The organism is Lactiplantibacillus sp. YT640 (assembly GCF_049745435.1).
Classification (GTDB): domain Bacteria; phylum Bacillota; class Bacilli; order Lactobacillales; family Lactobacillaceae; genus Lactiplantibacillus; species Lactiplantibacillus plantarum.
Genome location: NZ_JBMNVY010000010.1, coordinates 21,383 through 79,053, shown reverse-complemented (window position 1 = coordinate 79,053; position 57,671 = coordinate 21,383). Strand labels below are relative to the sequence as shown.

52 protein-coding genes, 2 tRNA genes and 2 other annotated features (1 of these 56 cut by a window edge) are annotated in these 57,671 nt (G+C 45.3%); of the genes, 22 read left to right on the top strand and 32 right to left on the bottom strand.

Going from position 1 to position 57,671, the window contains the following annotated elements:
• The 4 genes in view from ACOV1R_RS08600 to ACOV1R_RS08585 are tightly spaced (at most 2 nt apart) and all read right to left on the bottom strand, a layout consistent with a single transcriptional unit that may run on beyond the window.
• Positions 1-673: the 5' portion of a DHH family phosphoesterase gene (locus ACOV1R_RS08600; protein WP_003645242.1), read on the bottom strand. It extends 284 nt beyond the left edge of the window; only the first 673 of its 957 coding nucleotides appear in the window; its start codon is at positions 671-673; its stop codon lies off the left edge, out of view.
• Positions 663-1,286 carry an adenylyl-sulfate kinase gene (cysC, locus tag ACOV1R_RS08595; RefSeq protein WP_003645243.1) on the bottom strand — a complete coding sequence of 208 codons (624 nt, stop codon included), beginning with the start codon at positions 1,284-1,286 and terminating at the stop codon, positions 663-665. The genes ACOV1R_RS08600 and cysC overlap by 11 nt, the downstream gene beginning before the upstream one ends.
• Positions 1,287-1,288: 2 nt before the next feature.
• Positions 1,289-2,464, bottom strand: coding sequence for a sulfate adenylyltransferase (gene sat, locus ACOV1R_RS08590; protein ID WP_217203235.1), 1,176 nt, complete (start codon positions 2,462-2,464; stop codon positions 1,289-1,291).
• Positions 2,442-4,079, bottom strand: coding sequence for a sulfotransferase family protein (locus ACOV1R_RS08585; protein ID WP_003645245.1), 1,638 nt, complete (start codon positions 4,077-4,079; stop codon positions 2,442-2,444). Before ACOV1R_RS08585 ends, sat begins: the two co-directional genes overlap by 23 nt.
• Before the next feature lie 586 nt (positions 4,080-4,665).
• Positions 4,666-4,905: a binding site (T-box leader), on the top strand.
• Between the two features lie 62 nt (positions 4,906-4,967).
• On the opposite strand from ACOV1R_RS08585, the gene metE reads away from it, so the two are divergent.
• The 3 genes from metE (at position 4,968) to ACOV1R_RS08570 (ending at position 9,576) form a co-directional block, all read left to right on the top strand.
• Positions 4,968-7,274, top strand: coding sequence for a 5-methyltetrahydropteroyltriglutamate--homocysteine S-methyltransferase (gene metE, locus ACOV1R_RS08580; protein ID WP_016511927.1), 2,307 nt, complete (start codon positions 4,968-4,970; stop codon positions 7,272-7,274).
• 13 nt (positions 7,275-7,287) lie between these two features.
• Positions 7,288-9,144, top strand: a complete 1,857-nt coding sequence (locus ACOV1R_RS08575) for a bifunctional homocysteine S-methyltransferase/methylenetetrahydrofolate reductase (protein WP_011101376.1) — start codon at positions 7,288-7,290, stop codon at positions 9,142-9,144.
• Between the two features lie 72 nt (positions 9,145-9,216).
• Positions 9,217-9,576 carry a YisL family protein gene (locus ACOV1R_RS08570; RefSeq protein WP_003645248.1) on the top strand — a complete coding sequence of 120 codons (360 nt, stop codon included), beginning with the start codon at positions 9,217-9,219 and terminating at the stop codon, positions 9,574-9,576.
• Between the two features lie 98 nt (positions 9,577-9,674).
• On the opposite strand, the gene ACOV1R_RS08565 is transcribed toward ACOV1R_RS08570, so the two are convergent.
• Positions 9,675-10,196, bottom strand: a complete 522-nt coding sequence (locus ACOV1R_RS08565) for a GtrA family protein (RefSeq protein WP_003643142.1) — start codon at positions 10,194-10,196, stop codon at positions 9,675-9,677.
• A 105-nt stretch (positions 10,197-10,301) separates the two neighbouring features.
• Between ACOV1R_RS08565 and ACOV1R_RS08560 the strand changes: the two genes are divergently transcribed.
• The 4 genes from ACOV1R_RS08560 to ACOV1R_RS08545 all read left to right on the top strand — a co-directional run bounded on the left by ACOV1R_RS08560 (position 10,302) and on the right by ACOV1R_RS08545 (position 12,699).
• Positions 10,302-11,315, top strand: coding sequence for a hypothetical protein (locus ACOV1R_RS08560; protein ID WP_031263440.1), 1,014 nt, complete (start codon positions 10,302-10,304; stop codon positions 11,313-11,315).
• A 164-nt stretch (positions 11,316-11,479) separates the two neighbouring features.
• Complete coding sequence (locus ACOV1R_RS08555; protein WP_003645249.1) at positions 11,480-11,905, top strand: hypothetical protein; 426 nt, start codon at positions 11,480-11,482, stop codon at positions 11,903-11,905.
• A 249-nt stretch (positions 11,906-12,154) separates the two neighbouring features.
• A tRNA-Leu gene (locus ACOV1R_RS08550) sits at positions 12,155-12,238 on the top strand.
• Positions 12,239-12,626: 388 nt separating this feature from the next.
• A tRNA-His gene (locus tag ACOV1R_RS08545) sits at positions 12,627-12,699 on the top strand.
• Positions 12,700-12,754: 55 nt separating this feature from the next.
• On the opposite strand, the gene ACOV1R_RS08540 is transcribed toward ACOV1R_RS08545, so the two are convergent.
• Both ACOV1R_RS08540 and ACOV1R_RS08535 read right to left on the bottom strand, forming a co-directional pair.
• Positions 12,755-15,022, bottom strand: coding sequence for an ATP-binding cassette domain-containing protein (locus ACOV1R_RS08540; protein WP_016511343.1), 2,268 nt, complete (start codon positions 15,020-15,022; stop codon positions 12,755-12,757).
• A gap of 64 nt (positions 15,023-15,086) precedes the next feature.
• Entirely contained in the window at positions 15,087-15,374 is a 288-nt protein-coding gene (locus tag ACOV1R_RS08535; RefSeq protein WP_003643147.1) for a hypothetical protein, read from the bottom strand.
• A 114-nt stretch (positions 15,375-15,488) separates the two neighbouring features.
• Between ACOV1R_RS08535 and ACOV1R_RS08530 the strand changes: the two genes are divergently transcribed.
• The 3 genes from ACOV1R_RS08530 (at position 15,489) to ACOV1R_RS08520 (ending at position 17,952) form a co-directional block, all read left to right on the top strand.
• Positions 15,489-16,001, top strand: coding sequence for a hypothetical protein (locus ACOV1R_RS08530; protein ID WP_003643148.1), 513 nt, complete (start codon positions 15,489-15,491; stop codon positions 15,999-16,001).
• A gap of 116 nt (positions 16,002-16,117) precedes the next feature.
• On the top strand, positions 16,118-16,594 hold the full coding sequence (locus ACOV1R_RS08525) for a MarR family winged helix-turn-helix transcriptional regulator (protein ID WP_003643149.1): 477 nt from the start codon (positions 16,118-16,120) through the stop codon (positions 16,592-16,594).
• Between the two features lie 671 nt (positions 16,595-17,265).
• Complete coding sequence (locus ACOV1R_RS08520) at positions 17,266-17,952, top strand: CPBP family intramembrane glutamic endopeptidase (RefSeq protein ID WP_217203233.1); 687 nt, start codon at positions 17,266-17,268, stop codon at positions 17,950-17,952.
• A gap of 38 nt (positions 17,953-17,990) precedes the next feature.
• Here ACOV1R_RS08520 and ACOV1R_RS08515 read toward each other — a convergent pair whose 3' ends face one another.
• The 9 genes from ACOV1R_RS08515 to ACOV1R_RS08475 form a co-directional block, all read right to left on the bottom strand.
• Complete coding sequence (locus ACOV1R_RS08515) at positions 17,991-18,362, bottom strand: hypothetical protein (RefSeq protein WP_003643152.1); 372 nt, start codon at positions 18,360-18,362, stop codon at positions 17,991-17,993.
• 210 nt (positions 18,363-18,572) lie between these two features.
• A complete protein-coding gene (locus tag ACOV1R_RS08510) occupies positions 18,573-18,911 on the bottom strand; it encodes a membrane protein (RefSeq protein ID WP_003644251.1) in 339 nt (112 codons plus the stop codon).
• 167 nt (positions 18,912-19,078) lie between these two features.
• Positions 19,079-19,846: a LytR/AlgR family response regulator transcription factor gene (locus ACOV1R_RS08505; protein ID WP_003645252.1), complete on the bottom strand. Its 768-nt coding sequence runs from the start codon at positions 19,844-19,846 to the stop codon at positions 19,079-19,081.
• A 5-nt stretch (positions 19,847-19,851) separates the two neighbouring features.
• Entirely contained in the window at positions 19,852-21,114 is a 1,263-nt protein-coding gene (locus tag ACOV1R_RS08500) for a sensor histidine kinase (RefSeq protein ID WP_003643155.1), read from the bottom strand.
• Between the two features lie 288 nt (positions 21,115-21,402).
• On the bottom strand, positions 21,403-22,011 hold the full coding sequence (locus tag ACOV1R_RS08495) for a hypothetical protein (protein ID WP_003643156.1): 609 nt from the start codon (positions 22,009-22,011) through the stop codon (positions 21,403-21,405).
• A 129-nt stretch (positions 22,012-22,140) separates the two neighbouring features.
• A complete protein-coding gene (locus ACOV1R_RS08490) occupies positions 22,141-22,962 on the bottom strand; it encodes a Cof-type HAD-IIB family hydrolase (RefSeq protein WP_003645254.1) in 822 nt (273 codons plus the stop codon).
• A gap of 413 nt (positions 22,963-23,375) precedes the next feature.
• Positions 23,376-24,314 carry an EamA family transporter gene (locus ACOV1R_RS08485; protein WP_003643158.1) on the bottom strand — a complete coding sequence of 313 codons (939 nt, stop codon included), beginning with the start codon at positions 24,312-24,314 and terminating at the stop codon, positions 23,376-23,378.
• 15 nt (positions 24,315-24,329) lie between these two features.
• Complete coding sequence (locus ACOV1R_RS08480; protein WP_003643159.1) at positions 24,330-24,971, bottom strand: NAD(P)-dependent oxidoreductase; 642 nt, start codon at positions 24,969-24,971, stop codon at positions 24,330-24,332.
• Positions 24,968-25,360: a MerR family transcriptional regulator gene (locus tag ACOV1R_RS08475; RefSeq protein ID WP_003644245.1), complete on the bottom strand. Its 393-nt coding sequence runs from the start codon at positions 25,358-25,360 to the stop codon at positions 24,968-24,970. The genes ACOV1R_RS08480 and ACOV1R_RS08475 overlap by 4 nt, the downstream gene beginning before the upstream one ends.
• Positions 25,361-25,690: 330 nt before the next feature.
• Between ACOV1R_RS08475 and msrA the strand changes: the two genes are divergently transcribed.
• From msrA to ACOV1R_RS08430, 9 genes are all read left to right on the top strand, one after another.
• Positions 25,691-26,494 (top strand): peptide-methionine (S)-S-oxide reductase MsrA, encoded by an 804-nt coding sequence (gene msrA / locus ACOV1R_RS08470; RefSeq protein ID WP_003643161.1) that lies wholly within the window; start codon positions 25,691-25,693, stop codon positions 26,492-26,494.
• A 102-nt stretch (positions 26,495-26,596) separates the two neighbouring features.
• Entirely contained in the window at positions 26,597-26,812 is a 216-nt protein-coding gene (locus tag ACOV1R_RS08465) for a hypothetical protein (protein WP_003644243.1), read from the top strand.
• Positions 26,813-27,057: 245 nt separating this feature from the next.
• A complete protein-coding gene (locus ACOV1R_RS08460) occupies positions 27,058-28,044 on the top strand; it encodes a LytTR family transcriptional regulator DNA-binding domain-containing protein (protein WP_003643163.1) in 987 nt (328 codons plus the stop codon).
• 150 nt (positions 28,045-28,194) lie between these two features.
• Entirely contained in the window at positions 28,195-29,052 is an 858-nt protein-coding gene (locus ACOV1R_RS08455) for an ABC transporter ATP-binding protein (RefSeq protein WP_003643164.1), read from the top strand.
• The gene (locus ACOV1R_RS08450) at positions 29,049-29,702 is read left to right on the top strand and encodes an ABC transporter permease (RefSeq protein WP_225914145.1); all 654 of its coding nucleotides are present in this window, start codon (positions 29,049-29,051) and stop codon (positions 29,700-29,702) included. The genes ACOV1R_RS08455 and ACOV1R_RS08450 overlap by 4 nt, the downstream gene beginning before the upstream one ends.
• A gap of 105 nt (positions 29,703-29,807) precedes the next feature.
• Positions 29,808-29,975, top strand: a complete 168-nt coding sequence (locus ACOV1R_RS08445; protein WP_003643166.1) for a hypothetical protein — start codon at positions 29,808-29,810, stop codon at positions 29,973-29,975.
• A 398-nt stretch (positions 29,976-30,373) separates the two neighbouring features.
• Entirely contained in the window at positions 30,374-33,325 is a 2,952-nt protein-coding gene (locus ACOV1R_RS08440; protein WP_015380142.1) for a YhgE/Pip domain-containing protein, read from the top strand.
• A gap of 503 nt (positions 33,326-33,828) precedes the next feature.
• Positions 33,829-34,209: a large-conductance mechanosensitive channel protein MscL gene (mscL, locus tag ACOV1R_RS08435; protein WP_003643168.1), complete on the top strand. Its 381-nt coding sequence runs from the start codon at positions 33,829-33,831 to the stop codon at positions 34,207-34,209.
• A 104-nt stretch (positions 34,210-34,313) separates the two neighbouring features.
• A complete protein-coding gene (locus ACOV1R_RS08430) occupies positions 34,314-34,961 on the top strand; it encodes a deoxynucleoside kinase (RefSeq protein WP_003643169.1) in 648 nt (215 codons plus the stop codon).
• Positions 34,962-35,142: 181 nt separating this feature from the next.
• Here the strand turns inward: ACOV1R_RS08430 and ACOV1R_RS08425 are convergent, their stop codons facing one another.
• The 7 genes from ACOV1R_RS08425 to pepV all read right to left on the bottom strand — a co-directional run bounded on the left by ACOV1R_RS08425 (position 35,143) and on the right by pepV (position 42,359).
• Positions 35,143-35,829, bottom strand: coding sequence for a glycerophosphodiester phosphodiesterase (locus tag ACOV1R_RS08425; RefSeq protein WP_011101356.1), 687 nt, complete (start codon positions 35,827-35,829; stop codon positions 35,143-35,145).
• 20 nt (positions 35,830-35,849) lie between these two features.
• A complete protein-coding gene (locus tag ACOV1R_RS08420; protein WP_016511924.1) occupies positions 35,850-37,202 on the bottom strand; it encodes an ABC transporter substrate-binding protein in 1,353 nt (450 codons plus the stop codon).
• A complete protein-coding gene (locus tag ACOV1R_RS08415; RefSeq protein WP_015380139.1) occupies positions 37,199-38,041 on the bottom strand; it encodes a carbohydrate ABC transporter permease in 843 nt (280 codons plus the stop codon). Before ACOV1R_RS08415 ends, ACOV1R_RS08420 begins: the two co-directional genes overlap by 4 nt.
• Positions 38,041-39,006, bottom strand: coding sequence for a carbohydrate ABC transporter permease (locus ACOV1R_RS08410; RefSeq protein ID WP_011101355.1), 966 nt, complete (start codon positions 39,004-39,006; stop codon positions 38,041-38,043). Before ACOV1R_RS08410 ends, ACOV1R_RS08415 begins: the two co-directional genes overlap by 1 nt.
• The gene (locus ACOV1R_RS08405) at positions 38,981-40,081 is read right to left on the bottom strand and encodes an ABC transporter ATP-binding protein (RefSeq protein WP_054519056.1); all 1,101 of its coding nucleotides are present in this window, start codon (positions 40,079-40,081) and stop codon (positions 38,981-38,983) included. The genes ACOV1R_RS08410 and ACOV1R_RS08405 overlap by 26 nt, the downstream gene beginning before the upstream one ends.
• Positions 40,082-40,422: 341 nt before the next feature.
• Complete coding sequence (locus ACOV1R_RS08400; RefSeq protein ID WP_003644234.1) at positions 40,423-40,929, bottom strand: universal stress protein; 507 nt, start codon at positions 40,927-40,929, stop codon at positions 40,423-40,425.
• 26 nt (positions 40,930-40,955) lie between these two features.
• Positions 40,956-42,359: a dipeptidase PepV gene (gene pepV / locus ACOV1R_RS08395; RefSeq protein WP_054519055.1), complete on the bottom strand. Its 1,404-nt coding sequence runs from the start codon at positions 42,357-42,359 to the stop codon at positions 40,956-40,958.
• A gap of 126 nt (positions 42,360-42,485) precedes the next feature.
• On the opposite strand from pepV, the gene ACOV1R_RS08390 reads away from it, so the two are divergent.
• Positions 42,486-43,322, top strand: a complete 837-nt coding sequence (locus tag ACOV1R_RS08390; RefSeq protein ID WP_003645263.1) for an NAD(P)H-hydrate dehydratase — start codon at positions 42,486-42,488, stop codon at positions 43,320-43,322.
• 136 nt (positions 43,323-43,458) lie between these two features.
• Here ACOV1R_RS08390 and ACOV1R_RS08385 read toward each other — a convergent pair whose 3' ends face one another.
• From ACOV1R_RS08385 to leuS, 3 genes are all read right to left on the bottom strand, one after another.
• On the bottom strand, positions 43,459-44,199 hold the full coding sequence (locus tag ACOV1R_RS08385) for a 16S rRNA pseudouridine(516) synthase (RefSeq protein WP_003643178.1): 741 nt from the start codon (positions 44,197-44,199) through the stop codon (positions 43,459-43,461).
• A 7-nt stretch (positions 44,200-44,206) separates the two neighbouring features.
• Complete coding sequence (locus ACOV1R_RS08380; RefSeq protein WP_011101352.1) at positions 44,207-45,877, bottom strand: putative polysaccharide biosynthesis protein; 1,671 nt, start codon at positions 45,875-45,877, stop codon at positions 44,207-44,209.
• A 523-nt stretch (positions 45,878-46,400) separates the two neighbouring features.
• A complete protein-coding gene (leuS, locus tag ACOV1R_RS08375) occupies positions 46,401-48,827 on the bottom strand; it encodes a leucine--tRNA ligase (RefSeq protein WP_003643180.1) in 2,427 nt (808 codons plus the stop codon).
• 138 nt (positions 48,828-48,965) lie between these two features.
• Positions 48,966-49,176: a binding site (T-box leader), on the bottom strand.
• 113 nt (positions 49,177-49,289) lie between these two features.
• Here leuS and ACOV1R_RS08370 point away from each other — a divergent pair.
• Together ACOV1R_RS08370 and ACOV1R_RS08365 are read left to right on the top strand one after the other, a co-directional pair.
• Positions 49,290-49,973, top strand: coding sequence for a phosphatase PAP2 family protein (locus tag ACOV1R_RS08370; protein WP_003643181.1), 684 nt, complete (start codon positions 49,290-49,292; stop codon positions 49,971-49,973).
• 68 nt (positions 49,974-50,041) lie between these two features.
• Complete coding sequence (locus ACOV1R_RS08365) at positions 50,042-50,569, top strand: tRNA (mnm(5)s(2)U34)-methyltransferase (RefSeq protein WP_003644228.1); 528 nt, start codon at positions 50,042-50,044, stop codon at positions 50,567-50,569.
• Between the two features lie 95 nt (positions 50,570-50,664).
• On the opposite strand, the gene ACOV1R_RS08360 is transcribed toward ACOV1R_RS08365, so the two are convergent.
• From ACOV1R_RS08360 to ACOV1R_RS08335, 6 genes are all read right to left on the bottom strand, one after another.
• Positions 50,665-50,862 (bottom strand): hypothetical protein, encoded by a 198-nt coding sequence (locus ACOV1R_RS08360; RefSeq protein ID WP_003643183.1) that lies wholly within the window; start codon positions 50,860-50,862, stop codon positions 50,665-50,667.
• A 29-nt stretch (positions 50,863-50,891) separates the two neighbouring features.
• On the bottom strand, positions 50,892-52,418 hold the full coding sequence (locus ACOV1R_RS08355) for a glycosyltransferase family 4 protein (protein WP_003644227.1): 1,527 nt from the start codon (positions 52,416-52,418) through the stop codon (positions 50,892-50,894).
• Positions 52,419-52,428: 10 nt separating this feature from the next.
• A complete protein-coding gene (locus ACOV1R_RS08350) occupies positions 52,429-53,937 on the bottom strand; it encodes a glycosyltransferase (protein WP_013355433.1) in 1,509 nt (502 codons plus the stop codon).
• Between the two features lie 26 nt (positions 53,938-53,963).
• Entirely contained in the window at positions 53,964-55,598 is a 1,635-nt protein-coding gene (locus ACOV1R_RS08345; protein WP_054519053.1) for a hypothetical protein, read from the bottom strand.
• Positions 55,599-55,724: 126 nt separating this feature from the next.
• On the bottom strand, positions 55,725-56,138 hold the full coding sequence (locus ACOV1R_RS08340) for a hypothetical protein (protein WP_015380131.1): 414 nt from the start codon (positions 56,136-56,138) through the stop codon (positions 55,725-55,727).
• Positions 56,135-57,671, bottom strand: a 1,537-nt coding sequence (locus ACOV1R_RS08335) for a hypothetical protein (protein ID WP_424743715.1), incomplete at its 5' end; no start/stop codon positions are given. The genes ACOV1R_RS08335 and ACOV1R_RS08340, both read right to left, overlap by 4 nt.

Sequence of the window (57,671 nt, the reverse complement as noted above, 5' to 3'; positions counted from 1 at the left end):
GCCGTTGCGGTAAGACAACGTGTGCCAGACCACTTGGCTCAATAGTTTGTTCACTCAGGACGTACCCATACAACTTGCTGAGTGCTGGCGTTAAGTCCATTTCGTGGTGACTAATAGTGGCAATATCAATGTCCGTTGCCGCGAGTGCACTAGCAATCTTCAGAGTTCGAGTGGACGTCTCAGGAGTTGAAAAGCGCACCGTATCACCGATAATTCCGGCATATAGCTTGGTTGCAACGGCCGCCGTCACTGTAAAGCACCCCGCTTGCGCCAACTCATAAATCATCTCCGAGCAACTGCTATAAGTTTCATCGACCCAGTTCAGTTGCCCATAGGGATCGTGATTCGGGTGATGGTCGATTTTAATCACAAAGGCACCTGTTGGCAACTCCCCAGCTAGGCGCTCATGGTTAGCACAATCTACGGCAATGACTAAGTCCGTTGCTTGGGGGGTCACTAACTGCTCATCGGTTGTATCGATCCACGCCAAATGGCCCGGAACTGGGGCCATCGCCACAACGAGTTTCTCCGGGTAAGCCGCTTTGAGCAAGGCGACTAGTCCAAATTGTGCCCCGATTGCATCGGGATCCGGATTCGTATGACGATAGACCAAGATTCGGTCCATTTTCACAATCGATTTTGTGATGGCAGTAATGATTGCACTAGTTTTCATTTGCAGTAGCCAAACTGACGTAATGATGTTCCGCCAAGTAATTCAATACTTGTTGGACGGAAGCGGTCAGTGGTTGTTTGGACGTGTCAATCGTAATCTCAGGATCGATAGGTGCTTCGTATGGTGCATCGATGCCTGTAAAGCCCGTGATTTCACCACGACGCGCCTTCGCGTACAATTGTTTCACATCTCGTTGTTCGCAAACTTCAAGCGGCGTGTCGACGAACACTTCAATAAACTCATCGACCTCAAGGTTCGCCCGCACTTTATCACGGTCGGTCCGATATGGTGAAATGAAAGCTGTCAACGTAATCACGCCAGCATCGACAAATAGTTTGGCAACTTCGCCGATTCGGCGAATATTTTCTTCACGGTCTTCAGCTGAGAAGCCTAAATTCTTATTCAAGCCAAAGCGCATATTATCGCCGTCTAAAACGTAACTACCAACTTGTTGGTCAAATAATGCTTTTTCAACGGCATTCGCAATCGTCGACTTACCGGAACCGGACAGGCCAGTAAACCATAAAACCACACTCTTATGATGGTTCAGCGCTTGCCGTTCGGCCTTGCTAACTTGCGATTGATGCCAAGTAATATTATCTGATTTTACCATGCTTAGACCTCCTGTTGCTGTTCACGTTTACGCTTCAACCCATCAATGAGAACCCAGGCAACTTCGGGACGTGAAACTTCCTTTGGTGGTACAACACCATCAGCCAGCATCTTACGCACCTTCGTCCCGCTTAATGAGATGTGATCTTCGGCACCGTGTGGACAAGTCTTCTGCGTTGCCATTGAACCACACTTTTTGCAGTAGAAGGAATTATCGAATTTGAAGAAGTGCATGCCCATCTCATCTTCGACCGAAGTGATTAATTCTTGGGCTTCATAGGTCCCGTAATAGTCACCCACACCAGCATGGTCACGACCGACGATAAAGTCAGTACAACCATAGTTTTTACGAACGATTGCGTGTAAGATGGCTTCCTTAGGACCAGCATACCGCATCGCGGCTGGATAAATGACCAACCGAACACGGTCTTCTGGATAGTAATACTTCAGAATCGTCTTATAGCTTTCCATCCGAACGTCTGCTGGAATATCATCCGCCTTGGTCTCACCAACCAATGGATTTAAGAATAACCCATCGACGTTTTCTAAAGCTAATTTTTGAATATATTCATGCGCCCGATGAATTGGATTCCGTGTCTGGAACCCAACGATCCGCTTCCAGCCGAGGTCATGGAACATCTTCCGAGTTTCTAATGGTTCCATATAATAATCACTAAAAGCACCATGATCTGGCTTATGCAACAATTTAATTGCGCCACCCAAGTAGACGTCACCATTGGCATACAAGCGTTTAACACCTGGATGGGCTTCGTCGGTGGTCTTGTAGACGTTTTGGGCTTCCAATTGCTTGTCCGGAACAAACTTATCTTCAACTTGCATCGTGCCATAAATGACGCCGTCAGCGCCCTTCAAAGCAATCTTAGTATTCAATTCAATCTTATCAGCATCCGCTTGGGACACACCCAGCGTAATTGGTACACTCCAGATAACGCTACTCTTCAAGTGCATCGTGTTGACCACTGAATGGTAATCATCACTGACCATGAAGCCAGTCAGGGGGCTAAAACCACCAATCCCAATTAATTCCAAGTCTGAGATATTCCAATTATTGATGGTTAAACTTGGCAGCTGCTCAGCAGCCTGACGCGTTGCTTCACTAAAATCTTCTAAATTAACTAACTTACCACCATGAGCTTTAATTCCGTACACTGTTTGCATATTGATCACCTTTCACGTTTAAAATTTCATCATAATTAAGACTTACAAAATGGTTCAATGCGGCTTGCTGTTGTTCATCCTGACTCGCACGTCGACACAACGCTGTTAAAGTTGCCGCCACCTCATCCATGTCTAGCGGGGTCCGCAGCTTGAACGTTTCGTCCGGCTGTTCATCTCGTAATGGCGCTGCCTTGGTCGGCTCAGCAGCAATAAAAGCCGTCACCGCACTTTGCGACGCAGGGGTTCCCAGTTCGTCAGCCATCAGGACCAAGTATGGTGGCTGTTCAACCGCGTGCAACGTCCGTATTAAATGTTGAATCGCTAATCGGCGCTCACGTTCATCAGTGATGGCCGTTAAGTCATCTGCAATCACCACGTTATGCGTATCCGCACCTAACTCGGCACTGACCGTCGTTAACATTTCAACGATTTCATTGTTTTTAGCATCCCCAATCCCCCATAACGTCTCGCGTTTCGCGTTTTTACGGAGATAATTGTTCAGGGCTTCCTTTTGCTCGACCACTAAATAGTCCAAGGGGTACGTCTGAATGGCAATCGTATTATTATTCAACCGTTCGCTCAAATCTTCAGCAACCTCATGACTGTCAGCTTCTGTGCCGACCATCTTGACTTGATCATTTCGTAAAGTCGTGTTGACCTGATCAACTTGGGCCTGATCTTCGCCGAATACAAAGAACGTTTTACTATTGATCTTGACGTTAAAGTCCCGATATAAAGCGCCATACTTGGCTAAATACTCGTCAGTCATCTCGTCGATGCGCTGTTGAAATTCAGCCGAGGCAAAGTAATCCGGGTCAGCCGCAGCTTGACGGCCTAGTAAGTAAAGTGCCTTAACATCGGTTTTCACGTCCGTTCGAGCTTCAAAATCAGCTAAATTTTCACCGCTATCACTCTTTTGGAGTGCTGGATCGATGAAGTCATCGATTTGCGCTTGGAGTGCCGCCTCGTCGCTCGTCCACGGTAAGTTAAATTGGGTCGCGATTCGTTTCAACGTCGTCAACGTCTGACCAAACAAATCTTCGTACGTGACTAAAATGCGGTGCTCACGGTCGGTATCACGTAATGAAAGCAACGTCCGGACTTGCCACTGACGCATTGCGAGCGTGGTATCACGGTGCCAGGCGCGCTCATTCGAATTGACCACGTCCATCGGATTACGTAGCAAGACGATCTCAGCCGGCTGAACCTCAACGTCAGCCAAAACACGTTGCCACAATTCGATATAATCATTCATCCGTGGGTCTTTTATCGCCAGATACTGTTCATTCTCAAAAAAATTTCGTAGATACGTGGTTAACGCCGCCCGGTCCTTTTTAATCTTCGGGCTATCATAGTAACCCTTGAAGGCTGGCCGGTACCGGATGCGACTTCCAAGTGACTTGTGAATATTGATGACATCTTTATTTTCAAAATAGCCTTTCGGATTGATCCGCTTACTAGGTGCCAACAGGTTATCAGTCCCGAGAGAAATGCCCATCAAATTAACACACTTAGTCATTACCGATGTTCCGGAACGGCCACTCCCAAGAATTAATACGGCCTGCTTCGTTTGTTGACGGTGATTAAACAATCGTTGCCATAAGCTTTGACTCATTCTTCATCATCCTAATCATTATTATTTATTTGATCTTTGGTACTTCGCTAGTGGGCTCACCAAATATACTAGCAAGTTAATTGTGAAAATAAGTACTCTTAACTCGAAAAAAATATGATGATTTCATGAAATTTAGTGCTTTTAGCAAGTACGCACCCGGTAATCTGCTGGGTGTAGATTAGGACATTTCCCCACAGTTTTGATGAAATATTCAAATTTTAGGACTATTAAAATCCCTTTATACCAGTGCATTGATTACCAAAGCACCTGATTTCACTCAATATCGTCAGCACCCTTAACCAACTTAATCCTCAATTGAATGCTTGGCGCAACGCCCCTGTTATGAAGACCTAAAATGTCAACCCAACCATGTGGGAGCTGCGTTTCAACCCTATTCACCAGTTCAAGCGGTCGGAATCCGACAACGGTTGCTGGCAAATACTAGTGGCTGTTCACACCACGTTTCCTACTTGCCTGGCTCCAAATAGCGTGTGCGTCACATTACGCCTTGAATATGTTCAAAAGATTAAAAAATAATTTGACTAAATTAGAAATTGGTGGTATTTTCTAATCAATCATAAAACATGTAAACGTCCTGAAGAGGAAAGTAATCATCGCTACCCGTGCAGTGAGTTTGGAATAGTGCAAACCAAACCGGAAGACGATTGATGAAAAATGGCCTCCAAACGGCACCACTGAGCTTTTGCCAGGTGATGACAGTTAGCTACTGTTAATAAGCTTCCGTATGAAACGTACGGATTGAGGTCAATATCGTGAGGTGTTGACAAATTAAGGTGGTACCGCGAACGGCAACTTCGTCCTTTAATCAGGATGAGGTTGCCGTTTTTTCGTTTAAAATAATTTGCTAAATATAAGGAGTGGGTTTTAATGACAATTATTAATAGTAACTTGGGGTATCCACGTTTAGGTGAACATCGTGAATGGAAGCACTTATTGGAACACTTTTGGAAAGGACAATTAGACAACGTGACCTTTCACGCCACTGCTAAAAAATTACGCCTAGCTAACTTGAAAAAGCAACGCGACCTGGGAGTGGACTATATTCCGGTCGCTGACAATTCGGATTACGATCACGTTTTAGATACACTAGTCGCATTCAACGCGATTCCAAGTCGCTTTGGTCACTTCGATCACCAGTTGGACTTGCCCGACTACTATGCAATTGCCCGTGGAACTGATACCGCCGTGGCGGCCGAAATGACAAAGTGGTTCAATATCAACTATCACTACATTGTTCCTGAATTCGATGATGTGTCCTTTAAGTTATTAGATAATCGCTGGCTACGCTACTACCAAGAAGCTAAGCAAGAACTAGGCATTGATGGTAAACCAGTCATTCTGGGTCCCATCTCTTTCCTTAAACTGGGTAAACGTCACGGACAGTACTTGGATGACGCCGCCGTCAACGAACTATTACCGCAGTTATTACCGCTTTACCAACAAGTGTTTGAAGAATTAGCGACAGCTGGCGCAAAATGGATTCAATTGGATGAACCGACCCTAGTCAAAACAACGACGGTTGCGGAACTCGCACCTTATCAAACTGCACTTGAACATTTGCATGCGGCTGTCCCATCCTTAAAAATCGAACTCCAAACTTATTTTGACAGCCTTGATCAGTACGACCAAATCGTGACCTGGCCAATCCAAGCACTTGGACTGGACCTAGTACACGACCATGGTGAAAACCTGGCGCACTTGGTCGACCACGGCTTCCCAACCGACAAAATTCTCGCAGCTGGCATTATTGATGGACATAACGTCTGGGCTAGTGATCTACAAGCAAAACTTGCATTAGTTCAGCAGTTACGGCAAATCGTGACCGATGATCAGTTATGGCTCCAACCCGCCAACTCATTATTACACGTTCCCATTACCACCAAAAATGAAACCAAGGCTGACCCCGTCTTACTGGGCGGCCTGGCCTTTGCGGACCAGAAATTGGCAGAACTGCATACCTTAACCGTGGCAGCCAATCAGGGGGTTGCCGCTGTTCAAGCAGTGTTCGACCATAATCAGGCCAACTTGACTGCCCTCAACCAGTCCAGTCACCGCAACAACCAGTCGGTTCGCGCCGCTGAAGCGCAACTGAGTAATCAAAAATTCGAACGCCAGGCACCATTTGCGACCCGGATTAAGTTACAACACGACCGGTTACACCTACCCCTCCTGCCAACAACAACGATTGGGAGCTTTCCGCAAAGTGCGCAAGTCCGAGCAAAACGAGCAGCATGGCGCAAGGGTAATTTAACCGATGCCGATTACCAGGCATTCCTGCATGCTGAAACCAAACGATGGATCAAGCTACAAGAAGACCTCGGCCTCGACGTCCTGGTTCACGGTGAATTTGAACGCACTGACATGGTCGAATACTTTGGTCAAAAACTGACTGGCTTCTATGCGACCCAAAATGGTTGGGTCCAATCATACGGTTCACGAGGCGTCCGGCCACCCGTTATCTTTGGGGATGTCGCTTACACGGAACCAATCACCGTTGCTGAGTCCGTTTACGCGCAAAGTCTAACCGACCAGCCGGTTAAAGGCATGTTGACAGCACCACTGACCATTATCAACTGGAGTTTTGTTCGCGACGATATCCCTAGGGCGCAGGTTCAAAATCAGATTGCTTTGGCCCTCCGGCAAGAAGTTCAAAACTTGGAAAAAGCTGGTATTAAGATTATTCAAGTTGATGAACCAGCACTTAGGGAAGGTTTGCCACTCAAGCAGCGCCATTGGCAAGCCTATTTGGATGAAGCAGTGTACTCATTTAAGATCACCACGACCGGCGTGCAAAACGACACTCAGATTCATACCCATATGTGCTACTCTAACTTTGCCGATATCATCGATACCATCAAAGCCCTTGACGCAGATGTCATTTCGATTGAAACGTCCCGTAGCCATGGGGAGATTATCAGTGCTTTTGAACAAACCGGGTACGATCAAGAAATCGGTCTGGGGGTCTATGACATTCACAGTCCACGCGTACCGAGTGTTGCGGAAATTGAAGCCAACATCCAACGCGCATTACGCGTTATCGACGCCCGGCAATTCTGGATCAATCCTGACTGTGGTCTCAAAACCCGGCAAGAATCAGAAACCCTAGCAGCCTTAAAGAACATGATTGCTGCGCGCAACGCGATCCAGGCCCAATTGACCACTAGCATCCACTAAGGAGGTGGCTTGAATGAAGTTTAAACAAGCACTCCAGCAACGGGTCCTCGTTGCCGATGGCGCAATGGGCACCCTTTTATATGGTAACTATGGCATCAATTCGGCTTTTGAAAACCTGAATTTGACGCATCCCGACACGATCTTACGCGTTCACCGATCGTACATTCGGGCTGGTGCCGATATTATTCAAACCAACACCTACGCTGCGAACCGCCTAAAGTTGACCCGGTATGATTTACAAGACCAAGTCACCACCATCAATCAGGCCGCTGTGAAAATTGCAGCGACCGCACGGGAACACGCGGATCACCCCGTTTACATTCTGGGAACGATCGGTGGACTAGCCGGCGATACCGATGCAACTGTTCAACGGGCGACACCAGCAACGATTGCTGCCAGCGTGACTGAACAACTTACCGCCCTTCTAGCCACCAACCAGTTAGATGGCATCTTGCTCGAAACATATTATGATTTGCCAGAACTGCTCGCCGCGTTAAAAATCGTGAAGGCCCATACTGACTTGCCCGTCATCACGAATGTTTCAATGTTAGCCCCCGGCGTCTTACGAAACGGTACGAGCTTCACTGATGCCATCGTCCAACTCAACGCTGCCGGCGCCGACGTAATCGGCACGAACTGTCGCCTGGGACCTTACTATTTAGCTCAGTCATTTGAAAACTTGGCGATTCCAGCTAACGTTAAACTAGCCGTTTACCCAAACGCTGGCTTGCCTGGCACTGATCAGGACGGTGCGGTGGTCTACGATGGTGAACCAAGCTATTTCGAAGAATATGCCGAACGCTTTCGTCAGCTCGGTCTGAACATTATTGGTGGTTGTTGTGGGACCACACCTTTGCATACCAGCGCAACCGTCCGCGGTCTAAGTAATCGCAGCATCGTTGCTCATGACCAGCCGGCTACAAAACCACAGCCACCAACGCTCGTCACGACAAAGAGTCAGCACCGGTTTCTGCAAAAAGTTGCGACCCAAAAAACGGCGTTAGTCGAACTCGATCCACCCCGCGATTTTGATACGACTAAATTTTTCCGGGGTGCTGAACGATTAAAAGCCGCTGGTGTCGATGGCATTACACTGTCTGACAATTCGTTAGCAACGGTCCGGATTGCTAATACGACGATTGCGGCGCAGCTCAAGTTGAACTACGGCATCACGCCGATCGTTCACTTGACGACCCGCGACCACAATCTAATCGGCTTACAATCAGAGATCATGGGTCTACACAGCCTGGGTATTGAGGACATCTTAGCTATCACTGGCGATCCGGCCAAACTCGGTGATTTTCCGGGAGCCACTTCGGTCAGCGATGTGCGCTCCGTTGAACTGATGAAGTTGATCAAGCAATTCAATAGCGGCATCGGACCAACGGGTAAGTCGCTTAAAGAAGCCAGTGACTTTCGGGTCGCAGGCGCCTTTAATCCTAACGCTTATCGCACTTCCATATCGACCAAGTCAATCAGTCGGAAGTTAAGTTATGGTTGTGACTACATTATCACCCAACCCGTGTATGATCTTGCAAACGTTGACGCTTTGGCGGATGCTCTAGCGGCTAATCACGTGAATGTGCCAGTGTTCGTTGGTGTTATGCCACTCGTCTCACGGCGTAATGCTGAATTTCTACACCATGAAGTCCATGGCATTCGGATTCCAGAGCCTATCTTGACACGCATGGCAGAAGCCGAACAGACCGGAAACGAACGGGCAGTGGGCATTGCTATTGCAAAGGAATTGATTGATGGTATCTGTGCGCGCTTCAACGGCGTTCACATCGTCACACCGTTTAACCGCTTTAAAACGGTCATTGAATTAGTCGATTACATCCAACAGAAAAACTTAATTAAAGTACAATAAAAGAAACCGCCGCCAACACCTACTTTCATGCTAAAATTAGACATGAATTGTAAATGTGGAGGCGGTTTTGTCATGTACTTATTAGGGCACATTATTGGTTGGCTATGGCTCATGCTGACGGTTGCGATTGGTCTCAGTCGTCACTCAGTCAAATCAGCCAATCGCTTTTTGATTCTTAGTCGCATCGGGTACCTGCTAATTATCATCACTGGGGTGGCCTTGGCAATCAGAACCTTATCAGGCAACTGGTGGTTGACCTTGCTAAAAGTGATACTCGGTCTTGGCACGATTGGCCTCATTGAAGTGGCCTTTGCCCGCAAGCAGGAAAGTCATTTGAACTCTGGACTTGTCACCCTACTCGTCTGCGGCACCTTACTAACGATTATTTGTGGCATCGGCTTGCACTGGCAATTGACGGGAAACTTGATTTAAACCATCAATGTCGTTGAAATTACTGCCTAACGATCCAAAGTGATGCTATCAAAAAAACAAGTCGTCCGTTAGGGGACGACTTGCTTGCCTGATGCCAATTAATTGTTACGATCACTCAAACGTTTCATGATTTGCTGGCGCATTCGCATTTTCTGGTTGCTTTCCATAAAAATCAGCCGCGACGTCCCATAGTTAAAGAGTCCCACGAGAACCTGGTCGATGATTTTAACAAGTAGGGGTGCCCAGAACAACAACGAAATGCCGACGAACATGAGGAAAGTATCGAAAAAATATGATAAGCCTCGTGTCAACATGAAACTAATGAACTCGCGACACCAGTGCCAAAAGTCTTGCGATTTGGACTGAAAGACCACCGCTTTGTTGGTAAAAAAACTAAACAAAGTTGCTAGCACCCATGCGATTGTGTTGGAAAATAAATAGTGTTCCGCCAAGACTGAGTGTAGCACCCAGAATACCAAGACGTTCACCAGCGCGGCCATAAAGCCAAACAGTGCGTATTTCCAAAAATATTGATATTGATGGTAGATTTTAATCAACCACTGCACGCCGTTCGCCACCGTTTCTTCTAGCTCAAAAATATTATACAATAGCAATATCATACCTTGTTATCGGCCCCCTGACAAGCTCAGCCGTTAAATTGGCGCTTAGTGGGCTGGTCGCTTATACTTAAACTAATCTGCAATTCTTTTTGGAGTGAATTATTTATGAGAACTTATTTATTTATTGCCGGGCTGATCTTAGCCTGTCTAATTTTAATCATTATCTTAATTGCGGTGTTAGTCCATCTCCACCATGTCAATCAGGCGGCGGATAAACAGGCCGCGTTGCTTAAATCAATTCGGCAGCGCCTCGTTCATCAAACTTTGACCAATCAGGAACAAGACCGTCAAATTACCAAGTTGCAGACTCAAAATAACGGTTTTCGGAATCGCTTGAATCAAGCCGTTCCCCATCCGGTGGCGGTTCCTCAGACGCGCCGGATCAACGCTAATTCGCGTGCAATTTTCCGCTCATACGTCATTGGTTTAGATTACTACCAAAAAGAATTTGAAGCCGCGCTGGCCGATGCGAGTGCCCGAGGTTACTTTAAACCTTATGGTGGCTATAATGATTCTGGTCTGAAAGCAGATTATCTCTATGCCAAGAAGTACCGTGTCGACGCTAACGCTAACATCGGTGAAATTCAGTTAGTTGAAGAAGTTGATGGTGCTGAGCGATCCGTACGGGTTGAACTAAAAGTTGCGGAGCATGGCTATACCATCGGCTATCTGCCGAAAAAGCAGGTCGACGAAGCCTTCAACGTGATCGACATTTACGCTAACTCGGTCATGACCCTCTCCTCCAAAACTAATTTAACTGGTGGTGAATGGAAGATGGCGATCGATGCTGTCGATGAAATGCAGTACCTGAATGATCCCAACGCTCAAAATCGGGCCCTTCCCGATTACGGTGCCATTGACACCCCCTTAAAAATCAAGACCGGTAAAAGGTCCTACTTCCTCCAATTCACCTTATATGAAATGGAAATCAGCAATGATGAGATTCCATTGTATAGTTTAGTCGACACAGTCGACGGTCAACGTGGCTCGATTGTTGAAGTCGATGCTGGTCCGATCTCATATGTGATCGACGTCCAAGCTGGGCCACAGACTGGGTCCAAGATTACGGTCATTCCTGAACAAATTGACCGCGTCATTTGGGTCCCTAACTGGAAATAGGTCAATCACCGTTATCAAGTGAGGTTATTTTAATGAAAAAATTAATCTTAGTGATCCTGTTACTTCTGTCAATCGGTGTGATGACCATCGTTGATTCGAACATCATCCGACAAGCCCCTTATCCGAGCTTGTCCCAAGAACAAACGAAATAAGGAGGTCCGAACGTGACCCGGGCAATTTTAATCAGTTTCTGCGCCCTATTCCTTTTAGCAGGCTGCACTTCCCAAGCTGAGCCAAGTATTTCCACTAAGCAAGCGAACTCAGTTGCAGCCGCTAACCGCGCGGAGCAAACTAGTCGTGCCAATGCAGCGGCTGATGCTAGTGCTAAGAAGCAATCTGGTGACCATTATCAAGCTGCTGACGACCATATCACTAGCGCAACTAGTGCAGTGGCCGCCGTCGGGCAAGTGCTCAACGATCCCAAGCAACAAACCTTTGGTGTCGTACCAACTGCCAATCAAGATGCACACGGCCACCACTATTATCAGGTCGATGCTTATCAGAAAACGGCTAATGGCGGCCGGGGGCATTATCTGAATAGTTACTTTGTTTATTTAGATGGTAGTATCACGACCAAACAAGCAAATTAATAAACCGACAAGTTGTCACCCATTCAAGCAGTGTCGTTGAACCTGCTGGGATGGGTGACTTTTTGGATGCATTTTTTGCCGGTAGTAATTTCAGTATTTCGGCGTACAGTTATTCCATGCTAATTAAGGCCAGCCCCAGTAACTAAGCAACCAATTTGCAATTACAATTAATATCAACTGCATAAATATAGAAAAAGGTTTATTTTTTTGTTACTTTTCGCTATAATGGATATTGTTGTTAAAGCAACTGCCCCAGTGGCGGAACTGGCAGACGCGCAGCGTTCAGGTCGCTGTATTGGAAACAATGTACAGGTTCGAATCCTGCCTGGGGCATAATTAGTCTATGAGCAATAAAAGAGCCACAGTAAACACTTATTTACTGGGCTCTTTTATTTTGTGAATTTTAACAAAGTAGTGCCTTTGCAAAGATTTTTACGCATTTCTTCAATAAGGATGAATTCATAATAATTTTGCTCAACCGATAAGTGCTGGTCCACCTCACCTATCCGTTAGACACACTAACCACGGCAAACGGGCCGTAGCTCCCATTGTTAGGGGAACTATGGCCTTTTACTAACGGTTAAATAATTGTTGGTCACAGTAGAACCTTCACCAACGCTTCAGAAACTGAGGCGATTAATTTCTGAAAATCCACAAAAAGTCCTATGCAACCCACGATTTTAGTGTATACTAGATATGTTGACGAAAAGTTAACGTGATGGCGGTAGTGGCGAAGTGGTTAACGCACCGGATTGTGGCTCCGGCACGCGTGGGTTCGATTCCCACCTACCGCCCTTCTAAAAAAGCACGTGCAATTGCACGTGCTTTTTATTTAATCAAATTTTCTAATCACGCCTTCAGCCAAGCCTTCAAAGCGGCTCCAGTGCGTGAAGTGGGCACGTCAACTGCTGCTCGTGGGGTTCCGCTATACTGAATTCGGCCGCCATACTGACCAGCATCCGGCCCCACATCGATCAACCAATCGGCCTGGCTAATTACCGCCAGATTATGTTCGATAATAATCAACGAGTTACCAGCGGCCACTAAGGCATCGAATAATTTTAATAAGCGTTGTGTGTCTTGCAAATGCAGACCGGCAGTCGGTTCATCTAACAAGTACACCGTTCCCTGCTTGCCTAGCTCAACCGCCAGCTTCAACCGTTGCAGTTCACCACCCGACAAAGTGGTGAGCGGTTGCGCCAATGTTAGGTAACCCAAACCGACCCGGTCTAAATTCTTCAATGGCTGAGCCACTTTGTCCATCGTGGCAAAAAAAGCTAACGCCGCTGTGACTGACATCTGGAGCACGTCGGCAATCGTCTTACCCTGGTAAGCATAACTGAGCGCCGTTTCATTATACCGCAGCCCATGACACAATTCACATGTCTGCACAACGGGATCCATAAAGGCCATATTCGTGATGGTCACGCCTTTACCCTTACACCGCGGACAAGCACCCTTACCATTATAGCTGAACCAACTAGTTGCCACGCCATTGGCTTTCGCGAATAGTTGTCGGATTTGGTCGAGCACTCCTAAGTAAGTCGCCGGTGTTGAGCGAATATTCAGGCCCACTGGTGTCTGGGCTAAATCAATATAAGCCGTCTTTAATTGCCGTTTTAGCGCGGTAACCAGCGAACTCTTCCCTGAACCGGCCACCCCCGAGACGACCGTCATCACACCGAGGGGCATGTCGACACTGACATCGTGCAGGTTATTTTCATTAATATGGTGTAATGCCAAGTGGGCCTGGACTGGTCGTTCTTGACCCCATTTATGCGGTTGTCGCAACCACCGGCCCGTCAACGTATCAGAAGCCAGTAACTCGTCATAAGTCCCGGTAAAGGTCACGTTTCCACCAGTGCGACCAGCTGCAGGCCCCATCTCGACAACATAGTCGGCTAACGTAAACATGGCTGGATTGTGTTCAACAATCAGAATTGTGTTACCCTTATCCTTCAGCTTCGTTAACGCTTGCTTGATTAACTGAATATCATGTGGGTGCAGCCCAACGCTTGGCTCGTCCAAAATGTAGACCATATCTACTAAGGCGCTGGTCAAGTATTTGGCAATCTTAATCCGTTGCGCTTCACCACCAGATAAAGAACTGGTCCCACGATCCAATGTCAGATAGCCCAGGCCAATATCGACCAACGATTGGATCTTGGTCGTCAGCTCCCGCACAATATCTTGGGCTAACGGCGCATCAATCGCTTGTAAAAATGCCAGAACATGCTTTAAATCCATAGCCGTCACCTGAGCAATGTTGACCCCGTTAATATGATTGGTCAACACGACCGGTTTGAGTCGTGTGCCATCACACGTTGGGCACGGTTTGCGCGTGACGATCGCCGCAATCGCATCGCGATGGTGTTCGGCTTCCTTCTTACCAATAATCGAGCGCTTGATCCGCGGAACAACACCTTCATACAGGGCCGTTCTAGGAAAACCTTCTCCAGGATGGGCTAATTTCTGTTGCGGTGCGTGCATCAGTAAATCGTATTCCGCAGCACTATAATCCTTGATGGGTTTATCATTGTCAAACAAACCACTCGTCGCATAACGGCGCCAACGCCACGTATCCGGTGCAAAACTCACAAACGTGATGGCCCCCTCATTTAATGATTTCTCAGGATCAATCAATTGCTGCTCATCAATATCGTCAACATAACCTAAACCTTGGCAGGTTGGGCACATGCCTTGGGGTAAGTTAAACGAAAAACTGTCCGAATACCCGATAAACGGTTCCCCAACCCGTGAAAACAAGAGCCGCAGTAACGAATAAATTCCAGTATAGGTTGCCAAGGTTGAACGCGCATTCTTGCCGAGGCGTTGTTGAGCAATCACAATCGCAACGGGCAAGTGCTCGATATGCCCGACGTGTGGTTGACCATACTTCGGTAAATATTGTTGCGTAAAACTGGGAAACGTTTCATTCAGTTCGCGCCGTGACGCCGCTGCAATCGTATCAAAAACGAGTGACGACTTACCGGAACCTGACAAGCCCACGAACACCGTGGTTGCATATTTAGGAACGCGAAGACTAACGTGCTTTAAATTGTTTTGGGTAGCGTCGTATACGTCAATAGCGCCATGTGGAAATGAATAACTGGTCATCAAACCTTCCTTTCTATCACTTGTTTGCTATCAAAAAAGGACCTGAAAATTCAGATCCTAAGTATCAGACTGATTCATCAACGAGCTTGACGACCGTCCCATAGCCGGTTACGATCAAAAACCGTGGTGCAACACTCATCTGAGCGACTTCAGTATTGAAGTTCACATAAATTAACCCGTCGCCACCTTGATCCTCTGCCTTTTGTAGCAGTAGTGGCTTGACTTGTTCGATTAAATCGTCAAACCGTTCAAACTGATCAACACCATCAGATTCAAACATCAGGTGTTTTGTGACGGAGACGACGCCCTTAATCATATGGGAGCGCTGTAAATCACCAGTTGTCATAAACATTTTTCCAACCCCCTATCACTTTAATTTTACTTGAAAACGACGTCACTCGCAAACGTAACCAATTATTTGACCACAAGTTTTTAAAGGACTAAATTAATCGTAGGGAGTGATAGTTTGAAAACAGCAACACAACTTTTACAACAATATACCTTTGAGCCCGTTAAGGATAAAATGCGGGTCGAACAACACGCCTTAGCCGTCCAACATCAGGATCGCGCCATTCCATTCGGACACTTCAAGATCCGGTTGAAAAATATTGATAATCAACAAACTTATTTATTGGAATTAAAGCAAGCGTTACAGTTGACCACCACGTCTGGGTTCCAGTTACGTTCCCGACTACACGGGGTGCATGTCAAACATGCACAACACATGATGCCGACCGGTTATCACGTATTGGCATCACTGACGATTAAGGCCGCCCCACGTGACGCTCATGAATTTGTACATGACAAAACAAAAATCGCCTGCCTGATTCCAGTTGGTGATCACGCGGCCAAAACATTGCCAGCACAAGTTCCACTTTATGCGTTCACGGACAACCATCAACTTGCCATCAATCAGCAGGCCATGGCCCAGTTATTCCTGACATGCATTAAGTCCCAACAACGCCAACAGGTCAATTAATTAACCCGCTTTTATAAATAAATCGTTCGAAAACAATGTATTTGCGCAATATTAATTGCATTTGGCGAATTAATTGCGTACAATGTACTAAAATAGATAGTAAAGGAGGCGGTTTGATGGCAACCCCAACAAAAAACATTTTGCTCGACGAACAGCTCTGTTTTGCGCTCTACACCGCCAGCAAACGATATAATCATTTTTATTCCGAAGCTTTAGCACCTTTCAAGCTGACTTATCCGCAGTACATCACTTTATTGGCACTCTGGGAAAAGAGTCCGATGACGGTCCGGGAACTTGGTTCACACGTTAACCTTGATAGCGGGACTCTGACCCCGTTATTGAAACGGATGCAAACCCAAGGCTGGGTCGAACGCAAGCGCGATACGGACGATGAACGCCAAGTCAACATCTCGTTGTCGCAAAAAGCCATCGATGCTAAACCAGAGATTTTTGCCCACGTTAATTCTTGCATGGATTTACTTGGTTTAGATGAAGCAACCTATAACCAGATTCGCGAAACGGTTAACTTTGCTTCCGAACACATCAAAAATGCCGATCCTAAAAAGGTCGACTATTCTGGCGAAGCATTCTAACTGACTGCTTAACTAGGTCGAGGTTTTTCTAACCTCGGCCTTTTTTGTTGCGATTAAACCAATTGATTTTTGACACTAGCGTCACTTTGTTTTGAGACTAGCCCGTTCAAGGCTAATATGAACGATCGTTAGCTAGCACCGATCAAATAATTATGGGTGTTTGCAGACACATTAATTCCGCAAAAAATAAATCAAATGATAAAACCCAGTTGAATTTGATAGTTTAGACCGCTAAAAATAATTTAAGTATGTATTAAGGGACGATTTTTTGCAGGTACTGTATTCGGTGACTTTGGGGACGTGCAACAAAAAAATGACTCTACCGCTTAGTAGCAGTAGGGCCAAAGAGTTAGGTTTAAGTACAATATGGGGGATTGTACTTGCTCGTCCATCCACTTTGGGGGAGTAAAATGAACAAGTGTATAACTATTAGGTACAAGTATATACTATTACATAATTGTGAAGAAAGTGTGAAGATTTGTCCGAATTATGCTTTTTTATTCTTTATTTTTATAGAGCATCAACCATTATTTCTACAATTATTATATTTTTAGCATTCAACCAGATTAATATCATCCGCTTGTGCCTGGCATCGATGCCTTTCTCAGATTTGCAAATCCGTGTCGAAACCTGAACACTGCGGTAAAATCAACCATGGGAGGTGAAGTCCGATGGAAATTATTGACCGCGGCTTGGGGTGGCTCGGACGCGTGTTGCTCACTGCTGGCCTAATTGTTGGGGTCGTGATCCCACCAATGTCACTTAAATTAATTAACCAATTATATCGCCAGCATCAGCTCACAGCCTGGCAGATCACCCTGGCAGGTGTCTATCTGTTAATTTTTGTGATCCTAGCACTGGCGGCAACCGCCCTAATGCGGCACTATACCGGCAACTATCAATCAGAAAACTTAAAATACCATGACTGGCAAATTATTGGAATGGCCTATCTCACCATCTTAATTTTTGAGGGCGGCTTTCAATTTATAAACCAGCTTCTGTATCACCAGAATCAAACACAAAATAACGCCGCCATTAAAAATTTAATGGCCGGCAGTCCTCTGTCGCTTTGGCTTATGGCGTTGAGCGCCGTTTTTTTGACTCCAATTGTTGAAGAGTTAGTTTTTCGTGGCGTTCTGACTAACCTTTTCTTTCAACAAGAATGGCTCAAGGTCGGGCTCAGCGGGATTGTTTTCGGTAGCCTCCATAGTAGTTCAACCTTACCGAGCTTCCTCATATACGTCACCATGGGACTCGTGCTAGCTATTGTTTATCGGCTGACCCGTAAAATTCGCGCGGCCATTGCGCTCCACTTTGTGATCAATAGCCTAGCAATTACCATCATGTTACTGCATTGACGACCTTCACGCACAACTTCGTCACGGCACTGGCCACCCTAACTTTTATAACTCCCCTGCCAGACTAATAACACGTCAAAAATCAAAAATAGCACATTAAAATGTAATAGCCACCAATTCATCAGGCCTTTCTCACGCACCATTCCCAGAATTGCCAAGCCAATGCCAATAACGGGAATCAAACCTCCTTGTAACAACCGATAAATCGGCAAGTAGGCCCATTCTGATAGCAGGATTGGTCCCGTTAACTGACCCAATAAAATAAACAACAAAAATACCCCGATATTCAACAATGAGCAGGCAAACGCCGTCTCGGTAATGGTGCCCATCGCGAGGCGAAAGTGAAATTGAAATCGTAAAACCAGTGTCCCGATGATTCCAATCACCAAAATAATGCCAACCACTAACATACAGCCACGACTCCTTTTCTTGTCATTGTTACTGTACGCTAAAATCAACAATGCGCCTAGCGCAAAACTAGAAGCTTAATGATTTTTTAGCAACCCCGTAACGCGACTAACAACTAAATAAATTCGAGTAGTTCACCGTAGCTTTTATATGGCACGCTGTCCTAGTCATTAACCATCAAAAAAGAGCCGGCAACTTGCCCGCTCACCCATCTAACTCTTTGTCCCGGTTGGTACTGTTAGTACTTTGGCTTTTAGCCCCACGACTTTAATTGTAATCCGCTTATGAACTGGCATTTTAACATAGAATTGACCACTCTGCTTATTCGAAATAACCTGACGGACATGTTTCCCACTCTTTAAGGTGACAATGACACCGTGCTTGGTACGGCCACTGATTGTTGCAGAGGTAGCATTTTGATGGTAAACCACCTTTGACACAGTGAGCCGATGAATTCGTCGATGATAATCACCTTGCAAGCTGTATTCCGAACCAAATATTAACAAACAACCGGCCAAAATCATTAAGATTAGTGACCAGAACTGCTTCATGACGCCACCTCCAGACCAGCTCCCACAGCTGGCATTTAATAGTCTAAGCATACATGCAAATTAATCTAAAAAGCCAAAAAAGGTGCAAAGCTCATAATAGCCTGCACCAACGTCATTAAAATTCACTTTTGATTAACGATTTTGTTACATTAGAGTCTTAAGCGAAGCTAGCTAAACGTGACTGCCAGTTCGGAACGCTTGATTAATGCGATTAAATCATGCATTTTACGAATCGCAATATCGACCGACTCGCCATTTTCAAAGTAGCCAAGCTGATGTTGCTTATCAATTCGTACTAGCATTTGCGGGTTCACCAAGAAACTCTTATGAACCCGGAATAACTCTGGGTGGGCCACGGTTTCATCACTAATCTTACCATTGTATTGAACAATTCGATCTGTTAAATGGAGAACCAGCTTATTACGAACTGCTCCAGTCTCGATAAATAACACCTGATCTAATGGAACATTGAAGAGCTGACCACCCTTAGAGTAAGAAAACATGGCCTTGCTGGTGACTGCTTGCTTGGTATAACGTTCATAAGCAACCCGAATATCTGTCTCCACTTTGGCTTTGACCGTTTCTTGACCCAAATCTTTCACAATAAAGTCCAGTGGTTCGATTCGTCGTTCAAAGGTCAAAAAGGCCATTTCAGAATGGGTCGACACGAAGACAATCCGCGCATTAACATCCGCCTCGCGAATTCGAGTCGCCAGTGCTAGGCCATTTAAGTCTTGCCCAGGATATTCAATATCTAAAAAGTAGAGTCCCTCAAGATCGGAATTGGTCTCGACATAGTCCAACAACGTTTGTGCTTGTCCGGTTGCTAAGGTCAGTTCCATATCAAAATCATTAATCATAATATGATTCTTAATGATTTGCTTTAAGGTTGCTAATTGTTCAGGATCGTCTTCCACAACAAAGGTCTTTAACACGCTGCTCACTCACTTTCAATACTAATAATAAATTCGAATCGTTGATGGGAGCTCACTTCATAAGTCACGTTAGCTAATGGATCTAACAACTCACGAACGGTTGCTAACCCTTGCCCATGACCAGCACCTTTCGAAGTATGCCCAGCAACCATCAGCTCATCCAGGCGCTCAATCGGATGATTCAATGAATTGGCAAAAATCAACTCCACCATGCGGGGATACTTAACAAGTGCGACCGCAATCTGACCACCACTCTGACCCTTCACCGCTTCGATGGCATTGTCTAACAAGATGCCACTCACCCGTGATAACGTCACTGAATCAATTGCAATTGCCGCAATCGGGTCGTTGGCTTCCAAGCGTACTTGAATTCCAGCTTGGCGCGCAACGGAAAACTTACTCTGAATAATGGCTTTCAATGGTTTGTCCTTGATTTGTTCTAAATTGTCAAAGTGTCCAAAATCACGATTTAGACTTTGCTTAGACTTGGTCACAACTTGACGAAAATATTGTTGTAATTCAGGATCATCAGCTGTCTGAATATACTCACCCAAGGACAGTAAGATGTTTTGATAATCATGGCGAAACTTACGTAAATTTTGATAACTATTTTCCAAATTTTTGACATAAATATCATATTGTTGCCGTTCCAAAGCTTGCCGGTTATTTTGAACCCGCAATGTATAACTATAGAACAGGTAAAGAAACGTTCCGGCGTTGATCAGCAAGATAGCCACTAGAATCAACATTAGAATCCCCAAAAATCCTGAGCCAATATTATAATTATCCGCCGCAGTCGTGATGGTAAAAAACGCGACCGCAACTACAGCCAAAGCACTGACAATCACGTTCAACGTTAGCCCGTCTACAAATTGCCGCGGATAACGCTTCTTTAAGACCTTGAAACTAGCGGCGACTGCCAACATACAAGCTGTGACAATTGTTTCACCGATGGCTTCAAATAGCCAGCCACTCCAGTCATTCAAACCCAAGTTAAATAAGTGAAAAATCGACTCCGTCGCATAATTGCCAAAGAAACTAAAAAGAATGTAGGCGAGTGTGGCCGTTAGACTCGTCACAATAAAGTACTTTTTGCGCCGTACAAACGCCAGTAACCCCATGTTCACAATGAACGTGATGATATCCGAATAGTCGTCATACAACATGTAGATCACAGTTAGAAGTACGGTCATAACCGCAACAGTCGCATAGACTCGCTTCTGTCGAAGCTCACGATTGATTAATATCTGCAGTAAAAAAACCAACATGACCGAGTACCAATGGTCAAAAGCTGCAATATACCAATAGACGTAAACGATAACTGCTCCCCTCCCCGCATGATGCTCAATACTACCATTGTAGCGAAATACGGCCAGTTTGTATATTTGTGCGATAAAAACTTAACAATCTTTACCAAATCGCTGACTGACCAATTAATACCCGTAACCGTCTCCAAAGCTTGCTATACACGCCTTTATTGTCTTAAAAGACACACATGATCGACGGTATAAAAAAAGCGACCCCCGTTCATTAACGGTGCCGCTCACAGATCATTATTAGTGAAAATCACCCGGCATAAAACTCTCGATAACCGCGGTTGTATTAAAGGTTTCAAAACTATGGAAACTGGCTTCATCAATTTCAGCGTAGCGAATAGCAATTTGTGGGCGCTTTGCAAGATCGAACATATCAACGTAATTAAATTCAATATATTTCTTATGTTCACTATGAATAAAGCCAGCATAGCTGTCACCATGTTTTTTGATTCGACCAGATAGCTGAATCACTTGATCGTGGTGAAAAGCTTGCTTCAACAATGTTTTTAAGAGCGAATGTTTAGTCTTATTCTGCTTCTTCAGCAGCTTATTCATCAATCGTTCAGTGTTCCAAACATCATAATAGCCCCGTTGCTTAGCCAGCGCAATGATCGTCGCCATGCTCTTCAAATAATCAGTGTCACTAATTACGCGGGCTAACGATGCCTTACGAAAGACCACTAACCCATCTAGTTCACCATCGACATTAACGGCTTGGACCAGCACAAACTTCTCATCCTGCTGAATCACATAGCCAACACTAAATTGCTCATTGGTTCCCTTGGAATAGATTTCAACGAGGTTGGTATTCTTAATCGCTTTAGCTAAATCGTCGCGAATCGCACTCATGCGTGTTCCCCCATTCAGTAATTTGTAACAAATAATTTATTTCATACTACCACATTTTCAATTATCATGATACCACTTGTAAAAGTTGAACGCCAAATGGCAACTTTCATTTTCTAAATAAAATTTGTACTATAAAATAAACTTGTTAATAACCTCTGCTAACGCGTCATGGTTGTTATCAGCGACCGTCACGTACTTAGCTGCGGCCTTGACTGCATCGATACCATTGGCGACACTCACAGGCAATCCGACCGCCTTCAGCATGGGGAGATCATTGCTGTTATCGCCAGCTGCAATAATTTCATCCGCCGTAATTCCCAGTAGCTTTCCTAATTGAACCGCTGCGGTCCCCTTGTCAACGCCAGCCGGATTAAACTCAACGTAACGGTCGGACGAATAAGTGACGGCTAATTTGCTTGGATCAACAATAGCTTCAACGTCTGCGCGCATTTGCTTGCGGTCAGTCATCGTTGGCAAGGCCATAATAATCTTCATGACGTTCATCGTTTTGAATTGTTCAAAGTCCGGCGTCGTCATAGTTGTGAACGTCACGCCCCGGTTTTGTAGATAATCTGAATCACTTGGAACCGGATTGTAAATATATAACGTATCCTGCGTGTACACATGCGTCGCCGCCTGCTGATTCGCAATTCCCGCTTCAAACACCCCTTTAGCAACCTCATATGGCATGGCATTCACCGCCAATGGCCGATTATCCTTATTCTCTAAAATCAAACCACCATTATAAGAAATCGAATATTGATGTGGTTGGTCCCGCAACCCCATCGTCTCCAAATCGTTCTGAAACGAGGTATAACTACGACCAGAATTCGGCACAAAATAAACACCCTTAGCCGCCGCAGCTTGAATTGCCGCCGCATTCTTTTCTGACAACGTACCATTGTCATTCATCAGGGTCTCATCCAAGTCACAAACAATCATTTTATACATATTAAAGTTCCCTCTCATCCGCTTGACCATCTGAAACTTGGTCATTTTAGGTTTACTATTCCACTCTAGCGAAAGACGTGCGGAAATGCAACCGCTTTATTTTTGCGTTGAAATCTCAATGTTTATCCATACATACGCGCAGTTTTTAGCACAGCGTGCAATTATAGGTGCTACAGCCATTTGTGAAATTTAACTTAGTCGTTTGTTAAGACATTTCAAAAATGCGACCTGCTAAGAATCAATTTCTAAAACTGAAACAATCAATTACTGTGCTCAATGACCCAACTTTCAAAAAACAATAGCTTTATATGATTACGAAAAGGTAATCGCAGTACCGATGTTTTAATTGGCAGTATTTCTTCAATATGTTGTTAAAGCCAGTACTTTTGATATTATTGATTGCTTATCATTCCCTACTGATTAGGCATCGTACATTGACAGGGTTTGCTGGGAACAGGTGCCGTGATATGGTGAGGTAAATTCAGTATCATAATTGCACCCACAACCAATATAATACCAACCAAGGCCTGAGGAACCAAGATTTGGTGCAAGAATAACATGCCAAAAAGTACGGAACTTATTGGTTCAAATAGTCCAGTCATAGTTGCCAGAAATCCGTCTATTAGCTTTAAACTTTCTAAATAAAGATCATACGCAACAACGGTGGCTAGAATAACAATGATAAGAACCGCTAAAAGCTGCGTTTTTGAAAATCTAACTAAATTTGGTAACGGTGTGTGAATCAACGCTATCACACCGCCAATAACTAGTGCCCATCCCAAAATATCCACTGCGGCAATTTGGTTTAACAATGGAACAGGTAGTTTGGTGTATAAGATAACCCCGATAGCCGCAATCAGGCCAAAAATAATTGCTTCCGGTTTTATTAATCCGGTCTTAAATCCGGATTCAACAATAAGCCAGATTCCCATCAATGCGCTTATTAAGCTCATTCCTGCTAATAAACTGGGAAGTCTTTTCGCTTTCAGCGCGGTAAATACAAGCAGAATAAACGGACTAGTGGACTGAAAGACAGTTGCAACTGCTGCATTACTGTAATTAATCGCAGAAAAAAAGGCAATTTGTGCCGTGCACAAGCCGGCGATGCCGTATATCATAATTCGTGTTAAAATTCGCCAATGTGTCCAAATCTTTTTCGTGCTTTTTCTAGCCTGCTTGAAAAACAAGTTACGATATAGCAACAACATTGCCCCACCGATTAACAGCCGTAACAATACAATCTGTTGCGGAGTCAGAACTTGCTCACTTAACAAAGGCTGTGCTAGTATTCCACCTAGCCCAAATAAAGCGGCACTAATAATACCGCACAGAGTTCCAACTAAACGCTTCATACAAAAGTTTCTCCTCTATAATAGTTCACCATTAGAAATAGCAACACTTTGATTGTGGTAGTCATCATTAAATAAGGCATTGGCTGCTGCCCTAGCAAACGTATCTCGATTAATTGCAAATTCAGACTCCGGTATCGCTCTAAATTCAGGACCGTGCGTAATAATTTTTGTTTCGGGTCCATTCTGAATTAGTCCTGGTCTAAAGATTGTAAAGGGAATACCACTATTTGCAAATAACAACGGTTTGTCTAACTGATCATGGGTATACTGAGGATGTTGCGTGCGAACAGCCGATAAATAGGGTAAATTACCAGACAAATATTCACCGTAAATACCGCCTGCCGAAATATCGACTATTCGTTTAATTGTTGCCTGTGTTTCCTTAATTGCACGTAACAATAACTTAACGTACGGACCAGTGCTCAGCCCACCAACGGAATCATAAATATAATCGACATCCTCGAGTGCCGCTACATAATCAGTATATTTCGCTGCATCTCCCAGAAAAATAACATGTTCTCGTTTCTGATAGGCCGGGACCTTTTTGCGATTACGAACAAATAATTTTAAAGTCATTTCTGGATAATCACGTTCCATTAATTTAATGAAGGCCTGGGCAGTTGGCGAAGTTGCACCAATAACTAAAACTGTATTCATCGTTCATCGGACTCCTTTTCCATTTGCTGATATGTTTTAATAAACCCGTTCATGAATGCGACCTGTTTCTTAAGTTCAGCCTGTTTTTTCTCTAATTCTTTCAGATGATGTTCAACAATCGCTTGACGCTTTTCCGCTGTTGCTTGCTTGCCTTGAACAACTAAATCAGTTAGTTGACGAATATCCTTCAACGGCATTTCGGAATCAATAAAAATCTTCAAATTTTTCATCCAAATCAGATTCTTTTCCGTAAAAACACGATACCCATTCTCAGATCGTCTTAGATTAGGAATTAGGCCCAGGCGATCATAGTAATGGACCTGAGAGACACTCATCCCAACTAATACTGAAATCTCTTGGGTTGTATATTTGGCGACTTCATCATCCAATTTTAGTTCCTCCTTTTTTCGCATGCGATTCATTATAAACTATCAACCATACTTCATAGCAAGCTTTTCCAATCAAATTGGACTTGGGTGAATAATACCCACAATAATAGCCGCCATTTTTGACGTCGGCCAAACGGTGCTTATAACTAAGATGCAACTAACGATCACATCAATATCATCTGGTTGCATTTCTTGTTAGAGTAGCTTACGACAGGGTGATAGAAAACAAATCATAACATTATGTGCTACCAAAGCACCGTGCTAAAATCAAATCAGTCAAAATGCAAGTACGTGCTAATACTCGGCAAATAAGCCAGTTAAGGAGACACCATGAAAACAAAACCTGAAGCCTTAATGCGCGACTTATACAATTTAATCATCAACCCGGCGACGCGTGACTGGGAACGCCATTTACTAGTCCAGGCCAAGAATAATCGGCAACAGCTATCGCCGACTGGGCAACTAAAACAGCTTGAAGCTGATTTGCGACCATTAGCTATGCGGAATAACTTGACCCCGGATGTTATGGACTTTTATCTTGCCATCACTGGCAACGCACCCATGCCGACTAAAAACAATGTATCGGCTTACCCACCCCTTAGTTCGCCTTATGAAGAACGGGCAGTCTTTGCTGGTGGGTGCTTTTGGTGCATGGTTGAGCCCTTTGATCAGCGTCCCGGTATTAATAATGTGATTTCTGGTTATACCGGTGGTTCGTGGGCCCAACCGACCTATGAACAAGTTAGTGGTCAATATACGGGGCACGTTGAAGCCGTGGAAATCAGATACGATTCCCGTAAAATCTCGTATCAAAATCTTGTCGATATTTATTGGCAACTAATTGATCCGACCGACCGCTTTGGACAAATCAATGATCGCGGTAGCCAATACCGGCCAGTCATTTTTTATGCTAATCAACATCAATTGACCATTGCACAAGCATCCAAACAAGCGCTTGTGGACTCGCAACGTTATCAAAAACCAATTGTCGTGGCCATTGAGCCCTTACAGCAATTTTGGCCAGCAGAAAATTATCATCAGGATTTTTACCGCAAACAACCCCGGCGCTACCGACAACTGAAAAAAGCCCATGATCACTATCTAAATTGGTTGAAATTCAAAAACAAATTCTAGCTTGGCGGTTCAGTCACAACTTATGACTTTGCCTGCTTCTGGAATCAATTGGTCAAGCACTAATCGCTGTGCCATACTTAATTGTTATGGAGGCGCATAAACATGCGGCAAAAATCGCAATGGGCCCTAATCAGCTTGTGGCTGATTTTATTAGGAAGTTTCATCCACATGGGCTTAACAGTGATGCCAGTAATTGCTTATAATCACCCACAGAGACCGTTTGGTTGGCCATTTCTGATATTGCTATTATTATCAATTGACCAAGTGTTTTATGACCACTTGATCAATCTCGTTAGTCATTCAATCATCAAACATTAATTTTAAAAAACAGGATATTGACCCGCCATACGAATGCCGGCCGTCCATTGTCCTGTTTTTATTGCGGTATTTTGCATCATGTCAGCTGTCATTTTGACATAACGGTCTTAATCAGGACAAACCACAACTGCCTACTTCGATATGGTATATTGTTACTGTCTACATCAGATTTGCCAATTTGTTTGAGTGATATGGCCTTTTTCTAACCACCTCACTCAGACACTAAAAACAACGAGGTTCTCACCATGCAAACAATTCAGTTAAGCAACATCTTTAAACAACAAGCACACCAAACGATTTTAAAAGATTTCACACTCACCATTCCAGCGCAAAGTAACATCGGCATTCAGATGAGCCACGTTGAGGCAACGACCCTCTTTAACCTATTACGCCAAACGACACCCCAAACTAGTGGCGTGATGACTGGCCTCACTCCCGCACGTATCCAAGCCATCTTTCATGATGACGGCTTTTATCCGCAATTAACAGTCTCGACTTATTTGAAGACCTTTCAACACATCAGCACCTTTGAGACGGACCTGGATGACATTTTGCAGTATTTCGCACTCAAAGACGTCGCCCATACTAAGATCAAGCACTTATCCTTTGATCAACAACAACGTCTGGCCTTACTGCGGGCGTTCATCCTACAACCGGACTTGTTACTAATTGAAAGTCCCCTGACCAACTTGACCAACGCTGGCATTGAGCTGTACTTAGCAGCCTTAGCCTATACTCGCGAACACGGCGTCACCGTACTGCTGACCTCCTACTCATTAGAAGAACTTGTCCTAACCAGTACGACTATCTTCCGCTATCGACCAAACCAGGGCCTCGAGTTGACTGATTTGGCGACCGAAAGCAGTTCCGATTCCGCACACACTTCAGAAGATACACCTAGACCAATTTTTAAAATTGCAAGTAAGGTTGAAGATAAAACAGTCTTTTTCAGCCCCAACGAGATCGATTTTATTGAAAGTGTCAACGGGGTCAGTCAACTGAACGTCAGTGGCGAACAATTCACGTCATCGCAAACAATGAGCGAATTAGAACAACAATTGACGACGCTCGGCTTCTTCCGCTGTCATCGTTCTTACTTGGTTAATTTACAACAAATCGCGGAACTAATCAGTTACTCCCGAAATAGTTACACGTTAATCTTGAAAAACAAAAGTAAACTGCCCCTCTCTCGCGGTAAACTCACTGATTTAAAAGCTTTGATCAATTTTTAGGACACCATTCAGCCTAAATAATGCACCATTCGGCCCCAATATGCCCCATTACACCTTGATTTAATCACATTCGACGATTGTTCCAGTAAACTAGATTTTGTAGAAGCCACTACGCTTCCAAATCAAATTTAAAGGAGTCAGCGATCAACGATGACAATAAAAAATGCAATCGAAGTGATTAACATTGCCAAATCATTTCAAAATACGACCGCGCTGGACCAAGTTAGTTTTACCGTCCAACCAGGTGAAATTTTTGGCTTTTTAGGTCCCTCGGGATCGGGAAAAACAACCACCATTAAAATTCTAACCGGACAATTATTACCAACGAACGGTGAAGCCTACGTCCTGGGTCAGTCTGTCCAAGCATACGACGAACACCGCTATGAAAAAATCGGCATCGTCACGCATCAAAGTGGGCTTTACGACAAATTATCGGTATACCAAAACCTACTATTCTTCGCGAAAATGTTTGGTGTCCCGGTTGCACGTGTTGATAAGTTACTTGAACGAGTTGGTCTCAGTCAACATAAGAAAAAACTCGCTGGTAAGTTATCTCAAGGTATGCGTCAACGGCTAGTTCTGGCCCGAGCAATTCTTCACCAACCGCAAGTCTTGTTCCTCGATGAGCCAACCAGTGGTTTAGATCCCCGCACGACCCAAGCAATTCACGCACTGATTAGGGAATTACGCGACCAGGGTACAGCGATTCTGCTAACGACTCATGATATGCTGGAAGCCACTCGTCTCTGCAATCGTGTCGCCTTACTCAACGCTGGCCGCATCGCAGAATGTGCAGCCCCACAAGCATTGCAATTAAAATATAATCGCGACCAGCAGTATCGCGTCCACATTGCATCGGCAGCGCAAGATTTGTTACTCCCCGCATCTCCTGAGACGACCTATCAGATTAATCAGTGGATGCTTTCTGGGCAACTTGAGACGATTCACTCGTGCGAGCCGACCCTTGAAGATGTCTTTTTAACCGTAACTGGAAGGAGCCTAAAATGAGTTTATCAGTAACCAAAATAAAAGCCTTATTCGGTCTTAAATTAAGACTGATCATTTCAAATATGAGTCTAATGACTGCCCCAATCATGGCCATTTTGTACGTCGTTTTCATGAAGAGTATTATGCAAAGTAAAGCACCATCACACGTCGCCCTGATTTCCCTATTACTGGGAATGGGACTATGCTTTAATATCGTTATGGGTGGCATCATGATGACGAGTTATCCCTTAGCCGAAGAAAAAGAACACCATACGTTACGTGTCCTAATGACCTCTTCCATTACCGGGCCCGAATTTTTTATCGGTAGTTTATTGCCACCACTAGCTATTATGACTGTAACCAATTTGATACTGGTCCCCCTAAGCGGCGCCAGTTGGTCGCAAATTCACTTAGGAAACTTTTTATTGATTACTATTATCACTAGTTTAACGAGTCTCGTGCTCGGATACATTATTGGTCTGATTGCTAATAGTCAAACTCAAGCAGGCGTCTACAGTATTCCAATGATGCTGATTTTAAGCCTGATACCGAATTTCGAACAGTTCAATACCACCCTTAAATCCTTTAGCAGTTATCTGTATAGCAGCACGCTTAATCACTATATTACCGCCTCGTATACCACTGGTGGCTTTTCATGGACGCTTCCGTGAGGTACTGACGCAACTCGGATGGCTCGTGATTACCTGTGGCATCTTCTTCTATGCCTACCGTCGTCACGGCCTTGATAATGACTAAAATTTAGGAGGTTTTCAATCATGTCAACTTTAAAAATCGGAACGACCGTCAAGTTACCAAAACCATATTTGGGAATTGTGGGAACGATCATTGCCTACTACGCAGCTAAAGATCAATACTTAGTTCGGTTTGGTGTTAGCCAACAACTCTACTTCAAACCAGATGAACTAATTGTCTGGAAATCTTAACTGCTTATCTCATACCAAGCCCCTTACTTTGAAATATCATGGTAAGGGGCTTCTTTTCCACGTTCGGACAATCCCGCAGCCGAATCGACGTTGGCTATGTTATAGCAATTGCCGCTCAACCTAGAAGGTGTATGTAGGACGCACATTTACTGATGACCAGTAACCTAACTAACACATTTTTATCATAATTGATGACAGCTCAATTCATGCTATGTATACCCATAATATTTTTAAAATCATAACTTACCCTTAATTTTAAACCCCACTTGCACTCAAAATGGGGTTTAAACCCCACATGCTGTCTTGATGATGTGGTGCTATTTCTGAAACCTGTTATCCTCTTTAATGCACACACGGGGTTTCATACAAAATAGACAATTAAGGGAGCGCAAGTAAAGATGATTAAAGCAGAATGGGCGTATATGCGCAAACACAAACTAATGATTATCGTCATGGCAATCATTATGTTCATTCCATCAATTTATGCCGTGACATTTTTACGATCAATGTGGGATCCATACGGTCGGTTAAATAATTTACCTGTAGCCGTCGTCAATCATGATCAGCCAGTCACGTACCAAGGGAAGCATCTCAGTGTTGGGCGCAATTTAACAACGAATTTAAAAAAATCTAGCGCTTTGAAGTTTCAACAAGTCAACGCAAGTCAGGCACAAGCTGGCTTGAAAAATGGTCGCTATTATATGGTGCTCACGATTCCAACCAATTTTTCGCGCCACGCGACCACCTTACTCAATCACCAACCACAAGCCATGGTGCTACATTATGATACAAGTGCTGGTCATAACTTCGTCGCTAGCAAGATGGCCGATTCGGCGGTCACTTCGATTCGGTCATCCGTCGCCCAAACGATTACAACGAGCTATGCCAAAACGATGTTTGCCGCTATCAAACAACTTGACAGTGGCCTCAAAACAGCTGCTACTAATAATCAAAAGCTAGCCACCGGTGGTCAGCAGCTCCAAACTGCCAACCAAAAAATCGCCACCAACCTGGACACCCTCGCAACTAGTTCGCTGAAACTAAAACAAGGGAGTCAAACACTGACGGTCGGTTTAAACCAATATCTTAATGGCATTTCACAACTACAGGTGGGTAACCAAAAAGTGGTTGCCGGTCTAACACAACTGCTCGTCAAAAGTAATCAGTTAGTTGCTGGCATGGCTCAACTCAACACCGGGGTTCAAACTTTAAATCAAGGTGTTGATCAATACGTTGCTGGCGCCCAGCGAGTGAATACTGGGACTGTCAAAGTCAATACTGGTGCCCATCAGGTGGCCAGTGGCACGCAACAATTCAGTAGTGGTACCGCTCAACTGGCGACTGGTACGCAACAACTTAGTTCCGGTTTAAACGCTTATGCGGCCGGTGTCGGCAAGGTCAACACTGGTGCCAACAAGCTTAGTCAAGGTGCTAATCAACTACAAGCACAGACCGCTCAGTTAACGGCTAAAACGACGGCCCTAACGAGCGGCTCAAGTCAGCTAACTACTGGCATCCAGACACTAGGTCAGAACAGTCAGTCCCTCACCATCGACTTGCAAAAATTGCAGACGCAACTTAAGCAACCAACCAACAATCAAGCCACGATTAGCGCAACCGTGGCAGCGCTGAAAAAGCAGGCTGCTGGTACCGACTTATCGTCCGTTAAAACCGCGCTAAGTGCGCTGACATCGGCTATTAAAACTAGTGCGGCGCTTCACGACAATGTCGCCGCAACCGCTAACAGTCAAAATTTGACTGCGGCACAAAAATCAGCCATTTTGGCAACGGTTGATCAATCCGCTAACCGTGACGCCATCAACGCCGCCCTTGCGAGTTTAACCACGGCCATCGCCCAGTCGACGCAACCGGCTCTAGATACGACTGCTTTGACTAGGGCCCTCAGCGCCACGACTCAACAGCAGGCTGACCTTGTCACCACGGTCACCCAACTCACTACCGGTGCGCAATCACTGACAACCGGTATTCAATCTGCTGGTAACGCGGCTAACAAACTGAGTACTAGTCTAACCCAGCTGAACACGGTCCTACCTAATCTCACTAATGGCATTGGGGCCGTCACTACTGGTGCGACAAACTTGGCTAGCGGAACAACAACGCTCACAACTAATAGCCAGCAGCTCACCCAAGGCTTTAAAACACTGGATGCTAACACCAACTTGCTCAATCAGAGAAGTCACCAACTGGCTACGGGTGCGGGGCAAGTTGCCGCGGGTTCTCAACAGCTGACCGCGGGCACGCGTCAACTCAGCACCCAGGGCAACCAGCTAACACAAGGTGCCAGCCGCGTGGCTACGGGTCTTCAATCTGCACAGACCAACCTACCCAGCTTAACAACTGGCATCTCACAGTTAGTTACGGGCAGTCAACAAGTCACCACTGGCTTACATCGACTCGGCACAACGGGTATTGCACTCGCTAATGGCAGTCAGCAACTCACTAGTGGCAATGGGCAATTAGCCACCGGAGCTCAGCAACTAGCCGTGGGTGCTAACCAAGTTACAACCGCTGGTAATAAGATTCAAACTGGTAACCAAGCATTAGCGACCAAATTAGGAACGGCCGCAAGCAAGGGGAATCTCAATCCATCAAAACTGACGTATCAACAAGTTGCCAAACCCGTCACTACAACTCACCAGGACCGTGATGATGTACCAAACAACGGTACTGGTATGGCGCCGTATATGTTAAGTGTCTCGTTATTTGTCGGCGCGCTCGCCCTCAATATGATGTTTGATATGTATACCCCACGCAAACACCCGCAATCGGCACTGGATTGGTGGAGTAGCAAGGCCAGCATCATGCTCGTCTTTTCAATCATGGAAAGTACGATTATGCTCGGCTTGATGATGTTAATCAACGGACTCAGCCCGATTCATCCGTTTGCCACTTGGTTGTTACTCACGCTAACGGCGCTACTCTTCATGACGATCGTCGCTTGGCTTAACCTTGTCTTCGGCAAAGCTGGCGCCTTCTTCAGTATGGTACTACTAGTCTTACAGCTCGGTGGTTCAGCCGGAACGTATCCAATTCAGCTGTCAGGTCACTTTTTCCAAACAATCCACCCGTGGTTACCAATGAGTTACAGCGTCAACGGCTTGCGGCAGACCTTAATGACTGGTAATTCTGCTCTTCCTGAGATGGGCGTCTTAGCACTGATTCTAATGCTGTTTATTGCTCTGACCTGGTTGTTCTTTATCCGTCGTTACCCTCGGCTGGCTCAAATTGACTTTGAAGACCCCGTCGCCGTCAAAGCCACTCAGAGTAAGTTAGCCACGTTGGTTCGGCGAAAGGCTCAAGCTAAAGCATCTGACAATAAAACGAATTAGTTATTTGGATTTATGATCTCGAAACACTGCCAAAACGACTTTCTCTATATCAGAGAGAGTCGTTTTTAGCAGCTAACTAAGTTGACGACTTTACCCAAATGGTGCTGTTAATTCTGATTCGCTGGTCAACACCTTAACCTACTACCATATTATTAGTATTCGTGAAAATCCCTACTAATATTGAAACGACTTCCCCATTACTTGAGACTGCTTTTCACAGACTCATTTTGACCGGATGTCACACACGCTAAGTCATCTAGCTTGTCAGTCAACAGCCCAACTAACTAAAACCATTAACTAGTCTCAAATGCACCACAACAATCATTCAGAACAACATTAAGTCACTATCCAAACAAAACTAATCATGATACCACCTCAAATTAGTATGGGTATGCTTTAGTTAGGGACAAGCTTACGGTTAAATTAGATTGGTATATTGATTGAGTCAGCGTTTGATTTTGGCTATACTGTTAACAGTCAATTAATAAAGGAGTGCGAGTCGCATGATCAAAGAATTCAAGGAATTTATTGCCCGCGGTAACGTGATTGATTTGGCCGTTGGGGTTATTATCGGGTCCGCTTTTACGGCCATTGTTAAATCGTTGACAGACAACTTAATTAATCCACTGATTGGGATTTTCTTAGGCAAAGTTGATTTATCCAATCTAAAGTTCAGTATCGGTGATGCTACTTTTAAGTACGGGTCCTTTCTAAATGCCATCATTAATTTCTTCATCGTCGCCATCGTCGTTTTCATTCTGGTGAAAATTATTAATAAAGTGGTTAAAAATGAACCAGAAGAACCCGAGGAAGAAGAAGTCGATGTTTCCGCGCAATATCTAGAAGAAATTCGTGATTTATTAAAGGAACAGGCTAAAAAATAAGTGAAAATAGCTCCCAAGCAAATTTTTCATTAAAAGTCTATATGGTATTAAAACTTTTTTTGAGATACAATATATTGTGCAATTTTTTATAAAGAGGGGCTATCATGGTGATAATAACAGCAGGAATGATTGGAGTCGGCAAAACCACGTTAACGGGGTTAATTGCTGACCACCTTGGAACTAAGGCATTTTACGAACCGGTTGGCGACAACCCCGTATTGCCACTTTATTATTCGGATCCTAAGAATTACGGGTTCCTATTACAAATCTATTTCCTCAACAAACGTTTTGCAATGATCAAGAAGGCATTGGCCGACGATAACAACGTCCTCGACCGCTCCATCTATGAAGATGCCCTCTTCACCAAAGAAAACAACGCTGAAGGAAACATCTCTGACACTGAATTGAATGTTTACTTGCAACTACTAGACAATATGATGACCGAATTGACTGAACTGCCTAAGAAGGCACCAGACTTGATGGTCTACTCTGAAACTGACTTCGATACGATTCTTTACCGGATCAAGAAACGTGGTCGCGACTACGAACAGTTCGACCACAACCCTGAACTGGAATCTTATTACTATAAGATGTGGACCGCTTATCGGAAATGGTACGATGAATACGATGCTAGCCCTAAAATGAAGATTGATTTACAACAGTACGACTTGGAAAAACCTGCTAACCAACAAGCAGTGCTGGCTCAAATCGATTCTGAATTAGGCAAGATTCGCAATCCAACCACAGTTTAATTAATCATGCTAAAAGCGCCAGTCCCGATAATGGGGACTAGCGCTTTTATTGCGCACAATCTAGCGAGCAAACAATACAGAAACTTCTTAATGACTCGCGACCAGCTAACTAGGTAGCGCGGGTAGTGTCGCATTACCAAACGACAATCTTTGAATGCCGCACTAGCACAATTGCGCTCGATTACATGGCTGCCCGGACTTGTTGGGCTAACTCAAAGTTATTGGTAATCACCGCATTGACCGAGGCTGCGAACAATTGTTGCATTACGATTGGCTCATCCACTGTCCAAACCCGTTCAGCAACATGGTGTACAGGTTGATAGTGTTCAAGATGCACCCCTTCTAAGTGTTCGTGAGTCGCAAACTCATCCGGATTACCCAGACGCGCTGAAGTCAAAAAAGCATATTTCTGGCTGGCATCAATGGCGTAGGCCCGCTGTAAACTCTTCAGATTAAACGACGAAAAAACGACCGGATAAATTAAGTCAGTCTGCCGGACCATCCGTAGCACAATCCGCTCGATATCAAGATAATAGTGTCGATCAGTCTTCAACTCAAGGTTCAAGTGAACGGGCTCCCCACTCACTAAGTTTAAAAATTCTTGTAAGGATGGGACGGGCTCTCCATTTGCTAATTCAAATCTACGCAACTGTTCGAAGGTCAGATCCGCAATGGCCCCTTGCCCATTAGTAGTTCGATCGATTCGTTCGTCATGCATAATCACTGGTATTTGATCCTGGGTAAGATGGACGTCAAACTCTAAGCCATCGATATGATGACTGATGGCATACGCAAACCCAGCTAGCGAATTCTCAGGAAACTTAACGGGAACGCCCCGATGACCATAAATCAACGACATATTTGGCACAATTCTTCAACTCTTTCCAATTAATGACGACCGTTTGCACGGTTATTTGATTCTAACACTTTATTGTACGTATTTTCAGCCGTTTGCAACGATTGTCGAATATCTTGGCCTGCAAAAATCTGCTGCATCGCCGTTTGAATCGCCGTCCGTGCGGGAACCCAACCATCGACAAAGACACCTGAGTTCGTATTATTAGGCTTCGTTCGTAGCATCTGATTACCAGAAACTTCTAGGACCGGCGACTTCTTGAATAGTTTTTTCAGCGTTGGCTCGTCCTTAGCCCCCTTATTAACGGCTAAATAACCAGTCTTGGCTTGCCAATCGGCTTGCGTCTGTGCGCTAGCGAGAAACTTAGTGAATTCCCACGCGCCATCTTGGACCGCGCTTGGTTTATCGTTCGCAATCCAAAGTGCCGCCCCACCAACTGCGATTCCGTTGGCTCTCTGACCATTCGGCCGTGGGAAATATGTGACACCTAGATCATTTTTGAGCACTTGATACAACTGACCCGTGTTCGCGGACGATTGCATGAAGATACCCAAATGGCCTGCCAAGAAAGAAGCTGCTTCATTTGCAGCAGCATTACCACCCGAACCAAAGTTCATAAAGTCACCATAGTCAATATTTTCTTTAACCCACTTCATCGCATTGATAGCCGCGGGACTCGTAAAGTCGACCTTAGTCGCATTGCCAGTATGACCATTATCATGATTGGCAACGGGAACACCTGCGTTAGCGACCAGCTGCTCGAATAGCCACGAATAGGCCTCCATTGTCATTCCCTTGACTTTGCCGTGGGATTTGTCGTGGATGGCCTTAGCGACTCGCGTGATATCATCGTAAGTCGGATCCACTGGTGGCGGCGTAATCCCGTACTGACGCAAGACCCTCTTATTATAATAAAGCGCCGTTTGCGATGCATTAAACGGCATTGCTAGCAATTGATTGTCGCGCATCACGATCGCCTTGGCGCCCGGAATGATTTGATCAGCATCGTAATGGTCACGGTCAATAAATTTCTGCATCGGTGTCGTGAAACCACTGTGATACATCTGACTGGTGGAAATATCCATCGATTGAAATAGCGCTGGTGACGCGGCCGTCCCATGCGTATTCAAGATTTTTTGAATGACGCCATTATAGCCACCCTCAAACTCGGCTACAACTTCATACTTGGACTGTTGGTGATTAAACGCTTTAACGTAGGCGTCAATCGCTTGTTGACCAGGACCTTTCATCTCATGCCAAAACACCACTTTAATGCGACTACTATCCGCATGGACACGGGTCCGACTATAAGCGAACCCACCCACTACCAAGAGGACAACCATCATACCGGCTAGCCACTGCCACTTTCGCGTTATCTTCATCATTTCACCGAACCTTCATTCAATCCAGATTTAAAGTAGTGTTGCCCCCAGAAAAGGACAATCAATGTTGGAATCACCACGATGGCGGCACTCGCCTGAACGAGTCCCCAATTCGTAGCGGTTTCTTCCGAATGCAATTGCCGCAATCCATCTTGGACCGGACGTAGCCGATTTGAAAACGTGGTCAGCATTGGCCATAAATATTGGTTCCAGCTTCCTAAAAAGCTGTAAGCAGCTAGCGTCAATAAACTAATCCGTGAGTATGGTAAGGCAACGCGACAGTAAAATTGCCAGTGTGAGAGACCATCAACATCAGCGGCTTCCTTTAAGTCTCGCGGAATTTGCAGAAAGGCTTGACGTAACATGAAGATACCAAAGGCCGAAGTTAAGAACGGGATAACCATCACCGCATAGTGATTCAACAAGTGCATCGCACGGACCGTGTGAAAGTTCGGAATCACTTCAGCTTCAAATGGTAGCATCATAGTTGCCAAGACCAAGTAGAACAACGCATCCCGATACTTAAATTCTAAAAACACAAAGGCGTAGGCGGCAATTGATGCAAAAAACAGATGAGCAATCATCTGAATGATTGAAATCATTAAACTGTTAAATAAGTAGCGAAGAATGGGGGTTTTGGTAAACGCATCCTGATAGTTCTGCCAAGAAAGGGTTCCGCTCAGTGATCCTTTCGCAATAGTCGTCGTTGGTAAAAAGCTGGTCCACAACCCTAAAACAAACGGTAAAATAATGACTAACGTTAATGTAATTAATAACAAGTACCGGAATCCGATACCGATTCGATGTCGAATCAGGGCTTGAGTAGCCATCGTATTTTCCATTAGTAATGCACCCGCTTTGCTAAAAGTTTGAATTGGATTACCGTAATCGCTGCAATAATGATTGCTAGTATGATCGATTCCGTGCTAGCAAGCGCATAGTTACCATCAACGAAGGCATCCCGATAAATACGGTAAACTAATAAGTTGGTGGCGTTCGTAGGCCCACCCGCAGTCATCAAGTCAATCAATCCGAAACTCTTGAACGCTGAGATCAACGTAATCACCGCCGCAAAGAAGAGTGTGGGGGAAATCATCGGCAACGTGATATGGATGAACTGATAACGCCGACTGGTCCCCGCCACATCGGCCGCATCATATAAGGTTTTAGGCACGACTTGCAATGCCCCAAAAAAGATCAGAAAAGTAAATCCGAGGTGCATCCAAACACTCGTCATAATAATTGCCACCATGGCCCAGTGTGGCTCCGTTAACCAATTAATTGCCGGTAAGTGCATCCAGATGGCCACCTTATTCAACAAGCCCACGGATGGATTAAACATGAATAACCAGAAAATTGCGGAGACCGAGACAGACACTCCCATAGTCGAGGTAAACATAGTTCGAAATAGCTCGATACCCCGAACCCTTTGATTGGCAGCGGCCGCTAACAGTAACCCCCCAATTAACGTGAACACTGTCACACCCACGACATAGATTCCAGTGGCTTGCAGGCTAGCAAGATAACTCTTAGTCGTCAGCAAATTAAGGTAATTTTGCAAACCAACAAAGACGGTTGGTTCACCAAGACTATTAGTCAAGAAAAAGCTTAGATACAAGGTGCGTAACATTGGATAGAAAACAAAAACACTGAGGGCGAGTATTGAGGGCCCAAGAAATAGCCAAGCATAATATTTATCATTACGCTTTAATTCAAAACTGCCGGTCTGCACAGTTGCTTGGTCATGCGCATCTGGCGATTGTTTCGGCTTAAGGCGTCGCTTAATCGACGGAAACGAGTTGATCACTAGTAACACCCTCCTCTTCAGCAATCAGTTGTTCGTGCTCATCAAAAATGAAGATCTTACCATTAACGGTTACATTCACCCGTTGTTCAAGTGGTAATTGGACCTGACCAGATTGTGCAACTCGCAATGCCGTCCCGTTATCAGCCTGCACTTCGATAATCGTCATCTCGCCCAGTGTCTCGACATTCGTGACCTTGCCATTACCGCGCTCATCAGTAACTGGTACTACGTTTAGCTGATTAGGTCGGATACCAATCGTATAGCTCCCCGCGTTTAATGGTTGGTTAAGCGCAATCTGAAGGCCCTCCGCGACGTGTAAATTACGAGCGGTTTTCGTCACCACTGGCAGTAAATTAATCTGTGGCGTACCGAAGAATTCAGCGACGAAATGATTAGCAGGATGATTATAAATATCTAACGGTGTATCAATCTGCTGCACGTGACGCTCATTTAACACCATTACGTGATCGGCCATGGTCATCGCTTCAGTTTGGTCATGGGTGACATAAATCAATGTCAATCCGAGCTTACGTTGCAGTTCGCGAATTTCGGTCCGCATTCGCACGCGTAGTTGCGCATCAAGGTTTGATAACGGTTCGTCCATCAGGCAAACCTTAGCATCACTGGCAATCGCCCGAGCCAAAGCCACTCGTTGCCGTTGACCACCAGATAGTTCGCGCGGCTTGCGGTCACGATAAGCCGTCAAATTGACCATCTTCAACGCGGCATTGACCCGACGCTCGACTTCCGCGGCCGGCATTTTTCGTGCTTGTAAACCAAACGCAACGTTGGCAGCCACGTCCAAAAAAGGGTACAAGGCATAACTTTGAAAAACCATTGACAGCTTTCGATCTTTTGGTGGGACTGCATTCATGATCTGACCATTGATGGCCAGCTTTCCACTAGTAATTGGAATAATACCGGCAATCATCCGCAGCAGCGTACTTTTACCACAACCGGATGGCCCAACAATCACGAATAACTCCCCGTCTTGAATCTCAGCATTTACATCGTTTAAAACTGGCTGTTTCGCCTTATCATACGTCTTTGTGATGTTCTGCAAGGTAATTCCCATATTCATATCCCCTCGACCTTTTATTTGTAATTTATTAGATTACTCTTTAATCATGCCAGACCAACGTATCGGGAATGTTGGCATAATGTAAAAATAACGTATGGGTTATGTATTTTTTTCATAAACAGCGCCCCACCAACAAATTCGGAGTGAATAAAAAATAGTTGTTTCAAGAATTTGTACATTCTCGAAACAACTATTTAGTCTGTGTCCTACCAGTTAATCTGTCATGGATGATAACGGTCCACCGTGAGTCGGTTTTCTCTGTGTCCGATATCGAGCTTGAAAAAGCCGCTCAAATGTTTATCCGGACACACTATCGGATGTCCTAAAAATTTCAATTAAAGCCGACGAGTGGTATGCTTTGGCAGTTTGACTGGCTGTTGATCAGCATCTGTGCGCACCACCAACGTGTCACAGGTAGCATTGCGAATCACATAAGCAGCATTAGAGCCAATTAACACCCGTGCCACGTTGTTAAGACCTGTGGCCCCAACAACGATCAAGTCAGTGCCATAGCGGTCCGGTAAAGTCGTCGCTAACAATAACTTCGAATTACCTGAATGTAAGTGAACCCGCACATCGCTGACACCCGCGGCCATCGCTTGTTGGCGAGCCTTAGCGAGATTCGCTTTAAGACCGGCCGTCAATTCGTTCAATGCCTGCGGTGTCGTTGCGCCAAAACCCATCGGCCCTTGAGTCACACCAATAAATTTCTCAGTATTAATGACCGTCACAATATCCAAAGCGGCATTTTGCTCGACCGCGATCTTAATTGCTTTCGTTAAAGCTAATTGGGACTGAGGACTCGTATCGATGCCGACTAAAATGCGTTTAACCATCGTTATAACCATCACCCTCCATTAAAGGATCACTATTTGTCGGTTGCTAACACGGCAATTGATTCAGCGTAAATCGCCATTGCAGCCATTAATTCGTCAATTGGTTGGAATTCATTGGCTTGGTGCATCGTATCTTCGGTATCTGGGAAGAGTGCCCCAAAGGCAACCCCACGAGCCATCATCCGGCCATAAGTCCCACCACCAACAATTTGTGGTTGTGAGGTCGTGTCACCAGTTTGACGCCGGTAAACGTCCATCAAATCCTTGACGATCGGGTCTTCAGGGTCAACGTAATGTGGCACCATGAAGTCACCCTGCGTGACCGTGGCACCAGCTGGTAACTGCGCTTGGACTTTCGCCGTTAAATCAGCAGGTTCGATTCCCTTCGGATAACGGAAGTTCAACGTTAACGCACCACCCTTTTGATGGTCGAAGCTGAGTAACCCGACATTCATCGTCAAATCACCCATAACGTCATCCTTGTAAGCTAAGCCTAACTGGTTCGCCCGCGAATCATCGTGTAGCTTATTAGCCACGAAGTCTAAGAAAGCAGCGGCATCATCAGCAAAGGCATAGTTAGTCAAGAACGTTGCAAGGTAGGTTCCGGCATTGATCCCGTTACGTGGTTCCATCCCATGGGCGGCCTTTCCAACAACTTCCAGCTTAACGCCTTCAGGAACGACCGTTAATTCACCAGTTACTGGTTGCTGGTCCAGGAACGCTGTGAAGTCGGCCACCAACTGCTCGTTGTCATCCGTTGCGACCACGGCTTCGGCATCACGCGGCACCATATTTTCACGCAAGCCAGAATCAAAAGAAACAAGGTTAAAGTCGCCATTATCTTCATGACCGAAGTGTAATTGCAGACTCACATTTCCCTTTTCACCATTGATCAACGGGAACATGGCATCTGGAGAGAAGCCCAAGGTTGGCGCTGGTTCAACTTCAAAGTAGCGTTTCATTCCAGTCCAATTACTTTCCTCATCTGTCCCAACGATAAAGCGAATCTTCTTATTGAGCTTCAAGCCAAGTTCTTTGACAATCTTTAAGCCATAGTAGGCCGCCATTCCCGGGCCTTTATCGTCGGAAACGCCGCGGGCATACATCTTGCCATCCTTGATGGTTGGTTCGAAGGGGTCCGTATCCCAGCCGTTACCAGCAGGCATTTCATCCACATGGGCTAAAATTGCCAAGGTTTCATCCCCCTCACCAATTTCAGCATAACCGACCAAGTTATCAATGTTCTTGGTCTTAAAGCCGTCGCGTTCCGCAATCGCTAAAAACGTGGTTAACGCTTGCTTAGGACCAGGGCCTAAGGGTGCATCATCCGTCGCCTGGCTATCGTCACGAAAGCTCGGTACGCGGAGCATGGTGGTTAAATCTGCTAAATAATCATCTTGATGCTTAGTTGCTTCATTTTTCCAATCAACTGACATGTTAAATTCCTCCCACATATTGTTACCTTAATTTTATCATAGCTGTCGTCAACTTAATAATCGTAAGTAACCGCTTTTGGAAAATGGTATACTCAAAGTAAATTAACTTAGAAAGCTGGTCATTTTATGCAACCTATTACAACTGAAATTGTTAGCCGAACGATTATCAAACGACCGGCTGATTCTCACAAAGGCAATTACGGCCGAATCATGCTGATTGGGGGTAATCAAAATTTTGGTGGTGCTATCATCATGGCCGCAACGGCCGCAACATATAGTGGTGCCGGTCTGGTGACGGTCGCTACCGACCCGTCTAATTTCACGAGTCTACATGCTCGGCTACCAGAAGCCATGGTCATTGACTATCATCAAACGGACACCTTATTAAACCTGCTAGCAGGAATGGACGTTATCGTCATCGGTCCAGGCCTTGGAACAGATACCGTCGCTGATCAGTTACTGACCGCCGTTCTCGCCGCGACGCACGTCCCACAACGATTGGTCATCGATGGTTCGGCGCTGACCTTGCTTGCACAGCAGGCCCGCACCTTACCCGCCACGGACATCGTGGTCACGCCACACCAAATGGAATGGCAACGACTTAGCGGCATCGCGATCAAAGATCAAACCCCAACTGCCAATCATGACGCGCAACAACGGTTAGGTGTTACGGCCGTGGTCAAAGCTCATCGCACGACCGTCTACACTGACGAACGAGTCTGGTTCAACCCCGGCGGCACTCCGGCCATGGCGACCGGCGGCATGGGTGACACGTTGGCTGGTATGATTGGTGGCTTCGTAAGTCAATTTCATAATTTCACCGATGCCGTTCTCAGCGCGGTCTACTTGCACAGTGCCATTGCCGATGACCTCGCTGCAACGCGGTACGTCGTCTTGCCGCATCAAATCAGTACCCGCATTCCGACTTACATGCACCGCTTTAGTCAGATTGAACGCCCTTAGCTAGCTGGACCATAATGAACACGAACAAGCCAACGACATTATGCTAAAAAAGCCTCAACTAACCATGCTTGAATTCATAGTTAGTTGGGGCTTAATGATTTAATTTAAACCAGAGTGGCCGAATTCGTAACACGCACTATTCGCCTACGGGTTGGTTCGCATCCGCCTTCAACGCTGTTAGTTCGTCATCAGTCAGCGCACGATAGTTCCCCGCTAATAAGCCAACGGGTAGCGTTAACGAACCAAACTTGATTCGCCGTAACCCGACGACCCGTTCACCTAACGTTCCGACCATCCGCTTAACTTGGTGATACTTGCCTTCATGGATCATGATTCGAATCGTGGTAAAATTCTCGATTTCATGGAATTGAACAATCTCAGCCTGAGCCGGTTGCAATTCAGTCCCGTCCTTTAACGTGATCCCATCATTAAAATTAGCCAATTGAGCTGCAGTGATTTCCCCCGTTACTTCAGCCTCATAGACCTTCGTAACATGGTGGTTCGGCGACAATAGGTCGTGCGATAGGGCCCCATCGTTCGTAATGACCAAGATTCCCTCAGTATCTTTATCGAGACGACCCACGGGAAATAGATCGTCACGAAAATCCGTCGTATTGAACAGGTCCATCACCGTTTTCGCAGCGGAATCCGTCGTTGCCGTGATGACCCCGACTGGCTTATTCATCACATAATAGAAGTATTGTTGGTAACGGACCTGCACGTCATCTAAAAAGACGGTGTCACTGCCAGGGTTGATCTGTTGTTTGCCAGAGATTACTGGCTCACCATTGGCAGTGATATGACCATCTTTAATCAGACGACGTACTTGAGTCCGCGTGCCAATTCGCATCGCATGTAAAAATTTATCTACTCGCATAATTCACCTATTTAATCCGTAATTTCCGTCGTAACCCAGCAGCTTTCGTTCCAATCATCAAATCAGCCATCCGTGAACGGAGTGCTAAGTAAACGTAAACCGCACCACCAGCGATAACTGCTAGGGCCACGATCAAGAACGATTGCGTCTTACTGTGCTCATTCAACACAAAGTTCAGCCCATAAACAACTAATCGTGCCGTGACATACGTTAAAATCGAATAAACTAAAATTCGATTGATTTTTGGTAATAACTTCACGTACCGAATTCCAAAGTTGACTTCCAAATCATACATCGCCATCAGACTCGCAACCATCATCCCAATCGCGGTCGCAACCAGGGGCCCCGCCGTTGATAGGAAATAGATACATGGTAACTGAATCACGATTTTGACCAGTAAGCCGATCAAGTAATAGCGAATAATATCGCGGTTGCGTGATAGGCCTTGCATCAGCGCCGAAATCACCGTAAAAAAGCCTAAAGCAATCGCGGTAAATGCTGAGATCTGCAGAATCAAGGTCCCAATTTGATCATAACTATAAAAGAGCGTGTTAAGTGGTTGTGCCACTGCGGCCATCCCCAGCGCTCCGGGAATCATGATAAATAGGAATAAAATAATCGAATCTTCCAATTGTTTACGAATATTACGCATATTATGACTGGCCAATGATTCAGATAAAATCGGCACGACCGTCACGGCAATCGCAGACGCCAATGACACAATGATCATCACCAATTTGTTCGCATTAAATGCAAAGTAAGCATACAACGTATCGATCTGCTTAGTACCCAAATGGTAAACCAGCCGCATCATCGGTTGGAACGTTGCTTGATCCAACAGGTTGAAGACTGTCGTTGCGGTATCGATCACAATAAATGGAATCGCCTGAATAATAATATCGCGGAACAATTGCCAGACTGGAATAACTAGTTTGTTCTCACTCTGAGCAGCTAAGGCATTTAGCTCGGGCCGTTTGCGGAAATAATACCAACCGAGTAATAAGAAGCTGGCAGCCGCCCCGACGAATGCTGCGAATGTCGATTGGGTCACGGCATTCACCCAATCGCCGTGAGCGACGCGCATGATGAAATACGTCGCACCCAACATATAGATGACCCGAAAGACTTGTTCCACGAACTGTGAGATTGCGGACGGCGCCATCTGTTGATACCCTTGGAAGAATCCCCGGGTCAAAGACATCGATGGCAGAATCACCAAGGCAATAGCCAACGCATGCAAGACGGGAATCAGATTGGCATCATAGCCCCCAAAAGCTGTTGAAATCAAGCCAGCACCAAACCATAAAATAATGGCACCAATAATCCCAAAGGCTGACGTCAACAACAAGCCCCGCTTGAATAAGCGCTGTCCAACGGCATATTCATTCATCGCATTATATTCGGAAAGTTGTTTAGAAATTGCGGACGGAATTCCCCCGATCGCAATTAGCAGGAAAAAACTATAAATATTATATCCCTTGGCATAAAGCGCGTTACCTTGCGTATAATCAGCGCCCATCCAGATAACCCACGGGATAATATAAATCGCCCCGAGCACCCGTGAAAAGAGACTCCCAGCCGTCATCCAAGCCGACCCGCGCACCATCTTCTGGTGCGCTTCGGCTTCAGAATTCACGTGTGCATTCTGGGGCTGATTAGCTTTTGATTCCTCAGACATGTTCGTAACCCACTTTCTTAATTCAATCCTAATCATTTTAGATGAAAAACAAACAAGTTGCAATTCAATTCCGGCCTTATGCGTGAGTTTAACCGAACTTTAATGATAAGGTCTTGACAACTGCACCAGCTATTGGCGAACCGTACCGCCGTCCGATACCCTATGGCTGATACAGAAAAAAGACCAATCCGTACGCTTTACCAGCGGCCACGATGCGGTCTCAAATTCGATTACAGCAGAGTGCCGCCATGATAACCATTTCCGCTGATTAAACCACGTTACTGCTAGTTTTAAGTTAAGCATAGGCGGTTGCACACACTCTGCCCACCAAAAACACGTGTGATTTGTCTCCCAAACCGAACCAGAACGTCCTCAGAATCTTTATTCACTTAACCAAATCAATCGTAACCGCACTAATTAGTTCTGTGAGTAGTTAAAAAATCGTGATAGCAACCAACAATTGTCAGTCACCATCACGATTAATTTAAGCGATATTCATTTAACTTGATACTGGTCGTGGTACTTAGTTGGCAACCACGTTAACCAGTTTACCAGGAATGGCAATCACTTTACGAACTGTCTTGCCGGCCGTAAATTCCTGGATTTTTTCATCCGCCAGGGCTAGTTTTTCAAGTTCATCCTTGCCCATATCCTTAGCGACTTCGGCGTGCGAGCGAACCTTACCATTAACTTGAAGCACGATTTGGACCGTGTCTTCTACTAACTTAGATTCGTCATACGTTGGCCAAGTGGCGTAGGTGATCGTGTCATCATGGCCTAATAATGACCATAGTTCTTCCGACAAATGTGGTGCAATCGGTGACAGTAACTTCACAAAGCCTTCGATATAAATGATTGGTAAATCGTCGACCTTGTATGCTTCGTTTACGAAGACCATCATTTGTGAAATCGCAATGTTAAAGCGCATAGCTTCATAGTCTTCCGTGACTTTCTTAACGGTTTCGTTGTAGATTTTCGTCAACTTACCATCATTGATAGTCGTGATTCGGTCGCGAACACGATTGTTTTCATCGATCATTAAGCGCCAAACCCGTTCGATCCACTTATTGGCACCATGTAACCCATCGGTACTCCACGGAATCGAAGCTTCCAATGGTCCCATGAACATTTCGTATAACCGCAACGTATCGGCACCATATTGGTCAACAATATCATCGGGGTTAACCACGTTCCCCCGCGACTTAGACATCTTTTCGTGATTATCACCCAAAATCATCCCTTGGTTAACTAACTTCTGGAATGGTTCCTTGGTTGGCACAACGCCTAAGTCATATAAGAACTTGTGCCAGAAACGTGCGTAAAGCAGATGTAAGACCGCGTGTTCTGCACCGCCCACGTATAAGTCAACGGGTGACCAGTACTTCAACTTGTCATAATCGGCCAAAGCTTCACGGTTGTGCGGATCAACGTAACGCAAGAAGTACCATGAACTCCCGGCCCATTGTGGCATCGTGTTGGTTTCACGCTTCCCCTTACGACCGTTTTCATCGACGACATTTACCCAGTCGTCGATATTCGCTAACGGGCTTTCACCAGTTCCTGATGGTTCCAGGTTCTTAGTTGCTGGTAACCGCAATGGTAGTTCATCTTCAGGAACCAACGTCGTTTCGCCGTCTTCCCAGTGAATAACTGGAATCGGTTCGCCCCAGTACCGTTGCCGTGAGAAGATCCAATCACGTAACCGATAGTTGACCTTCTTTTCACCGGCATGGTGTTCACCTAACCAGTCAATCATCTTATCAATAGCTGGTTGCTTAGCTAAACCGTCAACAAAACCTGAGTTGATGTGTTCCCCGTCGCCAGTGTAAGCTTGTTGGTCATAATCATTATCACCCGCAATGACAGGTTTGATTGGCAAATCAAATTTTTGTGCAAATTCAAAGTCCCGATCATCATGAGCAGGCACTGCCATGATGGCCCCAGTTCCATATGAAGCCAGAACGTAATCGGCAATCCAGATTGGCAGTTTTTCACCATTAACCGGGTTGATGCCGTAGCTACCAGTGAAGACCCCGGTCTTGTCCTTATTCAAATCAGTCCGTTCAAGGTCTGACTTGCTGGCGATTTTAGCTTTGTATGCTTTGATAGCGTCCGCTTGTTCGGGTGTCGTCAATTGTTCAACTAAGTCGTGTTCAGGTGCCAAGACCATGTAACTTGCGCCAAACAGCGTGTCTGGCCGCGTTGAGAACACTTCAATCTCGGTATCGTCAGGTTGACCAGCAACCTTGAAACGAATGGATGCGCCAACTGAGCGGCCAATCCAGTTACGTTGTTGCTCTTTGATGTTTTCTGGCCAATCAATATCGTCCAGGTCATCAATCAACCGGTCCGCATAGGCCGTGATTTTGAGGCTCCATTGCTTCATTGGCACCCGGTAAACATCATAGCCACCGCGTTCCGTCTTACCATCAACCACTTCTTCGTTAGAAACAACCGTTCCCCCCATCATATCAGGAGCCCAGTTGACCAACGTTTCAGATTCGTAAGCCAAGCCCTTCTTATAGAGCTGTTCAAAGATCCACTGCGTCCACTTGTAGTAACTTGGATCAGTCGTATTCACTTCACGGTCCCAGTCATATGAAAAACCTAATGACCGAATCTGACGTTTGAAGTTTTTGATGTTCTTGGCCGTAAAGTCCTTCGGGTTATGCCCCGTCTTGAGCGCATATTGTTCAGCGGGTAAACCGAATGCGTCCCAACCCATTGGATGTAAGACATTGTACCCTTGCATCCGCTTGAACCGTGACATAATATCCGTGGCCGTATACCCTTCAGGATGTCCAACGTGTAATCCTTGGCCAGATGGGTATGGGAACATGTCTAAGGCGTAATACTTCTTCTTATCCGTCGTATCTAATGTTTTGAAGGTTTTGTTTTCCTTCCAATAATGTTGCCATTTGCGTTCAATGACTTTATGGTTGTATGCCATAGTAGTGCCCCTTTCTTGCTGCCTTGTATGTAAAAGCTAGCATTGCGACTTTCCAACTGACTATTCAAGATGGCATTTTCATGCTTCAACTCAGTAAAAGCGGTTAAAAAACAAAAAAATCCTATAAGCCAATTAAGCTTATAGGACGAAAACGGGTTCCGCGGTACCACCTATGATTCCACGTTACCGTGGCCTCTTGAGAATCTTAACGCGAAACCACGTCCGTACCTACAATCTTGTTCAGCCGGAAGACTCGAAGGTGAGTTCATGATTGGTGAATCCCCGTTTGCAACTACCACGGAGTTTCTGCAAAACACCAGCCACTACTATTCCTTCTCAGAGTCGTAAAGTTATTGTTTTCATAGTAGCAAACCAGCACGTTTTTTTCAAGGGCCCAAGCCCCGCTGGCGATAAATTTTATCATCGGCATTAATCGGACCCCTGATAAAAAATGCTATAATAATGGCAATAATTTATTTATCGGAGGAATCAGTATTGAAGCAACGATCCTGGCAACGTTCGGACAGTTTGATTCTACTTATATTTATAGGATGGTTAGGCTGGACGGCCGCGGTATGGCAACGGGCGCCTTGGTTAACACACTTTGACACCACGGTTGCTAATTTTTGGCATCATAGTCCCCAGTGGTTTCAACACGCGATGGTCACGTATACGCAGCTTGGCAATCCCCACACCATCACCATAATCACGTTAATTATCGGCCTGGCACTCTGGCTGGGCCATAACCCACGCGGCGCAGTCTTCTTTTGGGTCACCACCTGGCTGATTGCCGGCTACGGTAATTATCTCATCAAACAGGTCATCATGCGGCCACGGCCAACCGCTTGGCGACTTGTCCAAATTGGGGGGTATAGTTACCCCAGCGGGCACTCGACAACAACGACCGTCCTTATCGGTAGTCTGCTCGTGTTGGCATTTGACTACTGGCACCGCAATGCCTTGACTGGCTGGCTCACTGCCCTCGGCATAACGGCCATCTTGTTAATGATGATCAGCCGGGTCATCGTGGGCGTCCACTATCCCAGCGATACAATCGGTGGCCTTTTACTTGGAAGTGTTTTACTATATATAAGTGCGCGTTTTAGTATGCGTTATCGGCACGGACCGCTTCGATTGCGGCCCTAATTCATGAATTCAACAAGGGGGTAACACTCATTCAACTCAGTTCGGCATTAGCTTATAGCCACGCGCTAATGAACCAAGTCGTCAATCCCGGTGACCACGTGATTGACGCGACGGTTGGCAACGGCCATGATACCGTCTACCTCGCCAAGCTGGTCGGGACTACTGGTCACGTCGACGGGTTCGACATTCAATCAGCGGCCATTGAAGCGACGACAACTGCCTTAGATAAAGCAGCGCTCACCCATCAAGTCACTCTGTGGCAAACGGGCCATGAACACATCGCAGATAAGATTGCCGCTGATCAACCTATCAAGTGTGCCGTCTTTAACCTGGGCTATTTACCAGGTGGCGATAAACAAATCATTACGAAACCAACGACAACGTTAACGGCCATAAAAGCCATTCAGGAACGCCTCGTCACCAACGGACTCATTATCCTGCTAGTCTATGCTGGTCATCCCGGTGGTGCGACAGAAGCACAAGCCGTTTTGGATTACGTAACGAATTTAGACCAGCATCAATTCCAAGTCCTACAATATCAGTTTATTAATCAAGTCCATGTGCCGCCATATTTGTTGGCCATTCAGAAACGTTAATTTAACGATAAATTAGCCGAAAAGACCTGTCAGACGATTAGCTTCGTCTGACAGGTCTTTTCAATTAGATACTTAACTTAAAAACCAATGGTACCTTACTTCTCCCACGGATACTTACCGTTCTCATCCTTAGGGGTATTACGCATGATCCGCTTAGTTCCCTCGTCCATCTCGTTACGCCGCTTCTTACGATTATGGTGACGAACAATTAGGACAAGACCACCGATGCCACAGTACACGATCATTCGGGTAAACATCTTAACGGTCCCATAAATGGTCATAATCATTAACATTTTGCGCCCTCCCTTGCCGTCAAATCTACTTAAGCCGTGACCTTAGCAGGCTTAAAGTAATCTAACAATGCTTGCCACTGCTTGAAAACGGCTTCTTCTGAATAACGCTTGGCATTTTCATAGGCCTGAGCACTGTATTGTGCCAGCTGCCCTTGATTCTTCAACAATTCTAAAATCGTTTTGGTCAATTGTTGCACATCGCCGTCTGTCGTTAGGATTCCACTCTTATGATCCTGAATAATATCACTCGGGCCGTACTTCACGTCATTGGCAACCATTGGTAACCCATGGGCTTGAGCTTCTAACAACATCAATGAGAATCCTTCAGCTCGACTTGGCAAAAGTCCTAATTGGGCCCGGTTGTAAACGGCATTGACATCCGTGGTATACCCCTTGAACAATACCACATCTTCCAAGTGCGCTGCAGCAACTTGTGCATGTAGTTGCTTTTCAATATCCCCGTTCGCATAACCCCATAATTCCAACTTGGCATCAGGAAACTGCTTGTGAACTTCAACAAAGGCTTCGATTGAATGATTCTGTTGCTTTTCAGGTGCCAGCCGCGCAACTTGCACGACGAGGTCTTTTTGTCGTTGGTCAAACTTCACCGGCGCGGCTTTTAACGTAGCATTATCAACATAGCCAACCGGAATAGTGAACGCTGGAATATCCTTACCAAAGCGGGCTTCCACGTCCTTAGTTTGTTCCGGTGTCGCAGAAATGACCGCGTCCCAAGCCGCCCAATTATTCAGCGCATTAGCATAATTATTGTTCAAGGTAGAATGCATAATATCCTTAGCATCACTCACATGGTTATTATGTAGATGCAAGACTTTCTTAGCTGGTGTGGTCATATTGAATAAGCCCCAGGCACATTCAACGGTCCGATCACAAATGAAGACATTTTGTTCATCATTCAACTGGTTAAGTTCATCATAGAAGTAACGGGTCAGTTCATTCATCCCATTAAAAGTATGGCTCTGCTCGTTGTAGTTCAAGACGCGCCACGTGATTCGCTCCTGACCAGCGTGATTTAACAAGTGTAACTTCTCCACGTGAATCAATCCATCCGGGCCAAAGTACGCTTCTTGGGCAATCTTACCGTCCCAGTCAAATAATTGTTCAAGACACTTAAAGCCCCGCGTATCCCACCAACTCATCTTGAGCGTACGACCATTAACGTCAAAGTATTGCACATTGCTAACAGCTTCCGTACCGGCCCGAAGGTAAATAATCATGATTAACTTACCACGTTCCATGACTTGAATCTGATTATCCTTCCGGGTTTTGATAGCATCGGCTGGCACTTCAAAGTCGGCCAAATCAAACCTTTGACGCTTGACCGACTGACTACCACAAAAGAAGTCAAAAAGATTAACAAAATCAGCATCGGCAATGTTGGCCCCTTCAAGCACATCGTGCAAATTCATTGCGAATACGCGGGTCACGATTTTAGCGGCCACATGGTGCTTCTTGAATAAAGTCAGTCGGTTGATTTCCGCCTGTTCGATTCCTGATTTTGAAAATTGCATGTTATCGTTTAAGAAATAATACATATGCGCCCTCCTACTTAATACCCAGTAATTGTTGCCAACGGTGCCAAACTTTTAAGTCAGTTTGTGACGTATGAAGCTTCTTAAAGGCGGCTTCGCTGAATGCCGTCAACTTCTTCGTATCCGTCATTAATTCGATGACCCGGTCACGCAGCGCCAATTGATTGCCAGGATCAACGATGAAACCGTCATGACCGTCATCAATCCAATCTTTAGGCCCATAATTAAAGCGATAACTAATCACTGGAATTCCGTGACTCATGGCTTCCGGCATACTCATTGGACCACCATCAACAATATCGGTATTGAGCAACAGCTGATAATCATCATAACGTGTTTCTAAATCAGGATGATAATCTAATAAATGCACATTATTCGTCAATTTTAATTCTTCAACCAGCTTATTCAGCGTCTTAAGATACTCTGGATCGCCGTAGCCGTAAAAGTCACACTGAATTTCTTTGACCTGTTGCTTAACTAACGCAATGGTCCGAATTAACTGATCCAGTTGCCGATCCGGCGCCAGCCGCCCAACGTATAGCAATTGCTTGGGGCGGGCCGTGATTGGCTGTAGTTTACTCTGCGCCAACGGACTCGTAGTTACAGTTGGTAACACTGTCACCTTAGCTTTAGGGAACCGCGTCCGCAGATGCTGAGCCTGACTTTCAGTAGCTGTAATGAAACCATCAAAGTGTTGCAGATTATCGAAGGCCGGTGTTAAGAACCCGTCCAACGGGGAATGAATTGGGTCATTAATATCCTTCGCCTGATAAATTGGAACCGTCACATACTTGTGAGAATCATCCTGAAGTTCCAACAACGGCTTCACACTGGTACCTGGGCGATCACTAATAAAGGTCGTCGTTTGCTTGTCCAAATGACTGAGTTCGGCCAAGAAGAAACGAAATAAATGGTTCGCGTCCTGGAAGAAGCGCTCTGCTTGATCACGATAATTCTTTAAAATCAAACGTGACGCTAGCGGATTACCGTTAGTGTCAGGTACATAGTACTGCTCAATAACGGTCTCGCCTTGTAGATTATAAAACCGTTCCAAAACCAGTTTACCGTTCTGACCAAAATATTGTGTACTGGACTTGAAGCCTCGCCAATCCCACAGGTCAGTTGAAGATAAGTTACCTTGATTGTCGAAGAATTCTTGGTAAAAGACGCGCCCAATCGTTCCAGGAATAAAGCCGACGTTGCTAACGTGTTCATCACCATTAAAAATTTTGCTAAAGTTGGCACCCACTTCTACCGCATATTCAACTGGCAGATGCATGTCATCAGTATGCAGAACTTTAGTTGGCACATCCGTGGTTTGTTGAAAGTAATCAAACATATTCAGCACTTGCTGGTTTGCTAACTGAAAAGTTCCCATGGTCTGATGTAGCAAACGGTCATACATCTTAGTCACAATCTGGGCTGGCGCTTTATAGTGGTTAAATAATTTCACCCGGTTGATTGCCGCGTGCTCAACACTCGAATTCTTGCCTAAAATATATTCATTAATGAAGTAAAACATACAGTCACCCTTTCTGTTACCTAGTATTATGCTTGTCGATATGTGTAGTTATAATAGTTGATCAACCCAGATAAGAAGTGTTCACAATCGTCAATCCGTGTCCGGAAATTGTCATGACGTGCATAGAACCCACCAATGAACTTCTGTGGATTATAGAGATACATTGCAATCTCAGGTAGAAAACACCCAGTAGTAATCTCATACAACGCACGATACCGCAATACCTGCCGTAAACGAACCAAGTCATAAGGTGCTATCAAGTCTTCATTACCTGAACGTTTAATCATATCGGTCATTTTGACGGCCGCATCAACTAACTCAAGTAATGTTGGATACGTGGTATCACGCTCTTCAATGAATTTTAGATGACTGAATACATTTTTCAAACCCAGTTTCATATAATCACGATTGTCTGGGAATACCAGTAATGCTTCATTGATTGCATAAGAAATCCAGTGATCATGGTATTTACCGTAGTCATTAGCCACCATGTAATCCAAGATTTGCTTCACCAGATCCATCACATTCTTATCATGTGTTAACTCATATAGTCGGGAAAGCGCAAATGCGACTTCTCCTTCATAATAGATAATTCGATAAGCTGCTTTGACCGTTAAATCTGGATTTAGGACATGAATTAACTTACCAGACGGTTCTTGGAAGAAATGGACGCCTTTAAAAGCTTTCATTAAAACTGGCACGAAAGTATCATCCTTGGTAACGTCTTGATATTTACTCAATGCAAGTATTAACAAGGCCTGTCCACCCAACTTTAGCTCGCCATTATCATCGACGAAGATTGCGCCCTCTTTTTCAATCGTGGCGTTTTTTAAGCCCCACTGAATCGCTAACTTAACTTTTGCAAAATCTTCAGTACGCTTTGTGAATGGAATGGCTTCCAGCAAGGCATATAAGGACGAAAAATGCCGCACAACATTGTAATTGCTAAGAACTCTTTGACGAGCCGGAAAATAACCGTAGACAAATTTTCCATTGCCTTTTAACTGATTAATTAGGAAAGTTTCACCATGTTCAATAGCTGATTGCAGCTCGCTCTGCTCGTCAGTCACCACCCGAACGCCCTTACCACAATCCTCTTGCTCAGATAGATTCCAGATTTTCTGCCCGTCAGTAAATACACCAGCGGTTGTAAAGACCCAAACATTTTCTGTCTTTCGAATATCGACTGGTAGCGCTCCTTCACGCTTGTTAAGATACGGCTCTACTCGATCATAGTCGACCCAAGAACCCGAACGATTCTTACCAATTCGATGCGCTTTGCTAGGACGGAAAAATGCTTGTCCATTACTTTCCATCTCCAATAAGGCTGTCTTGAAATCTGCATCAAAACTAATACCGTATCGCCAATAGTTCATCCGAAAAGTAGCTGCCAATCGCTTTTCAAAAGTTTCTCTTGGTAACTTCTGTGTTGATTGAACTGCTTCTAATCGAACCCAACTCGCTTGAGGGGTTTTGGCTAATTGTTGTGCAACTGCTATCCAAGCTTGCTTGAAAGAATCGCAACGATAGAATCGCACTTGGGCCCGATGTCGATGATCCGATACCGAAAGTGCCAAGGTTACGGTACTTGTACCGTAATCTTTCAAATTTCCAGTTGCAATCAGTGCTTGCTTAAGCTTGGTGACAGTAGATTTTTGCATCTTAGTCTTACCTCTTTCAATTTTCTTTTATGTACGCCAAAACGGGCTTCACGCCCGTTTTGGTTAATAGTCTTATTTTACAACGTATATCGTTAGCAGTACTAACAAATCAGCTTTAAATTTTAACTATTTTTGATTCTCGTCATCTTCATCATCATCTTTACGACGACGACCGAACAAGAAGAACCACCAGCCGAGTCCAGCAGCTGCAGCCGCGGTCAACAAGCCACCGAAAATCGTTCCGGCATTATTACTTGTATCAGATGCAGTCTTACCATTCTCGTCAGTATTACTTGAGCCAACCTTATCATCAGCACTATCAGTATCAGCTGACTTCTTATCCTTATCAGAATCATTACTACTCTTCGAATCTGAATCAGTCTGATCAGAAGTTGCATCAACGTCTTGAGCGCTAGCAGCGGCATAAACCACTGATGTAGCAGCAGTTGCTGACGTTGTTGCAGCACCGTCACTGGATGGTGTCGTAACCGCCAACGTTGCGGCTGTGGCCGAGACGCCACTTGTTGCTGCAGCACTCAAGCTAGTCGTACTTGTCGAAGCAGCACCGTTGCTAGAAGCAGTCGATGAAGTTGTCGTACCAGTGCCAGTACCTGAGTTATTTCCAGTAGAGCCCGTCGTATTGCCCGAACCTGATCCAGTATTTGAACTGGAACTTCCATCTGAGCCAGAATTACTACCATTGCCAGAATTGGTTCCATCATTTGAATCTGAATCTGTGATTGTATCGGAGTCACTGTCGCTATTCGAATCACTGTCAGAGTCTGAGTCGTTGTCGGAACCTGAGTCGCTGTCTGAGTCAGCGTCACTGTCCGAATCGGAATCACTGTCGGAATCCGAATCACTATCCGAGTCGGAATCACTATCTGAGTCCGAGTCACTGTCGGAATCCGAATCACTATCCGAGTCGGAATCACTGTCGGAATCCGAGTCGCTGTCGGAATCCGAATCGCTATCCGAATCCGAATCACTGTCAGAATCGGAGTCGCTGTCGGAATCCGAATCACTATCCGAGTCCGAATCACTGTCCGAGTCCGAATCGCTGTCAGAATCGGAATCGCTGTCTGAGTCCGAATCACTATCAGAATCCGAGTCACTGTCGCTATCCGAATCACTGTCCGAGTCCGAATCGCTGTCCGAGTCCGAATCGCTGTCCGAGTCCGAATCACTGTCCGAGTCCGAATCGCTGTCAGAATCGGAATCGCTGTCTGAGTCCGAATCACTATCAGAATCCGAGTCACTGTCGCTATCCGAATCACTGTCCGAGTCCGAATCGCTGTCCGAGTCCGAATCGGAGTCACTGTCGCTATCCGAATCACTGTCTGAGTCTGAGTCGCTGTCCGAGTCCGAATCCGAGTCACTATCGGAGTCAGAATCGCTATCCGAATCGGAATCACTATCCGAATCGGAATCGCTGTCAGAATCGGAGTCACTATCGGAATCCGAGTCACTGTCGCTATCCGAATCACTGTCTGAGTCTGAGTCGCTGTCCGAGTCCGAATCACTGTCCCAGTCCGAATCACTATCCGAGTCGGAATCGCTATCGGAATCCGAGTCCCTGTCTCAGTCCGAATCACAGTCCCAGTCCGAATCACTATCCGAGTCGGAATCGCTATCGGAATCCGAGTCCCTGTCTCAGTCCGAATCACAGTCCGAGTCCGAATCACTATCAGAGTCGGAATCGCTATCGGAATCCGAGTCGCTGTCTGAGTCCGAATCACTGTCCGAGTCCGAATCACTATCAGAATCCGAGTCACTGTCGCTATCCGAATCACTGTCCGAGTCCGAATCGGAGTCACTGTCGCTATCCGAATCACTGTCTGAGTCTGAGTCGCTGTCCGAGTCGGAATCTGAATCACTGTCGGAATCCGAGTCACTATCGGAGTCTGAATCGCTATCCGAGTCTGAATCACTGTCCGAATCGGAATCACTATCCGAATCGGAATCACTGTCTGAGTCGGAATCGCTGTCCGAATCGGAGTCACTATCGGAATCCGAGTCACTGTCGCTATCCGAATCACTGTCTGAGTCTGAGTCGCTGTCCGAGTCCGAATC

Bases quoted from the DNA above. Each gene is read 5' to 3' on its own strand.
- ACOV1R_RS08420 (WP_016511924.1), bottom strand. From the start codon at position 37,202: ATGATGAAGATAACGCGAAAGTGGCAGTGGCTAGCCGGTATGATGGTT.
- ACOV1R_RS08560 (WP_031263440.1), top strand. From the start codon at position 10,302: ATGAGAACTTATTTATTTATTGCCGGGCTGATCTTAGCCTGTCTAATT.
- ACOV1R_RS08500 (WP_003643155.1), bottom strand. From the start codon at position 21,114: ATGTTGGTTTTTTTACTGCAGATATTAATCAATCGTGAGCTTCGACAG.
- ACOV1R_RS08570 (WP_003645248.1), top strand. From the start codon at position 9,217: ATGTACTTATTAGGGCACATTATTGGTTGGCTATGGCTCATGCTGACG.
- ACOV1R_RS08460 (WP_003643163.1), top strand. From the start codon at position 27,058: ATGCAAACAATTCAGTTAAGCAACATCTTTAAACAACAAGCACACCAA.
- ACOV1R_RS08565 (WP_003643142.1), bottom strand. From the start codon at position 10,196: ATGATATTGCTATTGTATAATATTTTTGAGCTAGAAGAAACGGTGGCG.
- ACOV1R_RS08360 (WP_003643183.1), bottom strand. From the start codon at position 50,862: ATGTTAATGATTATGACCATTTATGGGACCGTTAAGATGTTTACCCGA.
- sat (WP_217203235.1), bottom strand. From the start codon at position 2,464: ATGCAAACAGTGTACGGAATTAAAGCTCATGGTGGTAAGTTAGTTAAT.
- ACOV1R_RS08490 (WP_003645254.1), bottom strand. From the start codon at position 22,962: ATGTATAAAATGATTGTTTGTGACTTGGATGAGACCCTGATGAATGAC.
- ACOV1R_RS08415 (WP_015380139.1), bottom strand. From the start codon at position 38,041: ATGGAAAATACGATGGCTACTCAAGCCCTGATTCGACATCGAATCGGT.
- ACOV1R_RS08350 (WP_013355433.1), bottom strand. From the start codon at position 53,937: ATGTTTTACTTCATTAATGAATATATTTTAGGCAAGAATTCGAGTGTT.
- ACOV1R_RS08440 (WP_015380142.1), top strand. From the start codon at position 30,374: ATGATTAAAGCAGAATGGGCGTATATGCGCAAACACAAACTAATGATT.
- ACOV1R_RS08520 (WP_217203233.1), top strand. From the start codon at position 17,266: ATGGAAATTATTGACCGCGGCTTGGGGTGGCTCGGACGCGTGTTGCTC.
- ACOV1R_RS08390 (WP_003645263.1), top strand. From the start codon at position 42,486: ATGCAACCTATTACAACTGAAATTGTTAGCCGAACGATTATCAAACGA.
- ACOV1R_RS08485 (WP_003643158.1), bottom strand. From the start codon at position 24,314: ATGAAGCGTTTAGTTGGAACTCTGTGCGGTATTATTAGTGCCGCTTTA.
- ACOV1R_RS08385 (WP_003643178.1), bottom strand. From the start codon at position 44,199: ATGCGAGTAGATAAATTTTTACATGCGATGCGAATTGGCACGCGGACT.
- ACOV1R_RS08345 (WP_054519053.1), bottom strand. From the start codon at position 55,598: ATGCAAAAATCTACTGTCACCAAGCTTAAGCAAGCACTGATTGCAACT.
- ACOV1R_RS08515 (WP_003643152.1), bottom strand. From the start codon at position 18,362: ATGTTAGTGGTTGGCATTATTTTGGTGATTGGAATCATCGGGACACTG.
- ACOV1R_RS08430 (WP_003643169.1), top strand. From the start codon at position 34,314: ATGGTGATAATAACAGCAGGAATGATTGGAGTCGGCAAAACCACGTTA.
- ACOV1R_RS08455 (WP_003643164.1), top strand. From the start codon at position 28,195: ATGACAATAAAAAATGCAATCGAAGTGATTAACATTGCCAAATCATTT.
- ACOV1R_RS08510 (WP_003644251.1), bottom strand. From the start codon at position 18,911: ATGAAGCAGTTCTGGTCACTAATCTTAATGATTTTGGCCGGTTGTTTG.
- ACOV1R_RS08525 (WP_003643149.1), top strand. From the start codon at position 16,118: ATGGCAACCCCAACAAAAAACATTTTGCTCGACGAACAGCTCTGTTTT.
- mscL (WP_003643168.1), top strand. From the start codon at position 33,829: ATGATCAAAGAATTCAAGGAATTTATTGCCCGCGGTAACGTGATTGAT.
- ACOV1R_RS08535 (WP_003643147.1), bottom strand. From the start codon at position 15,374: ATGTTTATGACAACTGGTGATTTACAGCGCTCCCATATGATTAAGGGC.
- ACOV1R_RS08465 (WP_003644243.1), top strand. From the start codon at position 26,597: ATGCGGCAAAAATCGCAATGGGCCCTAATCAGCTTGTGGCTGATTTTA.
- ACOV1R_RS08450 (WP_225914145.1), top strand. From the start codon at position 29,049: ATGAGTTTATCAGTAACCAAAATAAAAGCCTTATTCGGTCTTAAATTA.
- ACOV1R_RS08370 (WP_003643181.1), top strand. From the start codon at position 49,290: ATGGCAATAATTTATTTATCGGAGGAATCAGTATTGAAGCAACGATCC.
- ACOV1R_RS08480 (WP_003643159.1), bottom strand. From the start codon at position 24,971: ATGAATACAGTTTTAGTTATTGGTGCAACTTCGCCAACTGCCCAGGCC.
- ACOV1R_RS08365 (WP_003644228.1), top strand. From the start codon at position 50,042: ATGAACCAAGTCGTCAATCCCGGTGACCACGTGATTGACGCGACGGTT.
- leuS (WP_003643180.1), bottom strand. From the start codon at position 48,827: ATGGCATACAACCATAAAGTCATTGAACGCAAATGGCAACATTATTGG.
- ACOV1R_RS08495 (WP_003643156.1), bottom strand. From the start codon at position 22,011: ATGAGTGCGATTCGCGACGATTTAGCTAAAGCGATTAAGAATACCAAC.
- pepV (WP_054519055.1), bottom strand. From the start codon at position 42,359: ATGTCAGTTGATTGGAAAAATGAAGCAACTAAGCATCAAGATGATTAT.
- ACOV1R_RS08575 (WP_011101376.1), top strand. From the start codon at position 7,288: ATGAAGTTTAAACAAGCACTCCAGCAACGGGTCCTCGTTGCCGATGGC.
- cysC (WP_003645243.1), bottom strand. From the start codon at position 1,286: ATGGTAAAATCAGATAATATTACTTGGCATCAATCGCAAGTTAGCAAG.
- ACOV1R_RS08585 (WP_003645245.1), bottom strand. From the start codon at position 4,079: ATGAGTCAAAGCTTATGGCAACGATTGTTTAATCACCGTCAACAAACG.
- metE (WP_016511927.1), top strand. From the start codon at position 4,968: ATGACAATTATTAATAGTAACTTGGGGTATCCACGTTTAGGTGAACAT.
- ACOV1R_RS08355 (WP_003644227.1), bottom strand. From the start codon at position 52,418: ATGTATTATTTCTTAAACGATAACATGCAATTTTCAAAATCAGGAATC.
- ACOV1R_RS08405 (WP_054519056.1), bottom strand. From the start codon at position 40,081: ATGGGAATTACCTTGCAGAACATCACAAAGACGTATGATAAGGCGAAA.
- msrA (WP_003643161.1), top strand. From the start codon at position 25,691: ATGAAAACAAAACCTGAAGCCTTAATGCGCGACTTATACAATTTAATC.
- ACOV1R_RS08380 (WP_011101352.1), bottom strand. From the start codon at position 45,877: ATGTCTGAGGAATCAAAAGCTAATCAGCCCCAGAATGCACACGTGAAT.
- ACOV1R_RS08540 (WP_016511343.1), bottom strand. From the start codon at position 15,022: ATGACCAGTTATTCATTTCCACATGGCGCTATTGACGTATACGACGCT.
- ACOV1R_RS08445 (WP_003643166.1), top strand. From the start codon at position 29,808: ATGTCAACTTTAAAAATCGGAACGACCGTCAAGTTACCAAAACCATAT.